This window comes from Streptomyces sp. DSM 15324, assembly GCF_001514285.1.
GTDB lineage: Bacteria > Actinomycetota > Actinomycetes > Streptomycetales > Streptomycetaceae > Streptomyces.
Genome location: NZ_KQ949035.1, coordinates 112833 through 167651, shown reverse-complemented (window position 1 = coordinate 167651; position 54819 = coordinate 112833). Strand labels below are relative to the sequence as shown.

General features: G+C 73.0%; 57 protein-coding genes (2 of these 57 running past the window's edge). 26 read left to right on the top strand and 31 right to left on the bottom strand.

Annotated features, from left to right (window positions below; genetic code table 11):
- From AQJ58_RS33530 to AQJ58_RS33520, 3 genes are all read right to left on the bottom strand, one after another.
- On the bottom strand, positions 1 to 117 hold the start of the coding sequence (locus AQJ58_RS33530; RefSeq protein ID WP_067256977.1) for a DUF4132 domain-containing protein. 738 nt of this gene lie to the left of the window's left edge; only the first 117 of its 855 coding nucleotides appear in the window; its start codon is at positions 115 to 117; its stop codon lies off the left edge, out of view.
- 221 nt (positions 118 to 338) lie between these two features.
- Positions 339 to 728 (bottom strand): cold-shock protein, encoded by a 390-nt coding sequence (locus AQJ58_RS33525; protein ID WP_067256976.1) that lies wholly within the window; start codon positions 726 to 728, stop codon positions 339 to 341.
- Positions 729 to 859: 131 nt separating this feature from the next.
- Positions 860 to 1252 carry a DUF5997 family protein gene (locus AQJ58_RS33520; protein WP_067256975.1) on the bottom strand — a complete coding sequence of 131 codons (393 nt, stop codon included), beginning with the start codon at positions 1250 to 1252 and terminating at the stop codon, positions 860 to 862.
- Positions 1253 to 1310: 58 nt separating this feature from the next.
- On the opposite strand from AQJ58_RS33520, the gene AQJ58_RS33515 reads away from it, so the two are divergent.
- Positions 1311 to 2159 carry a LysR substrate-binding domain-containing protein gene (locus AQJ58_RS33515; RefSeq protein WP_067256974.1) on the top strand — a complete coding sequence of 283 codons (849 nt, stop codon included), beginning with the start codon at positions 1311 to 1313 and terminating at the stop codon, positions 2157 to 2159.
- Here the strand turns inward: AQJ58_RS33515 and AQJ58_RS33510 are convergent.
- Both AQJ58_RS33510 and AQJ58_RS33505 read right to left on the bottom strand, forming a co-directional pair.
- Complete coding sequence (locus AQJ58_RS33510) at positions 2156 to 4963, bottom strand: beta-L-arabinofuranosidase domain-containing protein (protein ID WP_067256973.1); 2808 nt, start codon at positions 4961 to 4963, stop codon at positions 2156 to 2158. The two genes, AQJ58_RS33515 and AQJ58_RS33510, sit on opposite strands and share 4 nt — an antisense overlap.
- Positions 4964 to 5126: 163 nt before the next feature.
- On the bottom strand, positions 5127 to 5603 hold the full coding sequence (locus AQJ58_RS33505) for an Lrp/AsnC family transcriptional regulator (protein ID WP_067256969.1): 477 nt from the start codon (positions 5601 to 5603) through the stop codon (positions 5127 to 5129).
- A 202-nt stretch (positions 5604 to 5805) separates the two neighbouring features.
- Between AQJ58_RS33505 and AQJ58_RS33500 the strand changes: the two genes are divergently transcribed.
- The 4 genes from AQJ58_RS33500 (at position 5806) to AQJ58_RS33485 (ending at position 9975) form a co-directional block, all read left to right on the top strand.
- Positions 5806 to 6516, top strand: coding sequence for a dienelactone hydrolase family protein (locus AQJ58_RS33500; RefSeq protein WP_067257144.1), 711 nt, complete (start codon positions 5806 to 5808; stop codon positions 6514 to 6516).
- Positions 6503 to 7153: a phosphoribosyltransferase gene (locus tag AQJ58_RS33495; protein WP_067256968.1), complete on the top strand. Its 651-nt coding sequence runs from the start codon at positions 6503 to 6505 to the stop codon at positions 7151 to 7153. The genes AQJ58_RS33500 and AQJ58_RS33495 overlap by 14 nt, the downstream gene beginning before the upstream one ends.
- Before the next feature lie 188 nt (positions 7154 to 7341).
- Entirely contained in the window at positions 7342 to 8844 is a 1503-nt protein-coding gene (locus tag AQJ58_RS33490) for an FUSC family protein (RefSeq protein ID WP_067256967.1), read from the top strand.
- A gap of 84 nt (positions 8845 to 8928) precedes the next feature.
- Positions 8929 to 9975 carry a lactonase family protein gene (locus AQJ58_RS33485; protein ID WP_067256965.1) on the top strand — a complete coding sequence of 349 codons (1047 nt, stop codon included), beginning with the start codon at positions 8929 to 8931 and terminating at the stop codon, positions 9973 to 9975.
- 186 nt (positions 9976 to 10161) lie between these two features.
- On the opposite strand, the gene AQJ58_RS33480 is transcribed toward AQJ58_RS33485, so the two are convergent.
- The 4 genes from AQJ58_RS33480 to AQJ58_RS33465 form a co-directional block, all read right to left on the bottom strand.
- A complete protein-coding gene (locus AQJ58_RS33480; RefSeq protein WP_107122217.1) occupies positions 10162 to 11085 on the bottom strand; it encodes a sirohydrochlorin chelatase in 924 nt (307 codons plus the stop codon).
- Positions 11086 to 11311: 226 nt separating this feature from the next.
- Positions 11312 to 12301 carry an N-acetylglucosamine kinase gene (locus AQJ58_RS33475; protein WP_067256963.1) on the bottom strand — a complete coding sequence of 330 codons (990 nt, stop codon included), beginning with the start codon at positions 12299 to 12301 and terminating at the stop codon, positions 11312 to 11314.
- Positions 12298 to 12975, bottom strand: coding sequence for a uracil-DNA glycosylase (locus tag AQJ58_RS33470; protein WP_067256962.1), 678 nt, complete (start codon positions 12973 to 12975; stop codon positions 12298 to 12300). Before AQJ58_RS33470 ends, AQJ58_RS33475 begins: the two co-directional genes overlap by 4 nt.
- 73 nt (positions 12976 to 13048) lie before the next feature.
- Positions 13049 to 14200 (bottom strand): WD40/YVTN/BNR-like repeat-containing protein, encoded by a 1152-nt coding sequence (locus AQJ58_RS33465; protein ID WP_067256961.1) that lies wholly within the window; start codon positions 14198 to 14200, stop codon positions 13049 to 13051.
- Between the two features lie 216 nt (positions 14201 to 14416).
- Between AQJ58_RS33465 and AQJ58_RS33460 the strand changes: the two genes are divergently transcribed.
- The gene (locus AQJ58_RS33460) at positions 14417 to 15004 is read left to right on the top strand and encodes an Rv1733c family protein (protein WP_067256960.1); all 588 of its coding nucleotides are present in this window, start codon (positions 14417 to 14419) and stop codon (positions 15002 to 15004) included.
- 413 nt (positions 15005 to 15417) lie between these two features.
- On the opposite strand, the gene AQJ58_RS33455 is transcribed toward AQJ58_RS33460, so the two are convergent.
- Both AQJ58_RS33455 and AQJ58_RS33450 read right to left on the bottom strand, forming a co-directional pair.
- On the bottom strand, positions 15418 to 16770 hold the full coding sequence (locus tag AQJ58_RS33455) for a nucleobase:cation symporter-2 family protein (protein ID WP_067256958.1): 1353 nt from the start codon (positions 16768 to 16770) through the stop codon (positions 15418 to 15420).
- A 63-nt stretch (positions 16771 to 16833) separates the two neighbouring features.
- The gene (locus AQJ58_RS33450) at positions 16834 to 18225 is read right to left on the bottom strand and encodes an FAD-dependent oxidoreductase (RefSeq protein ID WP_067256956.1); all 1392 of its coding nucleotides are present in this window, start codon (positions 18223 to 18225) and stop codon (positions 16834 to 16836) included.
- Between the two features lie 210 nt (positions 18226 to 18435).
- On the opposite strand from AQJ58_RS33450, the gene AQJ58_RS33445 reads away from it, so the two are divergent.
- Positions 18436 to 18912 (top strand): DUF6214 family protein, encoded by a 477-nt coding sequence (locus AQJ58_RS33445; RefSeq protein ID WP_067256955.1) that lies wholly within the window; start codon positions 18436 to 18438, stop codon positions 18910 to 18912.
- Between the two features lie 30 nt (positions 18913 to 18942).
- Here AQJ58_RS33445 and AQJ58_RS33440 read toward each other — a convergent pair whose 3' ends face one another.
- Positions 18943 to 19599: a DUF305 domain-containing protein gene (locus AQJ58_RS33440; protein ID WP_067256954.1), complete on the bottom strand. Its 657-nt coding sequence runs from the start codon at positions 19597 to 19599 to the stop codon at positions 18943 to 18945.
- Positions 19600 to 19736: 137 nt separating this feature from the next.
- Between AQJ58_RS33440 and AQJ58_RS33435 the strand changes: the two genes are divergently transcribed.
- Positions 19737 to 21239, top strand: coding sequence for an LVIVD repeat-containing protein (locus AQJ58_RS33435; RefSeq protein ID WP_067256953.1), 1503 nt, complete (start codon positions 19737 to 19739; stop codon positions 21237 to 21239).
- Here the strand turns inward: AQJ58_RS33435 and AQJ58_RS33430 are convergent.
- The 6 genes from AQJ58_RS33430 to AQJ58_RS33405 form a co-directional block, all read right to left on the bottom strand.
- Positions 21227 to 21910: a TetR/AcrR family transcriptional regulator gene (locus AQJ58_RS33430; protein ID WP_067256952.1), complete on the bottom strand. Its 684-nt coding sequence runs from the start codon at positions 21908 to 21910 to the stop codon at positions 21227 to 21229. The genes AQJ58_RS33435 and AQJ58_RS33430 overlap by 13 nt on opposite strands.
- A 286-nt stretch (positions 21911 to 22196) precedes the next feature.
- A complete protein-coding gene (locus AQJ58_RS33425) occupies positions 22197 to 22910 on the bottom strand; it encodes an HAD family hydrolase (protein WP_067256951.1) in 714 nt (237 codons plus the stop codon).
- A gap of 10 nt (positions 22911 to 22920) precedes the next feature.
- Complete coding sequence (locus AQJ58_RS33420) at positions 22921 to 23241, bottom strand: hypothetical protein (protein ID WP_067256949.1); 321 nt, start codon at positions 23239 to 23241, stop codon at positions 22921 to 22923.
- A 36-nt stretch (positions 23242 to 23277) separates the two neighbouring features.
- Entirely contained in the window at positions 23278 to 23949 is a 672-nt protein-coding gene (locus AQJ58_RS33415; RefSeq protein WP_067256940.1) for a phosphatase PAP2 family protein, read from the bottom strand.
- A gap of 1426 nt (positions 23950 to 25375) precedes the next feature.
- The gene (locus tag AQJ58_RS33410; protein WP_067257141.1) at positions 25376 to 26311 is read right to left on the bottom strand and encodes a M56 family metallopeptidase; all 936 of its coding nucleotides are present in this window, start codon (positions 26309 to 26311) and stop codon (positions 25376 to 25378) included.
- Between the two features lie 92 nt (positions 26312 to 26403).
- The gene (locus AQJ58_RS33405; RefSeq protein WP_067256939.1) at positions 26404 to 26994 is read right to left on the bottom strand and encodes a DUF5134 domain-containing protein; all 591 of its coding nucleotides are present in this window, start codon (positions 26992 to 26994) and stop codon (positions 26404 to 26406) included.
- A 321-nt stretch (positions 26995 to 27315) separates the two neighbouring features.
- Here AQJ58_RS33405 and AQJ58_RS33400 point away from each other — a divergent pair, with 321 nt between their 5' ends.
- Positions 27316 to 27861: a MarR family winged helix-turn-helix transcriptional regulator gene (locus tag AQJ58_RS33400; protein WP_067256938.1), complete on the top strand. Its 546-nt coding sequence runs from the start codon at positions 27316 to 27318 to the stop codon at positions 27859 to 27861.
- A gap of 30 nt (positions 27862 to 27891) precedes the next feature.
- On the opposite strand, the gene AQJ58_RS33395 is transcribed toward AQJ58_RS33400, so the two are convergent.
- A complete protein-coding gene (locus tag AQJ58_RS33395; protein WP_067256936.1) occupies positions 27892 to 28656 on the bottom strand; it encodes a VOC family protein in 765 nt (254 codons plus the stop codon).
- Between the two features lie 137 nt (positions 28657 to 28793).
- The gene (locus AQJ58_RS33390) at positions 28794 to 29186 is read right to left on the bottom strand and encodes a VOC family protein (RefSeq protein WP_067256934.1); all 393 of its coding nucleotides are present in this window, start codon (positions 29184 to 29186) and stop codon (positions 28794 to 28796) included.
- Between the two features lie 131 nt (positions 29187 to 29317).
- Here AQJ58_RS33390 and AQJ58_RS33385 point away from each other — a divergent pair, with 131 nt between their 5' ends.
- Positions 29318 to 29860: a GNAT family N-acetyltransferase gene (locus AQJ58_RS33385; RefSeq protein WP_067257139.1), complete on the top strand. Its 543-nt coding sequence runs from the start codon at positions 29318 to 29320 to the stop codon at positions 29858 to 29860.
- A 6-nt stretch (positions 29861 to 29866) separates the two neighbouring features.
- On the opposite strand, the gene AQJ58_RS33380 is transcribed toward AQJ58_RS33385, so the two are convergent.
- The gene (locus tag AQJ58_RS33380) at positions 29867 to 30550 is read right to left on the bottom strand and encodes a glycerophosphodiester phosphodiesterase (RefSeq protein WP_067256932.1); all 684 of its coding nucleotides are present in this window, start codon (positions 30548 to 30550) and stop codon (positions 29867 to 29869) included.
- A 259-nt stretch (positions 30551 to 30809) separates the two neighbouring features.
- On the opposite strand from AQJ58_RS33380, the gene AQJ58_RS33375 reads away from it, so the two are divergent.
- From AQJ58_RS33375 to AQJ58_RS33360, 4 genes are all read left to right on the top strand, one after another.
- Positions 30810 to 32207 (top strand): DUF6421 family protein, encoded by a 1398-nt coding sequence (locus AQJ58_RS33375; protein ID WP_067256931.1) that lies wholly within the window; start codon positions 30810 to 30812, stop codon positions 32205 to 32207.
- A 35-nt stretch (positions 32208 to 32242) separates the two neighbouring features.
- Positions 32243 to 32989, top strand: coding sequence for an SDR family NAD(P)-dependent oxidoreductase (locus AQJ58_RS33370; RefSeq protein ID WP_067256929.1), 747 nt, complete (start codon positions 32243 to 32245; stop codon positions 32987 to 32989).
- A complete protein-coding gene (locus AQJ58_RS33365) occupies positions 32986 to 34056 on the top strand; it encodes a threonine aldolase family protein (RefSeq protein WP_067256928.1) in 1071 nt (356 codons plus the stop codon). Before AQJ58_RS33370 ends, AQJ58_RS33365 begins: the two co-directional genes overlap by 4 nt.
- Positions 34057 to 34145: 89 nt before the next feature.
- Positions 34146 to 34742: a transglutaminase-like domain-containing protein gene (locus AQJ58_RS33360; RefSeq protein ID WP_067256926.1), complete on the top strand. Its 597-nt coding sequence runs from the start codon at positions 34146 to 34148 to the stop codon at positions 34740 to 34742.
- A gap of 18 nt (positions 34743 to 34760) precedes the next feature.
- Here AQJ58_RS33360 and AQJ58_RS33355 read toward each other — a convergent pair whose 3' ends face one another.
- On the bottom strand, positions 34761 to 35489 hold the full coding sequence (locus AQJ58_RS33355) for a lysophospholipid acyltransferase family protein (protein WP_067256924.1): 729 nt from the start codon (positions 35487 to 35489) through the stop codon (positions 34761 to 34763).
- Between the two features lie 185 nt (positions 35490 to 35674).
- The gene (locus tag AQJ58_RS33350; RefSeq protein WP_067256922.1) at positions 35675 to 36091 is read right to left on the bottom strand and encodes a DUF4395 domain-containing protein; all 417 of its coding nucleotides are present in this window, start codon (positions 36089 to 36091) and stop codon (positions 35675 to 35677) included.
- A 75-nt stretch (positions 36092 to 36166) separates the two neighbouring features.
- On the opposite strand from AQJ58_RS33350, the gene AQJ58_RS33345 reads away from it, so the two are divergent.
- The 4 genes from AQJ58_RS33345 (at position 36167) to AQJ58_RS33330 (ending at position 39325) form a co-directional block, all read left to right on the top strand.
- Positions 36167 to 36580, top strand: coding sequence for a TlpA family protein disulfide reductase (locus AQJ58_RS33345; protein ID WP_067256920.1), 414 nt, complete (start codon positions 36167 to 36169; stop codon positions 36578 to 36580).
- Positions 36581 to 36794: 214 nt separating this feature from the next.
- Entirely contained in the window at positions 36795 to 37304 is a 510-nt protein-coding gene (locus tag AQJ58_RS33340; protein WP_067256919.1) for a flavin reductase family protein, read from the top strand.
- A gap of 218 nt (positions 37305 to 37522) precedes the next feature.
- On the top strand, positions 37523 to 38311 hold the full coding sequence (locus AQJ58_RS33335) for an electron transfer flavoprotein subunit beta/FixA family protein (protein WP_067256917.1): 789 nt from the start codon (positions 37523 to 37525) through the stop codon (positions 38309 to 38311).
- A 51-nt stretch (positions 38312 to 38362) separates the two neighbouring features.
- Positions 38363 to 39325 carry an electron transfer flavoprotein subunit alpha/FixB family protein gene (locus AQJ58_RS33330; RefSeq protein WP_067256916.1) on the top strand — a complete coding sequence of 321 codons (963 nt, stop codon included), beginning with the start codon at positions 38363 to 38365 and terminating at the stop codon, positions 39323 to 39325.
- A 67-nt stretch (positions 39326 to 39392) separates the two neighbouring features.
- On the opposite strand, the gene AQJ58_RS33325 is transcribed toward AQJ58_RS33330, so the two are convergent.
- Positions 39393 to 40307, bottom strand: coding sequence for an endonuclease/exonuclease/phosphatase family protein (locus tag AQJ58_RS33325; RefSeq protein ID WP_067256914.1), 915 nt, complete (start codon positions 40305 to 40307; stop codon positions 39393 to 39395).
- 226 nt (positions 40308 to 40533) lie between these two features.
- Here AQJ58_RS33325 and AQJ58_RS33320 point away from each other — a divergent pair, with 226 nt between their 5' ends.
- On the top strand, positions 40534 to 41838 hold the full coding sequence (locus tag AQJ58_RS33320) for a DUF6986 family protein (RefSeq protein WP_067256912.1): 1305 nt from the start codon (positions 40534 to 40536) through the stop codon (positions 41836 to 41838).
- A 185-nt stretch (positions 41839 to 42023) separates the two neighbouring features.
- On the opposite strand, the gene AQJ58_RS33315 is transcribed toward AQJ58_RS33320, so the two are convergent.
- Positions 42024 to 42761 carry a hypothetical protein gene (locus AQJ58_RS33315; RefSeq protein ID WP_067256911.1) on the bottom strand — a complete coding sequence of 246 codons (738 nt, stop codon included), beginning with the start codon at positions 42759 to 42761 and terminating at the stop codon, positions 42024 to 42026.
- A gap of 16 nt (positions 42762 to 42777) precedes the next feature.
- A complete protein-coding gene (locus tag AQJ58_RS33310; protein WP_067256909.1) occupies positions 42778 to 43815 on the bottom strand; it encodes a LacI family DNA-binding transcriptional regulator in 1038 nt (345 codons plus the stop codon).
- A gap of 238 nt (positions 43816 to 44053) precedes the next feature.
- Here AQJ58_RS33310 and AQJ58_RS33305 point away from each other — a divergent pair, with 238 nt between their 5' ends.
- The 3 genes from AQJ58_RS33305 (at position 44054) to AQJ58_RS33295 (ending at position 46910) form a co-directional block, all read left to right on the top strand.
- Entirely contained in the window at positions 44054 to 45010 is a 957-nt protein-coding gene (locus AQJ58_RS33305) for an ROK family protein (RefSeq protein WP_067256907.1), read from the top strand.
- A 504-nt stretch (positions 45011 to 45514) separates the two neighbouring features.
- Complete coding sequence (locus tag AQJ58_RS33300) at positions 45515 to 45709, top strand: hypothetical protein (RefSeq protein WP_067256906.1); 195 nt, start codon at positions 45515 to 45517, stop codon at positions 45707 to 45709.
- Between the two features lie 157 nt (positions 45710 to 45866).
- Positions 45867 to 46910 (top strand): NUDIX hydrolase, encoded by a 1044-nt coding sequence (locus tag AQJ58_RS33295; protein WP_067256904.1) that lies wholly within the window; start codon positions 45867 to 45869, stop codon positions 46908 to 46910.
- A gap of 7 nt (positions 46911 to 46917) precedes the next feature.
- Here AQJ58_RS33295 and AQJ58_RS33290 read toward each other — a convergent pair whose 3' ends face one another.
- Together AQJ58_RS33290 and AQJ58_RS33285 are read right to left on the bottom strand one after the other, a co-directional pair.
- Positions 46918 to 47955, bottom strand: coding sequence for a hypothetical protein (locus AQJ58_RS33290; RefSeq protein WP_067256902.1), 1038 nt, complete (start codon positions 47953 to 47955; stop codon positions 46918 to 46920).
- A 37-nt stretch (positions 47956 to 47992) separates the two neighbouring features.
- Positions 47993 to 49348: a dipeptidase gene (locus AQJ58_RS33285; protein ID WP_067256900.1), complete on the bottom strand. Its 1356-nt coding sequence runs from the start codon at positions 49346 to 49348 to the stop codon at positions 47993 to 47995.
- 201 nt (positions 49349 to 49549) lie between these two features.
- On the opposite strand from AQJ58_RS33285, the gene AQJ58_RS33280 reads away from it, so the two are divergent.
- Complete coding sequence (locus tag AQJ58_RS33280) at positions 49550 to 50800, top strand: geranylgeranyl reductase family protein (protein ID WP_067256898.1); 1251 nt, start codon at positions 49550 to 49552, stop codon at positions 50798 to 50800.
- A gap of 38 nt (positions 50801 to 50838) precedes the next feature.
- Here the strand turns inward: AQJ58_RS33280 and AQJ58_RS33275 are convergent, their stop codons facing one another.
- Positions 50839 to 51291, bottom strand: coding sequence for a nitroreductase family deazaflavin-dependent oxidoreductase (locus AQJ58_RS33275; protein ID WP_067256896.1), 453 nt, complete (start codon positions 51289 to 51291; stop codon positions 50839 to 50841).
- A gap of 148 nt (positions 51292 to 51439) precedes the next feature.
- Between AQJ58_RS33275 and AQJ58_RS33270 the strand changes: the two genes are divergently transcribed.
- The 3 genes from AQJ58_RS33270 (at position 51440) to AQJ58_RS33260 (ending at position 54270) form a co-directional block, all read left to right on the top strand.
- On the top strand, positions 51440 to 52141 hold the full coding sequence (locus AQJ58_RS33270) for a TetR/AcrR family transcriptional regulator (RefSeq protein WP_067256894.1): 702 nt from the start codon (positions 51440 to 51442) through the stop codon (positions 52139 to 52141).
- A gap of 186 nt (positions 52142 to 52327) precedes the next feature.
- On the top strand, positions 52328 to 53608 hold the full coding sequence (locus AQJ58_RS33265) for a sensor histidine kinase (protein WP_107122221.1): 1281 nt from the start codon (positions 52328 to 52330) through the stop codon (positions 53606 to 53608).
- Positions 53605 to 54270, top strand: coding sequence for a response regulator (locus tag AQJ58_RS33260; RefSeq protein ID WP_067256890.1), 666 nt, complete (start codon positions 53605 to 53607; stop codon positions 54268 to 54270). The genes AQJ58_RS33265 and AQJ58_RS33260 overlap by 4 nt, the downstream gene beginning before the upstream one ends.
- Here AQJ58_RS33260 and AQJ58_RS33255 read toward each other — a convergent pair.
- Together AQJ58_RS33255 and AQJ58_RS33250 are read right to left on the bottom strand one after the other, a co-directional pair.
- Positions 54231 to 54515, bottom strand: a complete 285-nt coding sequence (locus tag AQJ58_RS33255; protein ID WP_067256889.1) for a DUF6332 family protein — start codon at positions 54513 to 54515, stop codon at positions 54231 to 54233. The two genes, AQJ58_RS33260 and AQJ58_RS33255, sit on opposite strands and share 40 nt — an antisense overlap.
- Before the next feature lie 71 nt (positions 54516 to 54586).
- A protein-coding gene (locus tag AQJ58_RS33250) for an MFS transporter (RefSeq protein WP_067256887.1) crosses the window boundary here: on the bottom strand, positions 54587 to 54819 show its 3' end. 1258 nt of this gene lie beyond the right edge of the window; 233 of the gene's 1491 nt are visible here — the last part of the coding sequence; its start codon lies off the right edge, out of view; it ends in the stop codon at positions 54587 to 54589.

Sequence of the window (54819 nt, the reverse complement as noted above, 5' to 3'; positions counted from 1 at the left end):
CGGATCGTCGGCGATCTTGGGCGGTACGGACTTCAACAGCCGTCCCGCCGCGTTGCGGCACACCACCGTGCCGTCGTCGAGGGCGACCTCGTAGTCGCCGGCCGACACCCACCCCATACGTGCCTCCCGCACCCGCATCGATCAAGTGACGGGAACTGTAGAACAAGCCACTGACAACGGGTCCCGCCAGCAGCCGATCTGACGGCGTACCAGGCGTGACCTGCGGGAATTCCTGTCATGACCCCGCCTGGAACGGGTCCGCGGGCTCTGCGGGGAGTCGAAAAAACGACAGGACCCCCGTCGATGTCGACGGGGGTCCCGACAGCCTCGGGCGTGGGTCAGCCCTCGACCCAGCCGTGGTTCTTGGCGAACTGCGCCAGCCCGCCGCGCACCTGCAGGATCTGCTCCCCGGTGAGCGAGGGCGCAGCGCTCAGCAGGGCCTCGGTGACGTCCCGGACGAACTCCTCGGTGCTGAGCACATCGCACAGCACGTCGTCGTCGGCCGCGAGCGGCTTGCCGTCCGCGCCCCGCGCGAGCCGCACCGCGGACGCCTTCGGGCCGCGCTCGCCGTCCTCGATCTCGAACTCGACGAGGATGCCCCGCCGCACCTGCGACTCGGGCATCAACATGTCGTTGACGTGCAGGAAGACATCTTCCCCGCCGTCGTCGGGCGCGATGAACCCGTAGCCCCGCTGGCTGTCGAAGCGCACCACACGACCAGCAACCATCCCAACCCCCAGCAACCTCGAAACACCCACTTCGGTGAACCTGCCCAGATCGTAGTCAAACCGACCGCCTCAGGCGACTCCCGGTCTCACCGCGCGCGGCGCACCTCGCTGAGCTGCGGAAACCGCCGGTGTCAGTCCTCGGTGGCGGCGCGCTCGGCGTCCCGCTTCCTCAGCCGGGCCGCCTCCTTGCGAACCTCGGCCTGGGTACCGCGCTCCTTCTCCAGCCACTCCGGCTTCGCGTCCTTGAGCGCGTCGATCTGCTCGGTGGTGAGCGCCTCCGTCACCCCGCCACGGGCGAGACCCGCGATGGACACGCCCAGCTTGGCCGCGACCACCGGCCGGGGGTGCGGGCCCTTCTCGCGCAGCGTCCGCAGCCAGGCGGGCGGGTTCGCCTGGAGCTCGTTCAGCTCGGCGCGCGAGACGACGCCCTCCTGGAACTCGGCGGGCGTGGCGGGGAGGTACACACCCAGCTTCTTCGCCGCGGTGGCGGGCTTCATCGTCTGGGTGGTCTGCTGCGACTTCATACGGTCCAGGGTATCGGCCGCCGCGGAGACCTCCGACCACAGCCGGTAGCCTGGCGGGATGACCGACCAGGCGGATTCCCCTTCGTTCCGGCTCGCGTACGTTCCCGGAGTGACGCCCGCCAAGTGGGTGCGGATCTGGGAGGAGCGCCTGCCCGACACCCCTCTCACCCTGCTCCAGGTGGCCCCGGCCGAGGCCTGCGAGATGCTGCGCGGCGGCGCCGCCGACGCGGCCTTCCTCCGGCTGCCCGTCGACCGTACGGTGTTCAGCGCGATCCCCCTCTACACCGAGACGACGGTCGTCGTGGTCCCCAAGGACCATGTGATCACCGCCGCCGAGGAGATCACCCTCGACGACCTCGCCGACGAGGTGGTGATCCACCCCCTCGACGACGTCCTCGGCTGGTCGGAGCTGCCCGGGGAGCCCGCCTTCGAGCGCCCGCGGACCACGGAGGACGCGATCGAGCTCGTCGCGGCGAACATCGGCGTCCTGATCGTGCCGCAGTCCCTGGCCCGCCTCCACCACCGTCGCGACCTCACCTACCGCACGCTGGTGGACGCCCCGCAGTCGGCGGTCGCCCTGTCCTGGCCCGAGGAGGCGACCACCGACCTGGTCGAGGACCTCATCGGCATCGTCCGGGGCCGCACGGTCAACAGCACCCGGGGCCGGGCCCAGCAGGCCCCGCCGCAACAGCGCGAGCCCCGCAGGACCGCCGGAAGCGGCGGCGGCACCGCGGGCGCGCGCGGCCGCGGCGGCGGCACGAGGAGCGGCGGCTCGGCCAAGGGCGGCAGCGGCACGAGGAGCGGCGGCGGAGCGCGGGGCGCGGGCGGCGGTACGAAGGGCGGCAGCGGTACGAAGGGCGGCGGCCGCCGCGGAACCGGCGGCGGCAAGCCCCGCCGCCGGTCCTAGGCAGCCACGTAACTCGCCGCGGCCGCGGTGCTCACCACCTTCTCGCCGTCCGCCGACGTCAGCAGCCCGGTGGCCACCCAGGCGTCCACCACCGTCCGCACCCGGGCGACGAGGGCCGCCTCGGAGGCGAACGGCGCCGCCGCCCACACCTCGTCGAGCAGCGTGGTGCCGTCCGGCTTCGCGGGATTGGCGACCCCTGAGTCGACGGTGCCGAAGACGGCCTTCGGCTCCGAGCGCCGGACGTAGGCGTGCGTGGGGTCCTCCGTCCCCTCGAAGAACGGCGCGAACTCGGTGCCGTTCAGCGTGAAGTGGAGGGACGTGCCGCTCACCGGCGCCAGCGAGGGCAGCAGATCGCCGGAGAGGGCCGCGTTGGCGTACAGCCCGAACTGCAGGTAGTCGGTTGAGGGGTTGCGGGCGACCAGGTTCACCGGTCCGTAGAACAGGGTCTGCAACGACGGGTCGTCCAGGGCCTTCTCGACGCGCAGCCGGAACGGCACGCTCACGCGTACGACGTCACCGGACTTCCAGGTGCGGGACACCGTGAAGTAGCTCCCGGCGACCGGAGTGCCGCTCACCGCGCTGCCGTTGACCGTCACCCGGAAGCCCGCGGTCGCCCAGGACGGCACCCGCAGCCGGAGCCCGAAGGCCGCACTGCTCCCGCCGAAGGTGAGCGTCGTGCCCTGTTCCACCGGGTAGGCGGTGGTCTGGGTGACCGTGACGCCCTTCTCCGCCCAGGTCAGCGTGGACGGACTGTAGAGGTTCACGTACAGCGCGCTGCCGTCGGCGGCCTTGAAGTACACCGAGTCCTGGTACTTGGTGGCGCTCTCCATCCCGGTGCCCTCGCAGCAGGTGGTGCCCTCCTTGGGGGTGTAGTCGCGCACATGGCCGGGAGTGAGGCCGATGAAGTACGTGACGAGCGGCTTCTCCGCGTCGGCGGTGTCCTGCTTGGAGCCGAGGACCTGGTTGAGCAGAGTCCGCTCGTAGTAGTCCATGTAGGCCGGGTTCTGCTCGTGGAAGAACAGGGTCCGGCTCAGCTTCAGCAGGTTGTACGCGCAGCAGGTCTCCGCGTTCGTGGCGCTGATCGTGCCCCCGATGGCGTCCCGCGCCTTCCAGAACTCGCCGGTGCTGGTGCCACCGATGCCGTACATGCGGTGCGGGACGACCATGCCCCAGAAGTTCTTCGCCGCCGTCAGGTAGCGGGTCTCGCCCGTCGCGTCGTACAGCCTGAGCAGTCCGGTGAAGATCGGGATGTGCTGGTTGGCGTGCAGCCCGTCGAGCGTGTCGGTGTTCGCGGCGCACGCGTCGATCAGCGAGTCGAGGTCGAACAGCTTGGCCAGCGCGAGGTGTTCGGCCTTCCCGGTGAACGCGTGCAGATCGACGATCGCCTCGACGATCCCGCCGAACTCCCCGCTGGAGAACAGCCCCCACATCCGCTGGAGCGTCGCCTCGGAGAGCACCGACAACCGGGAGTGCATCCAGTCGCCCAGGCCGGACGCGAGATCGAGGGCACGGGCGTCGTCGGTGGCGAGGTAGGCGTCCAGCAGGCCGCGCAGGATCTTGTGCGCGGTGTAGTACGGCGCCCAGACCTTGGTGTAGTCGCTGCCGGTCATCGACTCCAGGAGGATGAACTGGGTCTCCGGACAGGCGGCCAGGAACCCGGGGTGGCTGGGACCGCCCCAGGTGCGCTTCAGGGTGGCCGTCAGCCCGCGGCCCGAGGCGTCCGGGAAGGTGCCGCCGGCGGTCGCCTGGAACCAGTACGACGCGAGGTCGCCGAGTCCGGGCGAGGAGAGCTTGGCCTCGCTGGTCTGAAGCGAGGTGATCTCGGCCTGGGTGAGGACCCGCGACCACACGTTGAACTCGTCGTAGCAGCCGGCGTACAGGGGGTCGCCGGAGTAGTTCGAGCGGCCCAGCCAGTTGTGGGTGAGCGTGCCGAGTGCCGCCGGGGTGAGGGTCATCGCCGTGTTCGTCGCCACGGCCGTGCCGTTGACGTACAGGGTGCCGGTGCTGCCCGAGAGGGTGACCGCGAGGTGGCTCCACTGGTTCAGCGGCAGCGCGGCCGTCCCGTTGAGGCCCTGCTCGCCGCCCGCGCCGCCGGTCGTGATGGCGAACCGGGGCACACCGCTCGCGTTGCGGCTCGCCAGGTACATGTACCGGGTGGTGTTGTCGCCGAAGTCGAACACCCGCTGCCAGTCGGCGTCATGGGTGGGCTTGACCCACGTCGACAGGGTGATCGCGGAGGCGCCGTTCAGCACGGTGGCGGGCAGGTCGACGTACTGGTAGGAGCCGCGCACCAGTTCCAGCCCCCCGCCCCACTTCCCGGTGACGGCCAGCATCTTCGGGTCCGTGCGCAGGGCCGCGCGGACCTCGGACAGCGCGCCGACCACGGTCGCGACGCGGTCGGCGAACACCTGCTCGCCGGTGCTCGCGTACGCCTGCGCCAGCATGGTCAGGAAGTGCCCGGTGTAGTGACCGCGCAGATTGCCGTTGGCCTCGCCGTCGAGCCCCTCCCAGCCGCCCGGCGCGACCGCGCCCAGCGTGGCGAGGCCGGCGTTGGCCCGGAAGACCTGGAGCAGCCGGTTGACGTCGTAGCCGCGGGCGTGGTCGAGCATCAGCTTCCGCTTGGTGGCGAAGATCCCGGCGCCGAGGGCCACGTCCTGGAGCGCGAAGGGCTGGAGCGCCCAGGAGGCCGGCGGCGCAGGCGTGGCCGCCGAGGCCGCGGGGGCCACCGCCGCGCCGACACCGGGGGCCGCGGCGGCGAGGATCGCGCTCTGGAGGAGGGTCCGTCTGCTGAGGGGAGGTGCCATGTACTGCTCCTCTGATCCACAAGGGGGTGTGTTCGCCATCGCGCGCCAGGAGGTGCCCGAGCGCGCTGTTCGGAATCACGAACGATGTGCGGATGGTCGACCAGACGTTAGAGGGGGGACGGGAAGGCGTCAACGGGCCTGACCAGAAAGGAAGTTGAGAGAGTCACCTGCGGGCCGCGCGGCCGATCGACTCCACCAGCGGCAGCAGACGGTGCGGTACGCGCTCGCGCAGCGCGACCTCGGTCCGGGTGCGGACCACTCCGGGGAGGCTGATGAGCTTCTGGATCACGTCCTCCAGATGGGCGTTGTCCCGCGCCACCACCCGGGTGAGCAGATCCCCGCCCCCGGTGATCGAGAACGCCTCGACGATCTCCGGTACGGCGGCCAGCGCGTCGCCCACGTCGTCGAGATGCCCCTGGGTGACCTCGATGTGCACGAACGCCAGCACCGGATGACCGAGCGCGGCGGGGGAGAGCGAGGGGGCGCTGCCGGTGATCACCCCGTCCCGCTCCAGCCGGTCCAGCCGGGCCTGGAGGGTGCCGCGCGCGACACCGAGGATCCGCGCGTACTCCCGCACGCTGGTCCGCGGCTGTTCGAGCAGCAGCCGCAGGATGCGGGTGTCCAGCTCGTCGACGGCCATGGCTCCCGGCCTCCCGGTACGGCACTGATCTTCGCCGACTGTACCAACGGCCCGGCCGGCCGGCTCACGCGGTGTGCCATGGTCCGCCGCACCTCCCGGACGCCGCCCGACCGGTGCCATGCTGGATACACGGGACCCGCGCGGGCGCCGGGGTGGGGGCCACGCGCGGCGCCGTACTCGCCCGAGGAAGAAGATGACGGTGATGATCTCCCAGACGGTCCGGGTGCCCGTCGACGGCGCGGCGCTCACCGGTGATCTCCTCGTCCCGGAGCACGCCCGGGCCGTGGTGCTGTTCGCCCACGGCAGCGGCAGCTCCCGGCACAGCCCCCGCAACCGCGCGGTCGCCGCCGAGCTGCGCTTCGCCGGCCTCGGCACCCTGCTCGTCGACCTGCTCACCGAGCCCGAGGAGCGCGCGGACGCGTCCACGGGCGAGCACCGCTTCGACATACCCCTGCTGGGCGGGCGCGTGGTCGCCGTCGTCGACTGGCTCGCCGCGCGGCCCGAGACCGAGGGGCTCCCCGTCGTCCTGTTCGGCGCCAGCACCGGCGCGGCGGCGGCGCTGACGGCCGCGGCCGAGCGGCCCGGCCGGGTGCTGACCGTGGTCTCCCGCGGCGGGCGGCCCGACCTGGCCGAGGCGGCCCTGGACGCCGTACGGGCGCCGGTGCTGCTGATCGTGGGCGGCCGGGACCCGGAGGTACGGCGGCTGAACGAGGACGCGGCCCGCCGGCTGCGGGGGCCGTGCACCCTCCACGTCGTACCGGGGGCCACCCATCTGTTCGAGGAGCCCGGGGCGCTGGAGCAGGTCGCCGGGGCGGCGAAGCGGTGGTGCGCCGATCAGCTGCGGGCGCCGCCGCCGTCGTGGTCGGAAGCGCATCGCCGGGACGGAAGGGGCGGTCGTCATGCGGTTCGCTGACCGTGCACAGGCCGGACGCGAGCTCGCCGCGGTGCTGCGGGCGCGCCAGGAGGACGGCGAACTGCCCGCCCCCGTCGTCCTCGCCCTGCCCCGGGGCGGTGCCGCCGTGGCCGAGGAGGTCGCCCGCGCGCTCGACGCGCCGCTCGACGTGCTCGTCGTACGGAAGATCGGCGCGCCGTTCCAGCCGGAACTCGGCGTCGGCGCGCTCGTCGGCGACGCCGAGCCGCTCTTCGACCGGGCCACCCTGGGCGCACTCGGCCTCACCGAGCGCGACCTCGCCCCGGTGGTGGAGCGCGAGCGCGCCGAACTGCGTCGCCGTGAGCTGCTCTACCGGGACGGCCGCTCCGCCCCCGACCTGCGCGGACGTACCGCGATCGTGGTCGACGACGGCCTCGCGACCGGAGCCACGGCCCGCGCCGCCCTGCGCTCCCTGCGGCGCGCGGCGCCCCGCCGCACCGTCCTGGCGGTACCGGTCGGCGCCCCGGAGACGGTCGCGCTGCTGCGGTCCGAGGCGGACGACGTGATCTGTCTGCACCGGCCGGCCGCCTTCACGGCCGTCGGCCTCTGGTACGACGACTTCGGCCAGCTCGGCGACGCCGATGTACTGCGCGCCCTGCGCACGGCGGCCGGCCGGTGAAGTGCCGCCGCCGCTGGTCCGATGGCACCCCGTCGGCCCACCCGAGGAGGTCGGCACTGCACCATTGGCCCAGTGGTCATCGCGCCGGTTGAACCATCTGCCGCCCAGATGTTCCTATGGACGCGTCAATGGCGCTGCGGACCCCGCGGCGCCTTTTTCGTGCGGACGTCCGACAGGGGTGGGAAGCAGTGCTGAAGAGGGTGTTCACGGCTCCGGACCCGGGGCGGACCCGGCTGCGCTTCGCCGCCCGGGCCGTCCTGGGCATCGGCCTGGCCGTCGTCGCGTGCGGTCTCGCCGGGCACACGCTCCCCGGGATCGTCACCGGCGGCCTCGCGGCCATGCTCGCCCTGTTCACCGTCGCGGACGCCTCCGTGCGGGGCCAGGCGGTCACCACCGCCCTGCTGCCCGCCGTGGGCCTGCCCGTGCTCACCGCGGCGGCCGTCCTGCACGACCACCCCGCGGTCCGCGACCTCACCTTCCTCGCCGTCATCGGCGTGGGCGTGTACGCCCGCCGCTGGGGGCCGCGCGGGCACAGCCTGGGCGTCTTCGCGTTCATGATGTTCTTCGTCGCCCAGTTCCTGCACGCGGCGACCGGAGACCTCCCCGAGCTGTACGCCTCCCTCGCGCTGTCCCTGACGGCCGCAGCGGCGGTGCGCTTCGGGGCGTGGTGCTACGAGCGCCGCACGCCCCCGGCGCCGGTGCCCGCCCCGCCCGGCGGCCGCGGTCTGGCCCGGGTCACCACCCGCCAGGCCGTCCAGGCGACCGCCGGCGCGGGCTTCGCCCTCGTCCTCGGCCAGCTCGTCTCCGGGCAGCGCTGGTACTGGGCCGTCGGCGCCACCTGGTGGATCTTCGTCAACACCGCCTCGCGCGGCGAGACCCTGGTGCGCGGATTCCGCCGGGTCCTCGGCACGGTGATCGGCATCGGACTCGGGCTCCTGGTCGCGGTCCCGGTGCACGGCGCCCCCGGCCCCACCGCCGCCCTGGTGGCGCTCTCGGTCTTCGGCATCTTCTACACGGCCGCCGTCTCCTACACCTGGATGATGCTCTGGGTGACCCTGCTCGCCGAACTGCTCTACGGCCTCCTCGGCGTCCTCACCCCCGCGCTGCTGGCGCTGCGGCTCGCCGAGACCGCGGTGGGCGCGCTCGGTGCCGCGCTGGCCGTGCTGTTCGTCCTGCCGGTGACCACGCACACCATCACCGACGCCTGGATCCAGCGCGCCCTGCGCTGTGTCCACGCCTGCACCGCCGAGGCCGCGGCCCGCCTCGCCGGCGACCCCTTCGCCGACCCGGCCGGGAGGGCCGCCGAGCTGGAACAGCTCCTCGGCCGGGTCCGCCTCGCCGTCGCCCCGCTCGTGCACCCCCTGAACCCGATGCTCGGCCGCAAGCGACGAGCCCGCCGGGTGCTGGCCCTGCTCGACGACTGCGCCCGCGAGAGCCGGGGTCTGGCCGCCGTCGCCGCCGACCCCGAGGCCTCGCACGACGCCCGGCTGGCCGCGGCCTGCTGGCGCGTGCAGGCGGCCGTGGAGGCCCTGACCGACGGCGGGGTGGCGGCGGCGGTCCCCGGGCAACGGCCCCCGGCCACCGAACCCGCACTGCCCGCCCTGGCGCACCTGCACGGTCTGGAGCACGCCCTGGCGGAGCTGTCCCAGCCGCTGCGGACCCCGTCGGGATCACCACTGGTCGGGGCGTGACGTTTCGGCGCGGGTCTGGTCTAGACCTGCGCCGATCAACTGCTACCGTCACCCCCGGACAGCAGCGACCGAGAGGGGACAGCGGTGGCAGACCTCGGCGGACGGACCCGGCGTGCGTTCATCGGCTCGTTCACGGCGGCCGGCGGGCCCGGCATCGTGACCGCCGCCGTGGACCCGGACAGCGGGGCGCTCACCGCCCTCAGCAGCCTCGACGCGCTGCCCGACCCGTCCTACCTGGCCCTGTCGGCCGACGGCGGCACGCTCTACGCCGTCAGCGAGACGGCCGAGGGCACGGTCGCCGCGTACCGGGTCACCGGTGACCTGCCGGAGGCGGCCGGGGCGCCCGTGCCGGTCGGCGGCAGCGGCCCCACCCACCTCGGACTGTTCGACGGCCACGTCCTGACCGCGAACTACGGCTCCGGCAGCGTCACGGCCGTCCCCGTCCGGGCGGACGGCGGCCTCGCCCGGACCGCCTCCGGCGTTCTGCACCACACCGGCTCCGGCCCGCACACCCGCCGCCAGCAGGGGCCGCACGCCCACCAGGTACAGGCCGACCCCAGCGGACGCTGGGCGGTCAGCGTGGACCTCGGGACGGACTCGGTGCGGGTGTGCGCCCTGCGCGACGGCACGCCCGTCCTGCACCGCGAACACGCCCTGCGCCCCGGCTCGGGGCCGCGCCACCTCGCCTTCCACCCCGACGGCTCGTACGCCTACGTGGTCAACGAACTCACCCCGACCGTCACCGTGTGCCGCTGGGACGCCCTCGACGGCTCCCTGAAACCCCTGGCGGAGGTGCCGGTACTGCCCGGCGCCCCCGACGGGGACGCCTACCCCTCGGGCGTCGCCGTGGCGCCGGACGGCCGGTTCGTGTGGACGGCCACGCGCGGCGAGGACGTGCTGTCCGTGTTCGCCGTCGAGGGGGAGGGCGACGCGCTGCGGCCGGCCGGGACGGTGCCCTGCGCGGGCCACTGGCCGAGGGACCTGGCCGTCTCCGCCTGCGGCAGAACCCTCTACGTCGCCAACGAGCGCTCCGGCGACGTCACCTGGTTCACCCTGGACCCCGCCTCCGGCCAGCCCCGGCGCGCGGGCTCACTGCCGCTGCCGGCCGCCTCGTGCGTGGTCCTGGGCTGACGCCGTTCCGTCCGGACGGTCAACCGGCCCCCTCGGCGCTGGTCCCGACCGCGCCTGCTCCCCGATCCCGCCTGCTCCCCGCCTCGCCTGCTCCCCGCCCCGGCTGCCCCACGGCACGGCGAAGGGCCCGCTCCTCGATCGGAGCGGGCCCTTTCGCGTCGTGCGGCGTCCTTGACGGTCGGCCGGTCAGCGGACCGGCGCGCCCTGCGGCTGCGGTGGGGCGATGCCCAGGGCGGTCGTGTACTTGGCCAGCGCGAGCTTGCCGATCGCCGGGTAGGCGCCGAGCGCCTCGGCGGCGGCGCAGTCCGCTTCCTTGGCGGCCTCCTCGATCAGCGTGGCGTCGATCTCCGGGCCGATCAGGTACGGCGCGAGCGCCAGCTGCTGGGAGCCGGAGGAGCGCAGCTGGTCGGCCACGGAGGCGATGGAGCCCTCCTGGTCGAGCGCGGCGGCCATCACCGGCACGGCGAGACGCGCGGCGAGCAGCATGCCGGTGATCCCGGCGGCCTGCACGGCCTCGTCGCCGCCCACGGAGGCCAGGATGATGCCGTCCGCGGCGGTCGCCACGGTGAACAGCCGGGCCCGGTCCGCACGGGCCAGACCGGCCTCGGACAGCCGTACGTGCAGCGCCTCGGCGAGCAGCGGGTGCGGGCCGAGGACGTCGGTCAGATCGGCGGCGACCCGGCTCTCCATCACGGCCTGGCGGACCTGGCGCAGCAGCGCGCTGTCGGGGCCGGCCAGCAGCGGCACGACGACGCCGACGGGGCCGTCCGGCTCCTTGACGTCGTGACCGGCGGCGCGGGCCTGCTCGTAGCGGGCGGTGCGCTCCTCGGCGGCGTGCGCGAGGACGGACTGGAGGGCGGGGAACTCGTTGTCGTCCCCGTCAAGGTAACCGATGCGCGCGTCGAGGCCGGGGAGCTCGGAGCGGGCGATGCTCACGATCTCCTCGGCGATGCCGCGGGTGGCCCCGCTCGGGGTGCCCGGCACCGCGAGGACGAGCGCGGGCGCGCCTTCGGGAGCCGCCAACGGCTCGGGTCGCCGGTGCCGCCCGGGCTGGCGGGGGCGCGGCATTCGTACGGGCAGGCCGGACGCGGGCCCAGTGGGGGAGCTCATGGCGCCGCATGTTACTTGTTTCCTGGGCTCCCCTGTTCGGGGAGGGTGCAGGTGAGCGGTATCCGTCCTGTTTTGTCTGATGAGTTACGTACGGATCAGAAGTGATCAGCGTGTTTTCCGGGCGACTTGCCCTCAAAGAGAGCAATCCCTCTTTTGGGTCACGCTGTACGACTCGTTCCGTGCGTTTCACTCCGTACGTCCCCTACGTACACCCCCGACCACCCGCCTACGCGCGACGCGAAACCGACAGAAGCACCCCGTCGACCGGCAGCGCGAGTCGGCCTTCGGCCAGATCGGCGGCCATCCGCACCGCGCCGTGCAGCGGATCCCCTTCGGGGTCCACCCGCCGTGCGTGCGGCAGCAGCCGGGCCACCTCCTCCGCCAGCGGTACGAGGAGGGGCGCGCCCAGTCCCGCCAGGCCCCCGGTGAGGGCGAACGGGGGCTGTCCGTCCGGCGGGCAGACCGCGGCGGCCGACTCGGCGATGTGCCGCGCCGCCGCCCGCAGGATGTCCGAGGCCACCGGATCGCACGCGGCGCACCCGGCCACCTCGGGAGCGAAGGAGGCGAGGACGGCCGCCCGGTCCGGCCGCGGGTAGAGACGGCCCGGCAGCCCGGGCACCGGCCCGAACCGCTCCTCGGCGCGGGCCAGCAGCCGGACCGAGCCGCCCGGCCGCCCGTCGTGGGCGCGCAGCGCGGCCTCCAGCCCCGCCCGTCCGATCCAGGCGCCGCCACCGCAGTCGCCCAGCAGATGACCCCAGCCGTCGGCCCGCTGCCAGCCCGTCAGATCCGTGCCGATGGCGATCAGACCGGTGCCGGCCGCCGCCACGGCTCCCGGCCGGGCCCCGAGCGCGCCGCTGAACGCGGTCACGGCGTCGGCGGCCAGCGCGGTCGTCCGGACGCCGAACGCGCGCGCGAAGGCGTCCGGGAGCGTGGCGCGCAGTTCGTCGCCCAGGCCGGCCAGTCCGGCCGCACCCACGACCGCCGTGGTCGCTCCCGCGACGCCGGCACGCTCCTCCAACGCCCGCACCATCGGCACCAGTCGATCCAGCAGGTGCCCGGGGTCGATGCCCCGCTCGCCGGTGCGCACCGGCACCGGCGAGGACTCCTCGGCCAGCGCGCCGGCCCCGGAGGTGCCCACGGCCACCCGCAGACCCGAGCCGCCCGAGTCCACGGCGAGGATGCCGTGGCCGCGCTCCGGATCCGCGGGGACGGTCACGGCAGTTGCCAGTCCACCGGCTGACCTCCCTGCCGGACCAGCAGGTCGTTGGCCCGGCTGAACGGCCGTGAGCCGAAGAAGCCGCGGTCCGCCGACATGGGGGAGGGGTGCGCGGACTCCACCGAGGGCAGATCGCCCAGCAGCGGACGCAGATTGCGGGCGTCGCGGCCCCACAGGACCGACACCAGCGGCTTGCCGCGCGCCGCCAGCGCCCGTATCGCCTGCTCGGTGACCGCCTCCCAGCCCTTGTCGCGGTGTGCGCCGGGCTTGCGCGGGGCCGTGGTGAGCGCCCTGTTGAGCAGGAGCACGCCCTGCCGCGTCCACGGTGTCAGATCACCGTTGGACGGCTGCGGCAGGCCGAGGTCGGAGTTCAGCTCGCGGTAGATGTTGATCAGACTGCCGGGCAGCGGGCGGACGTCCGGCGCCACCGAGAAGGACAGTCCCACCGCGTGCCCCGGCGTGGGGTAGGGATCCTGTCCCACGATCAGGACGCGGACGTCGTCGAAGGGCTGCTGGAACGCCCGGAGAACATTCTGTCCGGCCGGAAGGTAGGTGCGTCCCGCGGCGATCTCCGCCCGCAGGAAGTCGCCCATCTCGGCGATCCGTCCGGCCACCGGTTCCAGGGCCTTCGCCCAGCCCGCTTCGACGATTTCATGCAAGGGTCGTGGTGCCACGGGCGTCACCCTACTGCCGTACGCACGACGACGATCAACCGGTGGCCGACGCCCCGCGAGCCCCCCACCCGGCTCATCCGACCACCGCGGCCCGCACACAGAGCACGTCCGGCAGATGGGACGCCAACTGCCGCCAGCTGTCGCCGTCGTCCGCCGAGGCGAACACCTCGCCGTTGCGGTTGCCGAAGTACACGCCCGCCGGGTCCGCGTCGTCCGTGCACATCGCGTCGCGCAGGACCGTGCCGTAGTGGTCCTCCTGTGGCAGGCCCGCCGTGAGCGGCTCCCAGCTGGCGCCCGCGTCCGCCGTACGGAACACCCGGCACCGGTGGCCGGCGGGGACCCGGTCCGCGTCGGCGTTGATCGGGAAGACGTACGCCGTGTCCCCGCGCGTGGGATGGGCGGCGGCCGCGAAACCGAAGGTGGAGGGCAGGCCCGCGCCGATGTCCGTCCAGCTCCGGCCGGTGTCGTCGCTGCGGTACACGCCCCAGTGGTTCTGCAGATAGAGCCGGTCCGGGGTCGCCGCGTCCTGGGCGATCTTGTGCACGCACTGACCGAACTCCGGGTGCGGATCCGGCAGGAACACCGCCGAGACCCCGGAGTTGGAGGGCTCCCAGCTCGCCCCGCCGTCGGTGCTGCGGAAGACGCCGGCCGTGGACACCGCCACCGTCACCGCGTTGGGGTCGCGCCGGTCGGTGAGGACGGTGTGCAGGCCCTCCCCGCCGCCGCCCGGCACCCACTTCGAGCGCGTCGGGTGCTCCCAGAGCGGTCGGACCAGCTCGAAGGTCTCCCCGCGGTCCTCCGAGCGGTACAGCGCCGCCGGTTCCGTCCCGGCGTAGACCACGTCGGGTTCGGCCGCCGCCGGGTGCAGCTGCCACACCCGCTCCAGGGACGCCTCCGTGTCCTGCGGGAACCTGACGGCGGGTGTGGCCGGTTCGGTCCAGGTCCGGCCGAGATCGTCGGAGTGGAACACCGACGGGCCCCAGTGCGCGCTGTCGCCGCCGGCCAGCAGCCGGGGCCGCTCGCCCCGGGTGTCGATGGCGACCGAATAGATCGCCTGTGCGTTGAAGTACGGGGATGCGTCGAACTCCCATGTGCCTGCGCGCCGGCGCCCGATGAACAGGCCTTTGCGCGTGCCCACGGCGAGCAGTACCTCGGTCATGCCGCTCTCCTCCACTGTGTCCTCGACCTCGTTGTCCCGGACACCGGCCAGTCTGCACCCCGCCACTGACAGTCACCTCCGGACAGCCCGTCTTCGCAGGTCACAGCCGTCGTACCGGACCCAGTCAGCGGCGCCTCGGCCCCCGTCCGGACGACCTCCCCGGGACCGGCGGGACGCGTGCGGCCACCGGAACGAGCCACTCGCCCTGAGCATCCGGACCCCGCGCCCCGTATGGGAGGGCGGTCCAAGGATGTTCGTGCGCTCATGAGGAGGAAGCCTTCGATGGCGTTCCGTGGTCCGAAGGTGTGGCTGTGGCGCTGGCGGCGCAACCCGCTCAGGCGTCGCGCCGACGCGGTGGAGGCCTGGGTCGTGCTCGGTGCCTGGGTACTGACCGTCCTCGTCGGGGTCCTGGCGGGATGGGGGGCCGCCGGGTCCGTCGAACACGGGCTGGCCAGGGAGCGCGTCGAGTGGCGTCCCCTGCAGGCCCGGCTGACCGAACCGGCGCCCGGGAAGGCCGACCGGCAGCCCGGTTCGGCCGGTGGCGACCTGGTCTGGGCGAAGGTCGGCTGGACCGGCCCGGACGGCTCCTCGCACAGCGGTCAGGTCCGGGTCGCGACCGGCAGCCCCACCGGCACGCCGGTCACCGTCTGGACGGACCACCAAGGCCGTCTGGTCACCCGGCCCGCCACCCCGGACCAGGCCCGGCTCCGCTCCGTCATGGTGGGCGGCCTGGCCGGTGTGGCCGCGGCGGCCCTGCCCTTCGCCGCCGGCCGGCTCCTGCGTGGACGCCTGGAACAGCGCCGCATCGAGCAGTGGGACGCCGACTGGGCCCGCTTCGACGCCCTCCGGGGCCGCCGCCCGCTGAGCTGACCGGCACGGGCGCAGCAGCTCCTCGTTCCGCGGGACGCCCTGCCTGCCGTGCCCGCCCCGGCGGTTGCGTGCCGACGGTTGAGGGCGACCTCCACCGCGGCCGGCTCCCGCAGGGGCACCGCGCCGGGGCCCGGGGCGGCCGGACAGAGGGCGATATCCCCTGCGCGCTGCCCTGGCGGCGCGCAGGGGAAGCGGTGCCGAAGAGCGCCTGCGCGGTTCCCGGTTCGCGCGTCAACGCACCTGCCGTACGCAGTGGGAGCGCTTCCATGGTGTGCGTGTGCATGCCACCATGCGGGACGGACTCCATGCCCTACGGCCGGCCCGGGGCCGCCCGCGCCCCGGGGTGAGACCCGGCCGGCCCCCTCAGGGCGAACCCGGCTCCCCGCGCGGACGACCGACCCGCGCGGGGAGCCCTAGCCCCCTGTGCCGGTGGGCGGTGTCGCGGCCCGCGGCGCCGCACCGGCCTTCGCCGGACGGTGGTTGAAGACCAGATTGAGCACGATCGCCGTCAGGCAGCCCGCGCTGATACCGCTGTTCATGATCGTCTGGAACCAGTCGGGGAACTTCTCGTAGACGGTCGGCACCCCGACCGGCAGCATCCCGACGGCCACGGACACGGCGACCACGGTGAGGTTGTGGTTGTCCTGGAAGTCGACGCGCGCCAGGGTGCGCAGTCCGCTCGCGGCGACCGTCCCGAACATCACCAGCCCCGCACCGCCGAGGACCGGCGCGGGCACGGCCGCCACCACCGCGCCCAGCTTGGGCAGCAGACCGAGCAGGACGAGGATGCCGCCGGCGGTGGCCACCACCCAGCGGCTGCGCACCCGGGTCATCCCGACCAGACCGACGTTCTGGGCGTACGCCGTGTAGGGGAAGGTGTTGAAGACACCGCCCAGGACGGTGGACAGTCCGTCGGCGCGCAGCCCGTCGGCGAGGGAGCGCGGCTCGACCCGGCGGCCGGTCATCTCGCCGACAGCGATCAGGTCACCGGTCGTCTCCGTCATCGTCACCAGCGCCACCACCAGCATCGACACGATCGCCGAGACCTCGAAGGAGGGCGCCCCGAAGTGGAACGGCGTGCTGATCCCCAGCCAGTCGGCGGCCTGGACCCCGCCGAAGTCGGTGAACCCGAACGGCACCGCCACCACGAGCCCGACCGCGATCCCGGTCAGCACCGCGATCCGGCTCAGGAACGCGGGCGCGAACCGCTGCACCGCCAGCACCACGGCGAGGACGAAGGCGGCCAGCGCGAGGTTCTTCGGCTCCCCGAAGTCCTGTGAGCCGACGCCGCCCGCCGCCCAGTTGCCCGCGACCGGCAGCAGTGAGAGACCGATGATCAGGATCACCGTGCCGGTGACGAGGGGCGGGAAGAACCGCAGCAGCCGGCCGAACACCGGGGCCAGCACGACGATCGCGAGTCCCGCCACGATCACCGAGCCGTAGATCGCCGGCAGCCCGCCGCCCGTCGTCCCGATCAGGACCATCGGCGACACGGCGGCGAACGTGCACCCCTGCATGATCGGCAGCCGGACTCCGAAGCGCCAGATCCCGACGCACTGGATCAGCGTGGCGATCCCGCACACCAGCAGATCGGCCGTGATCAGATACGCCAGATCGGCGGGCGACAGCTTCATCGCCCCGCCCACGATCAGCGGCACGGCCACCGCGCCGGCGTACATCGCGAGCACGTGCTGCAAGCCGAAGGCGGCCAACTGCCGTACGGGAGGCACCTCGTCGACGGGATGAACGGGTGCGGTCGTGGCCATGGGCACTCCTGAGCGGGGCGACATCCGAACAGCACGGGAGACGGTACGCCGATCGAACACCGATTAAACAGATTGTTGATTTCCGTGGTGTTGCCGCTGTGTGCGGTCGTCGGCGATCCCTGCCCGGTCCGCGGCCGTCCGCAACGCCGCCCAGTCCGGCAGTTTGACCACATCCCGCCCCAGTGAGGCCCCCAGCTCCGCCTCGGCCCGCTCGATCCCCAGCCACCCCCGCCATCCGACCGGCTCGGCCCCCGCCGACCGCAACCCCGGCAGCACATCCTCCGGCACCGGCCTGCGTACGAGCAGGGCGGCGTCCTCGAGGAGCGAGGTCACCGTCTCCTTCGCGCACGGCCGGTTGGTGCCGATCACCCCGGTCGGCCCCCGCTTGATCCAGCCCGCCACGTACTCGCCCGGGGCCGCCGCGCCCGCCCGCACCACCCGCCCGGCCGTATGCGGCACCGTGCCCCGCACGGCGTCGAACGGCAGCCCCTCCAGCGGCACCCCGCGATAGCCCACCGACCGCAGCACCAACTGGGCCTCGACGATCTCGTGGCGGCCGGTGCCCGTCACCCCGCCCCGGCCGTCGGGCGCGGTCCGCTCGAACCGTACCGCGCCCACCCGGCCCCCGACGGCGAGCAGTTCGACCGGCCGCAGGAAGAAGCGCAGCCGGATCCGCCGCCGCACATCCCGCGTCGGCGGGGCCGTCCAGCCGCGCAGCACCTCCACGTTGCGGCGCTGCGCCGCGGGCAGCCCGGACGGATCGCCGGACGCCGGGTCGAGCGCCAGCTCCGCGGCGTCCACGTGGACGTCCGTGTCCGGCAGCGTGCCGAGTTCCCGCAGCTCCTTGGTGGTGAAGCGGGCCTGGGAGGGGCCGCGCCGGCCCACCGTGTGGATGTCCGTGACCCCGCTCGCGGCCAGCGCGGTGAGCGCGGCCTGGGGCATGTCGGTGGGGCTCAGCTCGGCCGCGCCGCGCGCCAGGATCCGGGTGACGTCCACGGCGACGTTCCCCACGCCGATCACGACCGCCGAGCGGACACCCCGCAGAAAGCCCTCGCCGGCCGCGTCCGGATGGGCGCTGTACCAGGAGACGAACTCCGTCGCGGACCAGCTGCCCGGCAGTTCCTCGCCCGGGATGTCCAGTCGGCGGTCGGCCGCCGCGCCCACGCAGTACACCACCGCGTGGTACAGCTCGCGCAGCCGGGCGACCGGCACACCGCCCGCACCCACCTCGACCCCGCCGAGGAATCGCACCCGCTCGTGCTCCAGCACCGTGCGCAGGGTGTCTTGCAGCGACTTGATCTTCTCGTGGTCGGGCGCCACGCCGTACCGCACCAGGCCGTACGGGCACGGCAGCCGGTCCAGGACGTCGACCAGGACCTCGGGATCCCGCTGGACAAGGCTCTGGGCGGTGTAGACCCCGCTCGGCCCGGAACCGACCACGGCGACACGCAGCACGGCGTGACCCCTTACCCGCACGACACCCGTGCGACGGAGGAGAGCGCTGGTGCCTCCAGCATCGCACCGAGGGCGCTCCGCTGACAGGGTGCCGTCACTCCGGCCCGTGTGCGTGTCCGTTCGTATGGAAAGTGATCATGCGGTTACGTTGCGTGTGTGCTAGAAGCATCTTTCCTTAATCTTTCTGATCGTTCCGCGGAGGACGGGACCGTGTCCGTGTCGCCGGCGTGGGAGCTGCGCGAGAACGGCGACCCCGCGGCGACCTGGTTCGACGTCCGGCTCACCTTCCCCGACGGGGCCGGGGTGGACCTGCTGGCCGTGGTGTCCGGGGGGTGCGTCTCTTTCGAGGACGTCCGCGCCCGGCCGCCGCTGTCCCTGGTCGACCTGACGGAGCTCGCGGACTGGATCGAGGGCCCGCTCTTCGACAGCTGCGCGGGCGCGAGCGGGACACAGGCCGAGCCGGGGGCCGCGGCGGCGGGCGGTGCTCGTCGCGCCCGTCCGGCCTGGCCGCGCGGGAGCGAGGGGCGCCGGCTGGTCGCACAGGAGTACCGGGCGGCCCAGCAACAGGGCGCGGACCCCGTTCTGGCGGTGATGAGCGCGACCGGGCACAGCCGTCGCGCGTCCCTGCGTCTGATCGCCCAGGCGCGGGACGCGGGCTATCTGGCGCCGCGTCACGCGAAGGGATGAGCGGGGACCGGGGGAACCCGGTCCCCCGGGTCAGCTCATCTGCCGCATCCGGGTGATCTCGCTCGTCTGCTGGGCCACGACGTCGTCCGCCATCTCCTCGATCCGCAGGTTGTTGCCCTGCGCCTTGACCTCGGTGGCCATCGTGATCGCGCCCTCGTGATGGGTGATCATCAGGCTGAGGAAGAGGGCGTCGAAGGCCTTCCCGCGCGCCGCGCGCAGCGTGCTCAGCTGGGCCTCGCTCGCCATGCCGGGCATCGCGGCGTGGTCGTGCGCACCACCGGTCCCGGCCTTGTCGTACGACCCGAGCCAGGCCTTCATCGCCTCGATCTCCGGTCCCTGTGCGGCCGCGATGCGCAGCGCGAGGCGCTTCACGCCCGCCGACTCGGCCCGTTCCGGCACGAGTTCGGTCATCTCCAGGGCCTGGGCATGATGGCGGATCATCATCCGGGCGTACGACACGTCCGCCGCGTTGGGCGAGTCGTCCTCGGCCCGCTGCTCGGCCGCCTCCTGGGGGGAGAGCGTCCGGTTGCCCTCGCCCGGCTTGCCCGGCGCGATCACCGAAGGGCCGCTCGCGGCGGCCGACTTGTCCTGCGCACCGGAGTCGCAGCCCGCGAGGGCGAGCACGAGCAGTGCGGCCGCGGCGGTGAGGGGTGCGCGGCGGTGGGGCACAACGACCTCCTGGGACATGGGAGTTGGATTGATCGCACTACCCGGCGGAGAGATTCATTACGTCTGCGTTGCCAGCCTTTGATATGTGCATGATGAAGACGATACTGCAGGGGACCGTGAACCGTTCCACAGGAACGGCAACGAGGGAGGACGCAGTGACCCTGTCGAACGATCCCCGAAGGCGGCGCAGACGGCTGGGCGTCGCCGCCGCCTGTACCGGGCTCCTGGCCGCGCTGTTCGCGGCGGTCCCGGCTGCCGCCACCCCCGACCCGGGGGACGCGCCGGCCGTGGGGCGGGAGTTATCCGCAAGCGCCCGGGCCGGGGCCGCCGCCGCGATCGCGGACGGTGAGATACCCGGACAGGACGAGATCGTCCACTCCGCCAACATCGAGCACCTCGCCACCATCCCCAAGGACGCGCTGTCCGGGATCAATTCGGACCTCGCCTTCCAGGGGAACTACGCCTTCGCCGGCAACTACGACGGCTTCCGCATCTTCGACATCAGCGACCCGAAGTCCCCGAAGACCGTCTCCCAGGTGCTGTGCCCCGGCTCGCAGAACGACATCTCCGTCTCCGGAGACCTGCTCTTCCTCTCCACCGACTCCTCGCGCAGCGACAGCAGTTGCAACAGCACCACGCAGCCCGCTACCGAGAAGTCCTCCTGGGAGGGCATGAAGGTCTTCGACATCAGCGACAAGACGAACCCCAAGTACGTCGCCGCCGTCGAGACCGCCTGCGGCTCGCACACCCACAGCCTGGTGCCCGAGCGCAAGAACGTGTACATCTACGTCTCCTCGTACTCGCCGAGCGTCACCTACCCCGACTGCCAGCCCCCGCACGACGGCATCTCCGTCATCAAGGTGCCGCGCAAGGCGCCCGAGAGGGCGGCGGTCGTCAACTTCCCCGTCCTCTTCCCGGGCGAGGGCCCGGACGGCGGCGGCAACCCCGGCTCGCCCACCAACCCGGGCGTGTCCAAGACCACCGGCTGCCACGACATCACTGTGCTCCCCGAGAAGGACCTCGCGGCCGGCGCCTGCATGGGCGACGGCATCCTCTTCTCCATCAAAGACCCGGAGCACCCCAAGGTCATCGACCAGGTGCAGGACAACGTGAACTTCGCGTTCTGGCACTCGGCCACCTTCAACCAGAAGGCGAACAAGGTCGTCTTCACCGACGAGCTGGGCGGCGGCGGAGCGGCCACCTGCAACGCGGCCATCGGCCCGAACCGGGGCGCCGACGGCATCTACGACATCGTCGGCAAGGGCGACAAGCGCAAGCTCGTCTTCCGCAGCTACTACAAGATCCCCCGCCACCAGGCGGACACCGAGAACTGCGTCGCCCACAACGGCTCGCTGATCCCGGTCAAGGGCAAGGACCTCATGGTCCAGGCCTGGTACCAGGGCGGCGTCTCGGTCTGGGACTTCACCGACTCCTCCGCCCCGAAGGAGATCGCCTACTTCGAGCGCGGCCCGCTGAGCACGACGGCCCTGTCGGTGGGCGGCTCGTGGTCGGCGTACTACTACAACGGCTACATCTACTCCAACGACATCACCAAGGGCTTCGACGTGCTGAAGCTCAGTGACCCGCGGACGGATCCGGCCGAGCGGATCCACCTGCGGGAGCTCAACGTCCAGACCCAGCCGGACTACTTCGACTGATCCGAGCCGGCCTGAGCGGCAGGCCCTGTCGCGAAGAAGCGCGACAGATCCTGCGTACATCTCCCGCCGGGCGCCTCGGCGTCCGGCGGGAACCCCGACTCCCAGTCCAGCCGGTACCGTTCGAACAGCTCGGCACGCAACCGGGCCAGCGGCAACGGCACGTTGGGCAGCACCAGCGCGTACACGGCGCCCATGAGCTGCGAACGCAGCATCGGATAGTCGTGGTCGACGTCCCGCGAGCCGTGCCGGGCGGACGTCTGCCGCAACAGCTCGGCCAGTCGCTGCTGTTCGGGACACTGCACGAACCCCTCGGCCTGGAGCAGTCCGGCCATGTGCTGGCGCATCAGCACGGTACGGTCCCGGGCCAGTCCGAGGATCGCGTCGATGGCCCGCGCCATCCGCTCCCGGCCGTCCTCCGTGCACGGCTCCCGCTCCAGGGCCTCCTCGAGCGTACGGTGCATCAGCCGGTGCACCGCCGACTGCACCAACTGCCGCTTGCCGGGGAAGTAGTAGGACACCAGACCGCGTGCCGAACCGGCCCGGTCCGCGATGTCGCCGAGCGTCGTCGCCTCGTACCCGCGCTCGCTCACCAGCTCCAGGGCCGCGTGCAACAGCCGCTCGCGCGAACGTCGCCGCAATTCTTCATTGACCGAGGCGCTGCGCGGGGACATTCTGTAACTCCTGCGTTGACTGGCTATCAGCCAACTATACTCAGGGCATCCCGGACAGTTCCGCACGGAGCAGGTCCGGGCTGCTGCCCGCTCTGGGCGACGCGGGGGATCGTCCAGAGTGGGCGCGCCTTCGCCCCGATGGTGGCCTAGGGCTACCGATCGGTGGGTACGACGGTCCGGCCACCGCCTCCTGGCCGACCCGGACCACACCTCAGCCCCGGCCAGGACCGGCCAGGCCCGGCCCTGCCGGCTGTCCACCGTCGACTGTCTGTCGACTGTCTACCGTCTAACGCGTTCCGAGTTCCCGGCTGCGACCCACCAGCTCCAGGACCGGGCGCAGGCCGTCCGGCCGTTCGGTCGCCGGCAGATGGTCCACGAAGTGCACCGTGCAGCCCAGCGCCGCCGCCCCGCCGTCCGCCAGCCGGTCGTCCCCGACCATCAGGGCCGCGCCCGGATCGACCCCGAGCGCCTCGCAGGCCGCCGCGAACAGCCGGGGATGCGGCTTCTGCACCCCGTACTCGTACGACAGCACATACGTGTCGACGAACCGGTCGAGCCCGTGCGCACGGAACACCGGCCGCAGATCCCAGCCGATGTTGCTGACCACGCCCACCGCGACCCCCGCCTCCCGCAGCCCGCTCAGCACGGCGAGGGCGTCGGGGTACGGAGCCCAGGCCGCCGGGGTCATGTGCCGGTCGTACAACGCGTCGTGCAGCCCCGGGTCCGGCAGCGTCACCTGACGGGAGAGCCCGGTGTACGCCGCCCGGTGCGCCTCGGCGCTCTCGTCCCGGATCCGCCACACCGGGGCCATCTCCTCGGGCACCCGCTCCGGAGGCGCCCCGCCGGGCAGCGCCCCGGCCGCCTCCAGCGCACGTGCCGTCGCGGCCAGCTCTTCCTCCGGCAGGTCGGCCCCGGCCTCCTCCAGCACGGCACGCAACCAGGCCTCGGTGGACTCGACCCTGAACAGGGTCCCGGAGAAGTCGAACAGAACGGCAGTCATGCGCTCGATCCTAGGAACTCGGAGGATCTCGCGGGGCCACGTTCCACAACAGGGGCAGCTCGTCCTCGCAGAACACGCAGACGTACACCTCTTCCCGCACCGAGACCTCGCCCGCGCCGAGGACGGCCCCGCCGCCCGCACAGGCCATGTGCTCGCTGCGCCGAGGGGCCAGGCGCAGCCATCCGCCGAGCCCGACGACGTACGTGTACGGCTCCCCGTCCTCCACCGCGAAGGCGGTCAGGCCGGGGAGGTCGCGCACGGCGTACCCGTCACTGCCCGGTACGACGGCTCGCAGGATGTCCCGCCCCGACACGCGGGTGCGGCCCGACACACGGGTACGGCCCGCCCGAGGCGTGCGGCGGGACGGTCACGGGTACCGGCGCTGGTGCACCACGATCGCCCCTGTCACCAGCAGGGCGCCCAGCAGCCAGCCGCCCAGGACGTCCGAGGGCCAGTGGACACCGAGCCAGATCCTGGTCAGGCCGACACCGACCACGGAGACGACCGCCACCGTCACGGCCGTACGCCAGAGCGGGCGGCTCACGCCGTGGCGGTGCAGCAGCCACAGGAGGAGACCCAGCACCACCGTGGCGGTGAGGGCGTGGCCGGAGGGGTAGGCCTGGTAGTGCGCGGAGTCGACGGGGTCGGGCCAGACCGGGCGGTCCCGGTCGACCGCCGCTTTGAGGCCCTGCTGGACCAGCGTCCCCACCGCCGACGTGACCACCAGCCAGCCCGCGGTCCACCAGGCCGCGTACCGCCACACCAGCCACACCGCCGCCGCGGCCCCCACCAGCCGCATCGTCACCGGATCCCACACCCAGTCCGTGAGGATGCGGCAGAAATGCGTGAGGCCTGGGTCGGCCACGGCCCAGCGGTGGGTGGTGCGGGCGAGGTCCGCGTCCACGTCCATCAGCGGGCGCCACTCCGTCGCGACCAGGACGAGAAGGACCACCGAGCACAGACCGAGGACCGCGGTGAGGCGGACGGCCGTGCGCCGGGCCGGTGGACGGGGCGGGGAGTCGACGGGCCGCGTGTGCATGATGCGATCCTCGCCGAACGGAGGGGGCGGAGGCCAACCTGGGGTGACGTGGAGCCGGCCCCTGGGGTTTTGCCGAGGTGGAATCAAGGTGAAGTGGCCTGCGGCCTCTGCCCGCCCGCCGCCGGGTCCGGCGCAGGCCAGGAGACTGCGGCTGGCGGCCACCTACGCCGGTGCCCCAGCCCTGCGGCCCGCCCCGCCTCCGCAACCCGCCCCGCGTCCGCAACCCGTGCCCGCCCCGCGCCTCGCGGCCCGGTGCCCGCCGCCGGGTTTGGCGCTGGCCGGGAGGCTGCGGTTGGCGGATACCTACGCCGCCGCCTCGGCCCCGCAGCCCGCGCCCGCCCCGCGCCCGGCCCCGTGCCCGCCGCCGGGTTTGGCGCTGGCCACGAGGCTGCGGTTGGCGGATACCTACGCCGCCGCCTCGGCCCCGCAGCCCGCGCCCGCCCCGCGCCCGGCCCCGTGCCCGCCGCCGGGTTTGGCGCTGGCCGGGAGGCTGCGGTTGGTGGCCGCCTGCGCTGCCGGCCCGGCTCCGTGGCCCGCCCTTGCCGCGCAGCCCACGCCCGCCGCCGGGTCCGGGCCCCGCGGCCCGCCCCGGCTCCACAACCCGCGGCCGCCCCGCAACCCGCGCCCGCCCCGCGCCCCGGGCCTGCCCCGTGCGCGGGGGAGCGGTGCCGGCCCACCGGCAGCCGCCGCCCGTCGTGCCGCGCGGGCACCGCCCGTATCCGCACCCCGCGCACCCCGGGCCCGCCCCGCGCCCCGCGCCTGCCCCGCGGACCGCGCCCGCCGCCGGGTCCGGCGCCGGCCGGGAGGCTGCGGCTGGCGGCTACCTACGCCGGTGCCCCAGCCCTGCGGCCCCCTCCAGTTCCGCAACCCGCGCCCGCCCCGGGCCTGCCCCGCGGACCGCGCCCGCCGCCGGCCGGAAGGCTGCGGCTCGCGGCCACCTACGCCAGCGCCCCGGCCCTGCGGCCCGCCCCGGCTTCGCGGCCTGCGCCTGCCCCGCGCCCGGCCCGGCCCCGTGCCCGCCGCCGGGTTTGGCGCTGGCCGGGAGGCTGCGGTTGGTGGCCGCCTGCGCTGCCGGCCCGGCTCCGCGGCCCGCCCCTGCCGCGCGGCCCACGCCCGCCGCCGGGTCCGGGCCCCGCGGCCCGCCCCGGCTCCGCAACCCGCGCCCGCTCCGCAACCCGCGCCCGCCCCGCCGCGCCCGCCCCGCGCCCCGCGCCCGCCGTCGGCGCGGAGGCTGCGGCTCGCGGCCACCTACGCCGCCGCCCCGCCGCGCCCGCCCCGCGCCCCGCGCCCGCCACCGGGTCCGCCGTCGGCGCGGAGGCTGCGGCTCGCGGCCACCTACGCCGCCGCCCCGGCCCCGCAGCCCGCCCCGGCCTCGCGGCCCGCCCCCCCGCCCCGCGAGACCGCGTTTCCCGGCCGGCGATACTCCTCAGCCCAGTGCTCTCAGGCCAGGGACCAGGGTCACGAGGACCGGGATCACCGGCACCAGTGCGGCCGCCGCCGTCAGACGCAGTCTGCGCGCCGGGGGGAGCCGGTCCGGGGGCGTCAGGAGCCGGTGCACCCGCTGCGGGACGTGTGCCTGCGGGGTGGGGGAGGGGCCGAACACCCCGCGGTCCTCGTTGAGTCCCACCAGCGCCAGCGCGGTGGTCTGCCGGCCGAACCGTCGGGATGCCATGTCGTCGGCGGCCAGCTCCACCAGCCGGTGCATCTCGTCGCGGAACGCCGCGAACACCGGCACCTGCGGGAACCCGGTGGCCAGCGCGGACGACGAGTGCAGCAGCCAGTGGTGCCGGGCCTGCGCGTGCCCCTGCTCGTGCGCGAGCAGAGCGTCCAGCTGACGCCCCTTCAGTCGCCGCAACGCGGCCGTGGTGACGACGAGTTGAGGTGTTGCGCCCGACAGCCACCAAGCGTCGGGCCGCTCCCCCTCCAGGACGACGAGCCGTCCCGCCGCCGGTTCCTCGCCGGGCAACAGCGGCGCGCGCAGCAGCAGTTCGGCCCGGCGTGCCCGGCTCCGGGCCCCGGCGCGCGCCACCTCCCGCAGGAGCATCGCCCCACTCCACAGCCCGGCGCAGGCCAACGCCACCGCGATCGCCCCCGCCCAGGGGCCGGTGGAACCGAGGGCGTAGGCATCCACGACCGCCCGCGGCGCCGGAGCGAAGACATGACCGCGTACCGCCTGCCAGGCCGCCGCCGCGCTCAGCGTCATCGACAGCGCACAGCACAGCAGGACCGCCGCCACCACGCACTGCCACGCCCACAGCGCGACCACCGGTTCACGGTCGGGCCAGTCGGCCCGGGCGAGCAGCCGGGGTGCTCCGACCGCGGTCAGGGCGCCGAGCAGCAGCAGGACCGCGGGGACCGTCATGGACAGCACCCTATGAGCGGCCCACCGCTCAGGGGTACGGCTTGTCCTGGCAAAGTGACGCAGGCCACGGCCGAGTTGGGGCCGGTGCGGCCTCACAGGGCCAGCAGCATCGCCAGCATCCCGATCCCCATCGACAGCCGGCACGCCCGCGCCAGTTCGGGAAGGTCGCTCCACCCGACGGCGCCCCCGGCGGGCCCGGGAGCCCCCGCCCCGGCACTCCCGCCGGCCGCGGCCGTCCCCGTCCACGGCAGCAGCCGCGCCCCCGAGAGGAGGACGTACCCGGCGAAGTACAGCAGCAGGACGCCCGTGAGGACCGGGACGCCCGAGGCGGCGGTGCCGTGCGCGTGCGCGTGGGGCGGCGAGACGGCCATCGTGACCGCCATGTAGACCATCGCCGAGCTGCCCACCAAGTGGTGCAGATGGTGGTTGTGCGCACGCGCCGTCCACAGGGCCCGTAACGCGGCGGCGCCGAACACCGCCGCATAGGCCGGCCAGGCCCAGGGGGGCGGGGTGAACACCGAGGGCGGCACCGCCATCACCGCCATCCCGAACCCCATGAGCGCCTCGCTCCCGGCGGCTCTGCGCTGCTCCTCCACACGGCTGCGCATCCGCAGCAGACAGTAGGCACCGGTCGCCGCACACAGCGTGACCAGCAGCCAGCCGGGCGAAGTCGGTCCGTGCACGCGCACCTCCCCGCTCGACGGACGCGTCGAGGGTTGCGATGCCCACGCCACGCGGCGCGCACGCGGCGCAACGAGGTACACGGGGAGCATTCGAGGGAGCACGGTGGGTGAGCGATTGCCCGCCGCATATGGCATGAGATAGGGCACGAGCCTGCGCGCCGCACGCCTCCCGCCGGCCGGGGAGCGGTGGCGACGCGCCCTGCCCGAGGAGCGGGTCGTCGCTGCCGGACGGTCCGGACGCCGTACGCTCGCCGCGACGGTACGGCACCGGGGACCGCCCCCGGACCAGGACGCGACCACGACGGCGGAGGGTGTACGGCGATGACGGCGACGCGGGGACCAGCGGCGGCCGGGGACGGGGCGGGGAGCGACACCGTCGCGTCGGTGGTGGGGCAGTGGCAGGCGGTGCGGCCCGACCTCGACACCGGTCCCATGGAGATCATCGGCCGTGTCAACCGCTGCGCCGCCCTGCTCCAGCAGGCCGAGGACGCACCGCTGCGCCGGGCGGGCCTGAGCCGCCCCGAGTTCGACCTGCTCGGGGCGCTGCGCCGCACCGGCCATGAACTGACCCCCGGCGACCTGGCCCGCGAGACCTTCTCCTCGGGGGCGGCCGTCACCAAACGCCTCAAGCAGCTCACCGAACGCGGCCTGGTGGAACGCCGGGGCGACGCCCGGGACCGCCGCGTCGCCCACCTGAGCCTCACGGACGCCGGACGCGAGGTCGTCGACGCCGTCCTCCCCGAGCAACTCGCCTACGAGCGGGCCGTGCTGTCCGCCCTCGACGGCGACCGCCAAGGCGAACTGGCCGCACTCCTGGGCGAGTTGCTGAGCCGCCTGGAGGGGCACATGCGCACCGTCCGCGCCTGAGGCGTCAACCGGCCTGCCTGACGCCGGGGTTCAGCCCTCCTCCCCGGCCCGGTACACCCCGAACACCGCGCCCTGCGGGTCCCGCAGTACGGCGATCCGCGGGCCGTCGGGCACCGACATGGGCTCCACCGGCGCGGTGCCGCCCGCCGCCGTCGCCGTGGCCGTCGAAGCGTCCGCGTCGGCCACCACGAAGTACGGCAGCCAGTGCGGCGGCACCTCGGGCGGGAACGTCTCGTCCATCCTGACCATGCCGCCGAAGTCGGCGCCACCGACGCCCCACTGCAGATAGTTCTCCGACGAGGTCACGGTCCAGCCGAACACGGTGGTGTAAAAGGTCTCCGCCCGGTCCGGGTCACGGGTCAGCAGCTCCACCCAGCCGAGCGAGCCGGGCGCGTTGAACAGCCCCGCGCCCGGGAAGGCCCGCGCCTGCCAGAGCTGGAACACCGCCCCGCCCGGATCGAGGGCCACCACGAAACGGCCCGTGTCGAAGACATCCATCGGCCCGACCAGCACCTTGCCGCCGGCCTCGGTGACCAGCCGCGCGCTGACATCGGCGTCGGTCACCGCGAAGGACACGTTCCAGGCACACCGCTGCGCTTTCTGGTACAGGGGGGTCAGTGCGGCGACTGCCGCCTCGCCGAGGTGCGCGACGGTGTAGCCGCCGGCCTCCTGCCGGGGGTCCGTCTGCGCACGCCAGCCGAACAGCTCCGCGTAGAACCGCTTCGCCGACTCAGGATCACTGGTCCCCAGCTCGGCCCAGCAGGGCCCGCCGGGCACCGGTGCGTCGAGCTTCATGACGTTCCTTCCAGGAAAAGGAGGCCCCTCCAGCACGCTAAGCCCGCCCTGCCGCCCCGGCATCCGCGCACGCTTTCGACGCGGCCGCCTCGACGGGCACGGTGCGCCGCCGTCCCGCGGCTCCGGGTCGCGCCGGCCTAGATACCCGGCCGGTACCTGATCGGATGATCCTCCGGCACCTCCACGAGCACGATCGGCGTCCCGTCCGGATCCTCGATCCACATCTCCACCAGCCCCCACGGCTCCTTCACCGGCGCCCGCGCCACGGCGACCCCCTTCGCCCGCAGCTCCTCGTACGCCGCCGTCACGTCCGCGACCTGCCACCAGAGCCGTACGGCGGGGTCCGGCGGTGTCTGCGCGCGCCCCGAGAGCTCCAGGAAGCCACCGCCGAGGAAGTAGACGATCCCGCGCTCCGGCCCCGTACCGAACTCGCGGTAGACCCCGAGGCCGAGCTGCTCGCCGTAGAAGACGCGTGAGCGCTCGGGGTCGGTGGGGCGGAGAAGGATCCGGCTGCTGAGTACGTGCACCATGCGTCGGGAGCCTAGGGCCTGGCGCCGTGCCGAGCGGCCGGACGGGCCGGGAGCGGGTGGCGATACCCTCGTCCGAGTCCCAGCCGTGCCACACACCGGAGACCGCCCGCATGGAGACCGCCGCCGCCCGCATGGAGACCACCGCCGACACCGCACCCACCTTCCGTGACGCCACCGACGCCGACGTGGACCAACTGGTCGCGCTGGTCGAGTCGGCGTACCGCGGGGAGTCCAGCCGGGCGGGCTGGACCACCGAGGCGGACATCCTCCAGGGGCAGCGCACCGACCCCGAGGGGGTCCGGGAGATCATCGGGTCGGCCGACGGACGGGTGCTCACCGTCGAGCGGGACGGCCGGATCGTCGCCTGTTGCCAGCTCGAACACCGCGGCGACCACGCCTACTTCGGCATGTTCGCGGTCAGCCCCACGGCCCAGGGCGGCGGCCTCGGCCGGATCGTCCTGGCCGAGGCCGAGCGGCAGGCCCGCGAGGTCTGGGGCGCCGCCGAGATGCACATGACCGTGATCTCCGTACGCGACGACCTCATCGCCTGGTACGAGCGCCGTGGCTACCGCCGCACCGGACGGATGACGCCCTTCCCCTACGGCGACGAGCGCTTCGGCATCCCGCAGCGCGCCGATCTCCAGTTCGAGCTGCTGATCAAGCCGCTGTCCTGACGCCCCTCACGCGGTGAAGCGCCCCGTGCGCCTGATCTCCGGGTAGTCGGTGGTCGCGCCGTCCAGCTCCAGCGCGCGCACCAGCCGCAACTGGTGCTGGGTGTTGACGACCCAGCCGATGATCCGCAGATCCCGTCTGCGGGCCTCCTCGACGATCTCCAGGGTGAGGCGCCGCAGGTTCAGGCACACGGTCGCGGCCCCGGCGTCCGCGGCCCGGGAAACGATGTCGATCCCGAAACGGCTGCCGATCAGCGCGGTGCGCACCCCGGGCACCAGCCGGGCCATCTCGGCCACCGCCTCGTCGTGGAACGAGGACACCTCCACCCGGCCCACCAGATCCCGCTCGCGCAGCACCTCGGCCAGCGCCCGGGCCGCCTGCACGTCCTTGATCTCGGCCTGCAGCGGCAGCGCCACGGCGTCCAGGACCTCCTCGAACACCGGCACCCGCTCCCCGCGCCCCGCGTCCAGGGTCTTCAGCTCCGCGAGCGTCAGATCGGCGATGGGGCCCGTGCCGTCGGTCGTCCGGTCCACATCCGGATCGTGCATCACCACCAGGGCGCCGTCCTTGCTCAGATGCAGATCGAGTTCGATCACATCGAGGCCGGCCGCCTCGGCGGCCACGAACGAGCGGAGGGTGTTCTCGGGCTCGACACCCATGACGCCGCGATGACCGATGGTGACGAAGTTCAAGACGGGACTCGCTTCCGTCGACGAGCGGGTGCGCAGAACCGCAGCCTAACGGCCCGGGTTCGTCATGGACACGTGTAGGCGCCGTTGGTCGCACCCTGTACCCGCTCTGAGCGGAACCACTCACTCCTGGGATGTCGGACAGGAAAAACTCACGTGAAACCCAGCATGCGCAGAATAATTTTCGGTAGGCCCACTTGCTGAGGCAAACCTCGTATGCATACGGTGTCCATACGCGAGGTTCTCCCGTGGAGGATGGGACATGACGGAAATTCTTGTGCAGGCGGCGACGGGGGAGCAGGTTCCTCCCGGCATCAGGGTGGTGGAGCACCCGGCTTGGCCCGTGCTCAAGGATGCCGTGGAGCGGATCCGCCCCTGGCAGTCCAAGGACGGATCGGTCGACTTCACCGCCGTCGGCGCCCCAGAGCGCCCCGAGGTCGAGCGGGCCGTACGGGACGTGATCGACGCGGTCGAGCGGCTCTCCCCGCTGCTCCCGCACGACGCCGACTACCACCGGGCCCTGGTCAAGGACCTGCGCCACTGGGCCGAGAGCGGCTTCGGGGTACCGGACTTCCTCGACTCGCTGCTGGCCTTCCAGCCCGCCGCGAACCGCGCCGACGGCCTCCAGCACCTGGTCGTCTTCCCGATGTACACGCAGAACGGCAACCCGGACCGCAACCTGGAGGCGGTCGTGCTGCGCATGGTCTGGCCGGACTGGCTGGCCGAGCTGGAGCGCACCCGCTACGACAACCCCCTGTTCTGCGGCATCAAGTTCGAGGACTTCACCGCCGGCTACGACACCAACTCGGCCGTGCTCTTCCCGGAGACCATCGCCGTCCGCGAGGCGCCGGAACGTTTCTCCTGGGGTGGGATCTTCTGCGACCGCGAGGCCGCCCGCTTCCGCCGGGTCACCGACGCCGCCGTCGGCATCCTGGGCCTGGAACTCCCCGAGGACATCGCGGCCATGGTCCACGACCAGAAGCGCTGCGAGGAGGCCTTCGTCCTGTGGGACATGGTCCACGACCGCACCCACAGCCACGGCGATCTGCCCTTCGACCCCTTCATGATCAAGCAGCGCCAGCCGTTCTGGATGTACGGCCTGGAGGAGCTGCGCTGTGACCTCACCGCCTTCAAGGAGGCCGTGAAGCTCGAGGCCGACGGCGTCCCGCAGGCCCGTGACGTGCAGTACGCGGTCCTGTTCGACCGCATGTTCCGTTTCCCGGTCACCGGCGAGCGCGTCCGCAACTACGACGGCCTCGGCGGCCAGCTCCTCTTCGCCTACCTGCACCGGCACGAGGTCGTCCGCTGGACCGACAACAAGCTGCACATCGACTGGCAGCGCGCCCCGCAGGTCACCAACGAGCTGTGCGCCGAGATCGAGAAGCTGTACCGCGACGGCATCGACCGCCCCAAGCTGGTCCACTGGTTCGCCGGCTACGAGCTGGTCTCCACCTACCTCTCCCCGCACCCCGGCTCCCGCTGGGCCAAGGGCCCCGACGCCCTGGATCTCTCGCAGCCGCCGCGCAAACTCGTGGATGACGTGCTTCCCGACGAGTTTCCGCTGAGCATGTTCTATGAGGCACTGTCCAAGAAGCTCAAGCACGTGATCGCCTCCACCAAGGGCATCACGGCGGACAGCGCCGAGAGGGTCGCCGCGTGAGCGACCGTACGGACACCGCTCAGCAGGAGGCAAGGATGGGGAACGGCGCTCTCAACGGTGCGGTGATCGCGGTGGCCGGAGCGGGGGGACCCGCCGGCCGTGCCGCACTGCTTCGGCTCGCCCGCGCGGGCGCGACCGTCGTCGGCTCGGACAACGACCCCGAGCGCCTGGCGGAGGCCGTCGACCACGCCCGCTACGAGGCCGGCGGCGCCACCGTCACCGGCGACACCGTCGATCTGCTCGACCTCGGCTCCACCCAGGAGTGGGCGGCGCGCGTCGAGAAGGACTTCGGCCGCGTCGACGGACTGGTCCACCTCGTCGGCGGCTGGCGCGGCAGCGAGACGTTCGTCAAGACCAGACTGGACGACTGGGACCTCCTCGAGCTCCTCCTCGTCAAGACCGTGCAGCACACGTCGCTGGCGTTCTTCGAAGGGCTCCAGCGCAGCGAGCGCGGACGGTACGTGCTGATCAGCGCCGCCGGCGCGTCCAAGCCCACCGCGGGCAACGCCGCCTACGCCGCCGCCAAGGCCGCCGCCGAGGCCTGGACCCTGGCCCTCGCGGACGCCTTCCACAAGGCCGGGGGAGCCGCGGGGCCCACCTCCGCGGCCGCCATCCTGGTGGTGAAGGCACTGGTGCACGACGCGATGCGTGCCGACCGGCCCAACGCGAAGTTCGCCGGCTTCACCGACGTCACGGACCTCGCCGAGGCGATCGCCGGTGTCTGGGAGAAGCCCGCCCCCGAAGTGAACGGACAGCGTCTGTGGCTCACCGAGAAGCCGTGAACCCCCCGAAGACCGACGCCCGTCGCCATCACGACCCGGAGGTCCGCGGTTTCGCCAGCGACAACTACGCCGGGGCCCACCCGGAGGTGATGGCCGCCCTGGCCCTGGCCAACGGCGGCCATCAGGTCGCCTACGGTGAGGACGACTACACGGAGAACCTCCAGCGGATCGTGCGCGGCCACTTCGGGGCCACGGCCGAGGCGTTCCCGGTCTTCAACGGCACGGGCGCCAACGTCGTCGCGCTCCAGGCGGTCACCGACCGCTGGGGAGCGGTGATCTGCGCCGAGAGCGCCCATGTCAACGTGGACGAGGGCGGTGCTCCGGAGCGGATGGGCGGACTGAAACTGCTCACCGTCCCCACCCCCGACGGCAAGCTCACCCCGGAGCTGATCGACCGGCAGGCCTGGGGCTGGGAGGACGAGCACCGCGCCATGCCGCAGGTCGTCTCGATCACCCAGAGCACGGAGCTCGGCACCCTCTACACCCCGGCCGAGATCCGCGCGATCTGCGACCACGCCCACGCGCACGGCATGAAGGTGCACCTGGACGGCTCCCGCATAGCCAATGCCGCGGCCTCCCTGGACGTCCCGATGCGGACCTTCACCAACGCGGTCGGCGTCGACATCCTCTCTCTCGGCGGCACGAAGAACGGCGCGCTGTTCGGCGAGGCGGTCGTCGTGATCAACCAGGACGCGGTCCGCCGCATGAAGCATCTGCGGAAGCTGTCCATGCAGCTCGCCTCCAAGATGCGGTTCGTCTCCGTGCAGCTGGAAGCGCTGCTCGCGAAGGACCTGTGGCTGCGCAACGCCCGGCACGCCAACGAGATGGCCCAGCGGCTCGCCGAGGGGGTGCGCGCGGTGCACGGGGTGGAGATCCTCCACCCGGTCCAGGCCAACGGCGTGTTCGCCCGGCTGCCGCACGAGGTGAGCGTGCGCCTGCAGAAGCGGTTCCGCTTCTACTTCTGGGACGAGGCCGCGGGCGACGTGCGCTGGATGTGTTCCTTCGACACGACCGAGGAGGACGTGGACGCGTTCGTCGCCGCGGTCAAGGAGGAGATGGCGCACTAGCGGCGTCCCCGCAGGGATTGATGCATAGATATGCGGTCACCCGAAAAAGTATTGACGATCGGGTGATCGCGTTTCTATGCTCTCCGATCATGGAGCTGATCCAGGAGAACCCCGACCTGTCCGCCTACCTGGCCGACGACGAGGTCATCGACCACCATCACCCGCTCGTCCGGGAGACCGCCGCACGGCTCGCCAAGGGCGCGACGGACTCGTATGCCTATGCGCGCCTGGCCTTCGAGTTCGTGCGCGACACCATCCCCCACTCCCAGGACTCCGGCGATCCGCGCGTCACCTGGCGCGCCTCCGACGTGCTGGAGCAGGGCACGGGTATCTGCTACGCCAAGGCCCACGCACTCACCGCGCTGCTGCGGGCCGAGGACATCCCCACGGCGCTGTGCTACCAACGCCTCGCGCACGACGACGGCGCGGGGCACTGTGTCCATGGGCTGGTCGCCGTGCGCTTCCACGGCGCCTGGCACCGCCAGGACCCGCGCGGCAACAAACCGGGGATCGACGCCCGGTTCTCCCTGGACGGCGAACAGCTCGCCTTCCTCCCGGACCGGAAGCAAGGCGAGCTGGACCATCCGACGCTCTACGCGGCACCGCACCCGGCGGTGCTGGACGCGCTCAGGGCCGCCCCGGACCGGGCGTCCCTGTGGCGGACGCTCCCGGCCGAGCTGACCTGACGGGCCTGCCGGCCGCCGTCAGTGGGCCTCGGCCGCCTTCACCTGCTCCGGCGTCGGCGCCGTACCGCCCAGGTGTGCCGGCATCCACCAGGTGTCGTCGGCGTCCTTCGGGCGGACCGGGTAGGCGCGCTGGGCGGCCTCCAGCAGCTCCTGCACCCGCTCGCGCAGCTGACGGGTGATCGCGCCCGCGTACTTGTCCTTGGACGCCTCGATCGCCTCGCCGACGCGGATGGTGATCGGGGTGTGGCTGCGCTTGAAGTTGCGCGGGTGGCCCTTCGTCCACAGCCGCTGCGTCCCCCACACGGCCATCGGGATCAGCGGGACGCCCGCCTCCTGCGCGAGCCGCGCCGCACCCGACTTGAAGCTCTTCAGCGTGAACGACTGGGAGATGGTCGCCTCGGGGAACACCCCGACGATCTCGCCCGAGCGCAGCGACGCCAGCGCGTGCTGGTAGGCCGCCTCGCCCTGGTTGCGGTCCACCGGGATGTGCTTCATCCCGCGCATCAGCGGACCGGAGATCCTGTGGCGGAACACCGACTCCTTCGCCATGAAACGAACGAGCCGCTTCTGCGGGAGTGCGGCCAGGCCGTCGAAGATGAAGTCGAGGTAACTGATGTGGTTGCTCACCAGCACGGCACCGCCCGACCGCGGGATGTTCTCCGACCCCTTGCAGTCGATCTTGAGATCCCAGACCTTGAACAACGTCAGGGCGAGGCCGACGGCGGGACGGTAGACAAGCTCTGCCATGGGCGGCGCGGACCCTTCCTTCTGCCCGGGCGGGGGTTCCCCTCGGGCAAAGTTACGCTGCCGTAGGTTTACGGCATCCCGCAGATCGTGCCCGAAGAACGGCCGGGGGGCCAGTCCCCGTGCCCCACGACGACGAGATCCTCGTCACTCCGCCCCGTGACCCACCTCGGCCTTTCGAGTCACCCTTACTGCGCGCGCACCGTCACCCGCCGTACGAGCAGGTACAACTCGCAGCCCAGGCAGTACCCGAAAGCGGCATTGAGGAAGGCGGCCGCGAGCGCCGCACCGGTCGCCGCGAGCCCCAGCCAGCCGGGGCCCAGGGCCAGACCCACCAGTCCCACGGCGGCGAAGACCAGCCCCACCGCCTGAGCGAACCGCGGCGGCTCCGGCGACTCGAACTCCGTCGGCGGCCCGATCCGCGGCCGTACGATCCTGCGGAACGCCCAGCCGTACGGCGAACGCCCCACCCCGCCCGCGGCGCCCAGCGCGAACGCCACCGTCTGCCAGGCCAGCAGCCACACACTGCCGGTCACCAGAACGACCGCCAGTACTACGGTCGTGACGGCGGCCCCGAACCGGGGGCCCCTCACATCGATGTCCATGGATCGAGCATTCCTCAGAAGAATCGATTCTTGGTGCAGGGAATCTTTGCAGTCTCATGAACGCTGGAGCATCTGATGACCGGAGTGGTGGTGTGTGTGGCGGTGCTCGCGGCGGCGAGCGCCTACGGCGTGCTGCAGCGGCGGCGGAGCGGGAGGGTGCGCGTGCGCGGGCGCGACGACGGAAAGCGGCTCGACGCCGGCCGGCTCGGCGGCGAACTGGGGGAGCGGGCCACCCTCCTGCAGTTCTCCAGCGCCTTCTGCGCGCCCTGCCGGGCCACCCGCAGGGTCCTCGGCGAGGTGGCGGACATGGTGCCCGGCGTCACCCACATCGAGATCGACGCCGAGGCGCACCTGGACCTCGTCCGCGAGCTGGACATCCTCAAGACCCCCACCGTGCTCGTCCTCGACGCCGACGGCCGCATCGTGCGCCGCGCCACCGGGCAGCCCCGCAGGGCCGACGTCATCGCCGCCCTGGGGGAGGCCGTGTGACCTGCCGACAGGTGAGGGTGAGGCACCTTTCAGATCGCGGAACGTACTTGACTGGACACGCCACCCGTCGTCAGCCTGAGCCCATGCCTGAGGAACTCCTTCTCCACGGACGGGTCCACGTCGACCTCGTCCGTACCGCGAGCGCGCGCTGTCCGGGCCGTTGACAGCCCCCGGACCCTCCCGCCGCCGCTCACCCCAGAAGGACGACAACTCCATGACGGCCTCGCCCGACCTCGGCACCGCCCAGCTCGCCTCCCCCGACCTCCTGCGTTCCGTCTTCCGCCGGCATGCCGCGGGAGTCGCCGTGATCACCGCAGCGGGTACCTCCGGCCCGGTCGGCTTCACCGCCACCTCCCTCACCTCCGTCTCCGCCGAACCCCCGATGCTCTCCTTCGGCGTCGGCACGGGCGCCTCCAGCTGGCCCGCGATATCCCGGGCGGAGCACGTGGGCGTGCACCTGCTCGGCGAGCACCAGCAGGAGCTGGCCGCCACCTTCGCCCGCAGCGGCGCCGACCGCTTCACCGATCCCACCGCCTGGCGCGAGGGCCCCGAGGGCGTCCCCGTCCTCGACCACGTCCTCGCCTGGCTGGTGTGCCGCGTCGTCGCGCGGGTCCCCGCCGGGGACCACCGGATCGTGCTGGCCGAGGTCGTCCTCGGCGACCCGGCGGGCGCGGGCCGGCCGCTGCTCTACCACCAGGGCCGCTTCACCGCTCTGCGGGATTGATCACTGCCGGGCTCTCCTGCGAAGCCGTCGAGTTCCGGTTACGCTGCGTTGCAGAGGTCACAGTTCAAAGCGCTTGCTTAGTGGGCAGGAACTGGGTGTACTGACGAGTAATATTTCGTTCGGGGCGCAGGCCGCCCCGAACGGGATCGGCCGCTTGTGGCGCCTATGCTGCCTGAAAGAAGGCAGCCGAGAACTGACGATGCAGTAGGAGAGCCGGCGTGAGCTTGAGGATCGTTGTCACTGTGAAGTACGTGCCCGACGCCACTGGCGACCGGCACTTCGCCGATGACCTGACCGTCGACCGGGACGACGTGGACGGTCTGCTCTCCGAGCTCGACGAGTACGCCGTCGAGCAGGCGCTGCAGATCTCCGAGAACTCCGACGACGACGTGGAGATCACCGTTCTCACGGTGGGCCCCGAGGACGCCAAGGACGCGCTGCGCAAGGCGCTGTCGATGGGCGCCGACAAGGCGATCCACGTCGAGGACGACGACCTGCACGGCACCGACGCCATCGGCACCTCCCTGGTGCTGGCCAAGGCCATCGAGAAGGCCGGCTACGACCTGGTGATCTCCGGCATGGCCTCCACCGACGGCACCATGGGCGTCGTACCCGCCCTGCTCGCCGAGCGCCTCGGCGTCCCGCAGGTCACCCTGCTCTCCGAGGTCTCCGTCGAGGACGGCACCGTCAAGGGCCGCCGCGACGGCGACGCCGCGAGCGAGCAGCTCGAGGCCTCCCTGCCGGCCGTCGTGTCGGTCACCGACCAGTCCGGCGAGGCCCGTTACCCGTCCTTCAAGGGCATCATGGCGGCCAAGAAGAAGCCCGTTCAGGCCTGGGACCTGTCCGACCTCGACATCGAGGCGGAGGAGGTCGGCCTCGAGGGCGCCTGGACCAAGGTCGAGGACGCCTCCGCGCGCCCGGCCCGCACCGCCGGCACGATTGTCAAGGACGAGGGCGAGGGCGGCAAGCAGCTCGCCGAGTACCTCGCGAGCCAGAAGTTCATCTAAGGCTCGACACGCCGACCGCCCCTCAACTTCGTTTCGCAGGAGAGCAATCCCATGGCTGAAGTCCTCGTCTACGTCGACCACGTGGACGGTGCCGTCCGCAAGCCGACCCTGGAGCTGCTGACGCTGGCCCGCCGCGTCGGCGAGCCCGTCGCCGTCGCGCTCGGCGCCGGGGCCGAGAACACCGCCGCCGCGCTCGCCGAGCACGGCGCCGTCAAGGTCCTCACGCACGACGCCTCCGAGTACGCCGACTACCTCGTCGTACCGAAGGTGGACGCGCTGGAGGCCGCCGTCGCCGCCGTCTCCCCGGCCGCCGTGCTGGTCCCCTCCTCCGCCGAGGGCAAGGAGATCGCCGCCCGCCTGGCGCTGCGCATCGGCTCCGGCATCATCACCGACGCCGTCGACCTCGAGGCCGGCGACGAGGGCCCGGTGGCCACCCAGTCGGTGTTCGCCGCGTCCTTCACCACCAAGTCCCGCATCGCCAAGGGCACCCCGGTCATCACCGTCAAGCCGAACAGCGCCGCCGTCGAGGCCGCCCCGGCCGCCGGCAGCGTCGAGGCCCTCGCCGTCACCTTCTCGGCCGCCGCGACCGGCACCAAGGTCACCGGCCGCACGGCCCGCGAGTCGACCGGCCGCCCCGAGCTGACCGAGGCCGCGATCGTCGTCTCCGGCGGCCGCGGCGTCAACGGCGCCGAGAACTTCGCCGTCATCGAGGCCCTCGCCGACTCCCTCGGCGCGGCCGTCGGCGCCTCCCGCGCCGCGGTGGACGCCGGCTGGTACCCGCACACCAACCAGGTCGGCCAGACCGGCAAGTCCGTCTCGCCGCAGCTGTACATCGCCAACGGCATCTCGGGCGCCATCCAGCACCGCGCCGGCATGCAGACCTCGAAGACCATCGTGGCCGTCAACAAGGACGCCGAGGCCCCGATCTTCGACCTCGTCGACTACGGCATCGTCGGTGACCTCTTCGACGTCGTCCCGCAGCTCACCGAGGAGATCAAGGCCCGCAAGGGCTGATCACCACTCGATCGGCGCAGTCGCCCGAGGCCCCCGTGACCCCAGCGGTCACGGGGGCCTCGGCCGTTCACTTCAGGCTCACCGACGCCAGCACCGGCAGGTGGTCGCTCGGATAGCGGCCGTCCACCGTGAACGGGTCGGCCCACGCCCGGTGGACCGTGACATCGGGGGTCGACAGGATCCAGTCGATCCGCTCCCCGTCGGGCCTGAGCGCCTTCCAGCCGTTGAACGTCCCGAACACCGGACCTCGCTCCCGCGCGGTCACCCAGGTGTCGACGAGACCGGAGCCCAGCAGGGTGCCGTAGGCCTGGTCCGTGGGCGCGACGGCGTTGAAGTCGCCGGTCAGCAGGACCGGACGGGAGGGGCCGAGCCACCTGATCCGATCGGCGATCAGCCGGGCCGCCCGCACGCGCGCGTACGCGCTGCGATGGTCGAGATGGGTGTTGAGGACGTGGAACTCCCGTCCCGGGTCCCGCCGGTCGCGGAAGAGCACCCGGGTCACCAGCCGGGGGAAGGCCGCCCCCCAGGTGTTGGAGCCCGGTACGTTCGGCGTGTCGGAGAGCCGGAAGACTTCGTGTTCGAGCGGCTCGAGCCGGCGGACGTCGTAGTAGACCGCCACCGACTCCTCGTCGCCGCTGCCGGGGGTGCCGATCCAGTCGTAGTGCGGGCCCAGGTCGGCCCAGACGGCCTCGAGCTGCTGGAACTGCCCCTCCTGGGTGCCCATGACATGCGGCGCGGTCTCCTTCAGCAGCGCCCGCATCACCGGACGCCGGTGGACCCAGCTGTTGCCGTCCTGGTCGACCGGGACCCGGAGGTTGAACGTCATGATCCTCAGCGGGGGCACGGGCTGCGGCTCCCGGGCCGGCGACGGGACCGCCCGGCGCGGCTCTGCCGCCCCGACCGCGGCGAACAGCGGGACCGCGACGGCCGCCGAGACCATCGCTCTCAGTCCCGCCCGCCGGGTGGGTCCAGCGCCTGTCATGTGTCCCCCCTCGCCTCGTGAGCCAGGATGAAGGTGTGCGGGTCTGCGCGAAAGAGGGGCGAGGTGCGGAAGTGATCACACACGACCGCGGCTCGGTGATCACACAAGACGGCGGTGAGCACCGAGTGACCAGGACGTGGACGGGGTGTTGACCTGCCGGAACGTACACGGATAGCTTCGCTCTACGGATTGTTTATTCCGGCATACGGAAACAGGAGGCGCAGGTATGGGCCAGGGCCAGCACGAGACGGTGGCGACGAGCCTCACGGGCGCCGTCAGCGACGAGATCAGCGCTTCCCTCGCCCCCGTCGACGCCGAACTCGCCCGCCGCTACCCCGGCGACCCCGGAACCCGCCAGCCCGTCCACACCGTCTACGTCCCCGCGGACACCTTCACCGCCGACACCGTCCGCTCCTGGGGCGACCGCGCCCTCGCAGCCCTCGACGAACACGCCCCCGACGCCGCCTCCTTCGCCGCCTGCCTCGGCCTGCCCGACCACCTCGCCGAACCCGTCCACACGCGCGTGCGGGCCAAACTCCACCGCGAGCCGGTGGAAGACCTGCGCATCGACTTCGAGGACGGCTACGGCCTGCGCTCCGATCCCGAGGAGGACGAGACCGCCGCCCGCGCCGCCCGGCTCGTCGCCGAGGCGTACGCGAAGGGCACGGCCGCCCCCTACATGGGCATCCGCATGAAGTGCATGGAGGCCGCCGTCCGCGCCCGCGGCATCCGCACCCTCGACATCTTCCTCACCGGCCTGCTGGCGGCCGGCGGCCTGCCCGAGGGCCTGGTGCTGACCCTGCCGAAGGTCACCTATCCCGAGCAGGTCACCGCCATGGTGCGGCTCCTGGAGGCCTTCGAGAAGGCCCACGCACTCCCGCCCGGCCGACTCGGCTTCGAGATCCAGATCGAGACCAGCCAGGCCATCCTCGCGACAGACGGCACCGCGACCGTCGCCCGCATGATCCAGGCCGCCCAGGGCCGCGCCACCGGCCTGCACTACGGCACCTTCGACTACAGCGCCTGCCTCGGCGTCTCCGCCGCCCACCAGGCCAGCGACCACCCGGCCGCCGACCACGCCAAAGCGGTCATGCAGGTCGCCGCGGCCGGCACCGGCGTACGCGTCTCGGACGGCTCCACCAACGTCCTGCCCGTCGGCCCCACCGGCAAGGTCCACGACGCCTGGCGGCTGCACTACGGCCTCACCCGCCGCGCCCTGGCCCGCGCCTACTACCAGGGGTGGGACATGCACCCCGCCCACATCCCCACCCGCTACGCCGCCGTCTACGCCTTCTACCGCGAGGGCTTCGCCCAGGCCGCCGAACGCCTCGCCCGGTACGCGAACCGGGCCGGCGGCGACGTGCTGGACGAACCGGCCACCGCCAAGGCCCTCGGCGGCTACCTGCTGCGCGGCCTGGACTGCGGCGCCCTCGACCTCGCCGAGGTGACCGACGCGACCGGGCTGTCCCGGGCGGCCCTGGAGGGCTTCGCCGCCCCTCGACGGGGCGAACTGACGGCTTCGGCACCCTGACCGCGACCCGGCCGGGCACTCGGGGGCTACCGCTCGGGCACCCTCTACGGGCGCGTGATGATCTCCATCCCGTGCCCGGCCGGATCCAGGGTCACTGAGGCAAGGTCGGCCACACACGCCGTGGGGTCCCCGGGCACGCCGGCGACGGCGCGGGTGAACCACTGCGAACCGGCGCCGGTCAGCCTCTACGACGCCCGCAGATGCTCCAGCCCGGAGCACGTCACCCGCCGCTCCTCCGCGAGCAGGCGCGTGCCGCGCTCGCAGAGCGCCGCGTCCGACCGCGCGCGGGCCACGAACTCCTCCGGCGTCGTCCCGAAGAGCCGTCGCAACGCCGGTGACGCGCCCAGCAGTTCGGTGATGAGCGGACGCTGGCCGGGGTGACTGCGCGGAAAGCCGAGGCCGTTGTGCAGGACGCCGTGGCGATTGACGTACGAGAACACCTCGTCCAGCGTCTCGCCGCTCTCCAGCTCGACCCTGAACCGGGGCGCGGGCAGGACGACCCGGTCGTAGTTCGGCTCGGTCGCGTCGACCGCGGCGAGTTGCTCGTCGTCCAGCCAGATCACGAACAACTCCCGTGCCGCACCCGGGGAGGCGACGGGAGAGGCGGACATGTACCCCAGACGGCTGACGTGCGCAGAGACACCCACCTCGACACCGCGCACCCGGGTCCGCACCATCGGGATCGGCGAGGTGATCCCCAACACCGCCATCTTGTGCCGCAGTTGCCCCGGAGAGGCGTTGGAGCCGACGGCCAGGACCGGGCTGCGGCCAGGATGCCTGAGGCGGTCCAGGGGCAGCAGCAGATCACCGGCGAGCAGACCCGACTCGGCCGGCCACACACCCGGGTAGCCGAGCGGATGGTCGCACGGCGCACGACCCAGCCCCAGCGCCTCCAGCGAGCGGTGTTCCCGGCATTCGTCCATCCGTGCCCAGTCTGCCTCAGTCCGCGGGCGGAAGCTCACCCGAACCGCGCGTGATCAGCCGGGTGGGCAGCTCGATGCGCTCCGGCACGACGAGCGTGCCCTCCAACTGCCGGAACAACCGCTCCGCGGCGGTCCGGCCGAGCGCCGCCGCGTCCTGCGCGACGACCGTCACCCCCGGCTCCAGCAGATCGGCCAGCTCCAGATCGTCGAAGGCCACCAACGCCACCCGGCGGGCCCGCTCCGCGAGAACCCGGATCACGGTGACCGTCACCCGGTTGTTCCCCGAGAAGACCGCCGTGACCGGCTCCGGACCCGACAGCATCTCCTCGGCCGCCCGGCGCACCCGCTCCGGATCGGTGGTGCCCAGCGAGACCCAGGCGTCCGCGACCTCTATCCCCGCGTCCTCCATCGCCGTCCGGTAGCCTCGCAGCCGCTCCGCGGCGGTGTGGATACGCGGCATGTCGCCGATGAAACCGATCCGCCGGTGCCCGTGCGCGATGAGATGGGCCACGCCCTCGCGGGCCCCGCCGAAGTTGTCCGACAGCACACAGTCGGCGTCCATGTGCCCCGCCGGCCGGTCCACGAACACCGTCGCCACGCCCGCCTTGACCTCCGGCTCCAGATACCGGTGGTCGTCACCGGCCGGGATCACCACGAGCCCGTCCACCCGCCGCGCGCACAGCGCCAGCGCCAGCTCCTGCTCCCGGTCCGGGTCCTCGGCGCTGGAACCGTTGATCAGCAGCGCCCCGTGGGCCCGGGCCACCTCCTCCACCGCCCGGCTGAGCGGGCCGTAGAACGGGTCCGCCAGATCCTCCAGGACCAGACCGATGCTCGCGGTACGCCCCTTGCGCAGCACCCGCGCGCTGTCGTTGCGGCGGAACCCCAGCGCGTCGATGGCCTCCTGGACCCGGCGCTCGGTCTCGGGGGTGACCCCCGGCTCGCCGTTGACCACCCGGGAGACCGTCTTGAGGCCGACGCCGGCGCGTGCCGCGACATCCTTCATCGTGGGACGGTTGCCGTAACGGCTGTCGGGGCGGCGCGGCGTCTCGGGCACGATGCGGAGTCCTGTTCCTGTCGTCCACGGGACGACCGCCCGGAGGCGGCGGCCGGGAGACGGTGCCGACGGGGTGGACGGGTCCCTGGGTGCGTATGAGGATGTGGCGTCGAGCATAGAGCCTGGACAACGTTGTCAGATGCGGGAGAGACTGTCCAGCGACAAACTCCGGCCCACGTCCCCCACCACAGGCCGGCCGGCCCCTTTTCCAAGGCTGACGGGGAGAACCGAGACTTTGATGCAGACCGACCTCGTGGCCGCGCTCGACATGGGCGGCACCAAGATCGCCGGAGCCCTGGTGGACGGCGACGGCACGATCCTGGTCCGCGCACAGCGGCCCACGCCCGCGCAGGAGGACGGCGACACCGTGATGGCGGCCGTCGAGGAGGTGCTCAAGGCACTGACCGCTTCCCCGCTGTGGCCCCGCGTGTACGCCGTCGGCATCGGCAGCGCCGGCCCGGTGGACGCCTCCGCCGGCACGGTCAGCCCGGTGAACGTGCCCGGCTGGCGCGACTACCCGCTCGTCGACCGCGTCCGGGCCGCGACCGGCAACCTCCCCGTCGAGCTGATCGGCGACGGCGTGGCCATCACGGCGGCCGAGCACTGGCAGGGCGCCGCCCGCGGCCACGACAACGCCCTGTGCATGGTGGTCTCCACCGGAGTGGGCGGAGGCCTGGTCCTCGGCGGGCGCCTGCACCCGGGCCCCACCGGCAACGCCGGTCACATCGGCCACATCAGCGTCGACCTCGACGGCGATCCCTGCCCGTGCGGGGCGCGCGGCTGCGTGGAACGCATCGCCAGCGGGCCCAACATCGCCCGGCGCGCCCTGGAGAACGGCTGGCTTCCCGGCCCCGACGGCGACACCTCCGCGGCCGCCGTGGCCGCCGCCGCCCGCGCGGGCGACCCGGTGGCCGTCGCCTCCTTCGACCGCGCCGCCCAGGCCCTCGCCGCCGGCATCGCGGCCACCGCCACCCTCGTCGAGATCGACATCGCGGTGATCGGCGGAGGAGTGGGCAAGGCGGGCGACGTCCTCTTCACCCCGCTCCGCCGGGCCCTCGCCCGCTACGCCACGCTCTCCTTCGTCCAGCGCCTGCAAGTGGTCCCAGCCCAGATGGGTACGGACGCCGGACTCGTCGGGGCGGCCGCGGCGGCACTGGTGAAGGCGGGGGCGGGGGCCGGGGCGGTACGGGTGTGAGGCACGCGTGCGGCGACCGCGAGCGGTGCCCTGCCCTGAGGGCACTGCGCGGCTCTGGGCGCACCGCTCTCCCGCGAGCGCACCGCTCGGTCCTGTGCTCGGCGCTCCGTCCTGTGCTCGGCGCTCAGCCGGGGGCCGCTGGGCGCGGGGCGGTGAGAGCGGGGCTCCGGACTGCGAGCGGTGCTGAGCCCCCCGCCGCTGGGCGCCGGGCCCTCGGACTTTGGCGGTGCTGCTCTCCCGCGGCCTCTGACTCCAGCCTCGCAGGGCGTTCAGGCGGTCGGTGGGTCCGGTGGCGCAGATAGGGACCGGTGCGTCCTGTGGGTCCGGTGGGTTCGGTGGGTTCGGTGGGTTTGCTCGGTCCCGTGGGTCCGGGTCCTCCGGGCTCGGGGGCCCGGCGGGTCCGTTCGGAGCAGGGTATCGAGCCGGTCGGCCATCCGCTCCCCGGTTCGGGCGGTGGGTGTGGGCGGGGCGTGACCTCCGTGGCCTCCTGCCGTTGGAGTGGGCATGAAGAAGCGCAGCATGCTCGCCATCGCCTCCCTCGCCACCGGGTTCGTCGTCGCGGCCATCACCCCCTCCCACGGCCTCGGCGCCGACGACCTCGACGACCTGAACGTCCGTGACACCGTCGGCAGCCTCGACCACACCATCGCCAGCGAGAGCCTGGCGATCGACGACAACGCTCTGGGCCAGACCGACTGACGGCGGGCGCGGCACGCCGGACGCATCGGCCGTGGCGCGGGTGCCCCCTTTGCGGGAGCACCGGCGCCACGGCCTTCGTGCGCCCTCTTCGCGGAGGTGGTTTCCATGGCAGGGTGGAGCGGGCAAGCCACAGGGGGCCACCAGAAGAGGGGGAAATGTGACCGTCGTTTGGATCAACGGCGCGTTCGGTGCGGGCAAGACCACCACCGCACGGGAACTGATCGACCTGATCCCGAACAGCACGCTCTTCGACCCCGAGGTGATCGGCGGAGCGCTCCCGCACCTGCTGCCGCCCAAACGCCTGGCGGAGGTCGGCGACCACCAGGACCTCCGGATCTGGCGCCGGCTGGTGATCGACACCGCGGCCGCCCTTCTCTCCGAGGTCGGCGGCACCCTGGTCGTCCCCATGACCCTGCTGCGCCAGGAGTACCGCGACGAGATCTTCGGCGCTCTCGCCGCCCGCCGGATACCGGTCCACCACGTGCTCCTCGCCCCGGCGGAAACGATCCTGCGCGGGCGCATAGCCGACCGCGAGGTCCCGCCCGACCTCCCCGACGGCGAGATCCGCGTCCGCCAGTGGTCCTACGACCACATCGAGCCCTACCGCGCCGCCCTCGCCTCCTGGCTCACGGCAGACGCCCACCTCGTCGACACCAGCCACCTCACCCCGTACGAGACCGCCGTCCGCATAGCCGACGCGGTCGGCACCGGCGCCGTGCCCGCCTGCGACATCGTCCAGACCCCCGAACCCACCGGCGAGACCCTCGCCTCCGGAGTGCTGCTCTTCGACGAGCACGACCGGGTGCTGCTCGTCGATCCGACCTACAAACCGGGCTGGGAATTCCCCGGCGGGGTCGTGGAACCCGGCGAGGCACCCGCCCGCGCCGGGATGCGCGAGGTTGAGGAGGAGACCGGCGTCCACCTGGAAGACGTACCCCGGCTGCTCGTCGTCGACTGGGAACGGCCCGCACCCCCCGCCTACGGCGGACTGCGCCTCCTCTTCGACGGCGGCCGGCTCGACACGGCGGCCGCCGAGGGACTGCTGCTGCCCGGCCCCGAACTGCGCGGCTGGCGCTTCGTCACCGAGGCGGAGGCCGCCGATCTTCTGCCACCGGTCCGCTACGAGCGGCTGCGCTGGGCGCTGAGGGCGCGGGAGCGCGGCGCCGCCCTGTACCTGGAGGCCGGGGTTCCGGTCGGCTGAGCGCACCTCAGCCGAGCGCACGGCGCACGTCCCGCGCCGGGAACGGAGTCGAGCGGCTCTCCTCCACCAGCCGGCGCTGGAACTCCTCCATCACGACGGCGACCGGGGCGTGGCGGCGCAGCAGCGCGGCCGCGCCCCGGGGGATCCCCTCCGGCCCCCGGCCCTGCGCGCAGGCGCGCACGAAGGCCTCGCGTTCCTCGCCGACATACCCGTACAGATCGGTGACCAGCCATTTCACCAGGTAGCAGTGGGTGTAGGCGTGGTCGTAGTCCTGGTGTACGGCGAGGAAGTCCCGTTCCCCGGGGCCGAGCCGGAACCGGGTGGAGACGGCGAGTCCATGGTCGGTGAGGTAGAGCCGCCGCCCGTCCGTGAGGAGGTTGCGGAAGTGCGCGTCGAAGTGGAGCAGCCGGCGCTCCCGGAGGAACGTGGTGAGAGCCGACAACTCCCGGGCCACCAGCGCGCACGCCGCGTCCGCCGCCGCGTCCGACGTGCGCAGCCGTGCGCCCAGCCAGTCGTGGAGGGTGTCCGGGACGTACTCCAGGAACAGGGTGAGGGCCGCCGTCGCCGTCCGCAGCCCCTCCAGCCGTTCTCGCACTCCCCGGCCGCCACCCCAGTAGGCCACCGTCCGCTCCACATCGGCCAGTTCGGGCGGCAGCGGGCGCGGCGCGTCGGGCAGCACCCGCCAGTGGTGCAGCAGCGGGAATCCGGCGAACCGCCCGGACAGCGCCCACCGGGTCGTCATCAGCTGAACGGCCAGCTCACGCCACCCGCCGAAGCCCGGGCTGCCGATGCCGTAGTGGCACGCGGGCGGCAACCCGAACGGATCGGCCGTCGACTGCCGCCGTCCCGGCCGCAGTTCGGCGTCGGACAGCCGGATCCGCTTCACGAACACGGTCCGCGCGCCCACCTCGACCCGCAGGACCTGGCCGCCGATCCCCGTCCCGAGCGGCACCCCGCCGGCCAGCAGAGCGGTGATCTCACCGTCGTCCAGCCGGTCCAGGGACGCGGCGACGGCATGGTGGGCGGCGATCCGGCCGGTCAGCACGGCCCCATCCTCCGTCAGTGCGGCGGCACTTGTCCGCTCATCCGGCCGCGTAGTTCCGCAGGAACAGTGCTTCCGCCACGGACAGCCGCTCCAACTCCTCGGGCGACACGCTCTCGTTGACCGCGTGGATCTGGGCCTCCGGCTCGCTCAGCCCGATCAGGAGGATCTCCGCGGCCGGGTACAGGGCCGCGAGGGTGTTGCACAGCGGGATGGAGCCGCCCTGGCCGGCGTACTGCATCTCCTGGCCCGGGTAGGCGACGGCCATCGCGTCGGCCATCGCCGCGTACGCCGGGCTGGTGGTGTCGGCGCTGAACGGCTGGCCCTGGCCGATCTGCTCGGTGCTCACCCGCGCTCCCCACGGCGTGTGCGCCTCCAGGTGCGCCTGCAGCAGCTTCGTCGCCTCGGCCGCGTCGACGCCCGGCGGCACCCGCAGGCTGATCAGCGCGCGGGCGCTCGCCTGCACGGACGGGGTGGCGCCGACCACCGGCGGGCAGTCGATGCCGAGGACGGTGACGGCCGGCCGGGCCCAGATGCGGTCCGCGACCGTGCCGGAGCCGATCAGCCCGACGCCTTCCAGCACCTTGGCGTCCCGGCGGAACTGCTCCTCCTCGTACTGCAGTCCCGGCCAGCGCGCGTCACCGGTCAGCCCGTCGACCGTGGTCGAGCCGTCCTCGGCCCGCAGCGAGTCCAGTACGCGGATCAGGGCGCCCAGCGCGTCGGGGGCCGCGCCGCCGAACTGGCCCGAGTGCAGGTTCCCCTCGAGTGTGTCGATCTTCACGCGCAGCATCGTCATCCCGCGCAGGGTGGAGGTGGCCGTGGGCAGGCCGACCCGGAAGTTGCCCGAGTCGCCGATCACGACAGCGTCGGCGGCCAGCAGCTCCGGGTGCTGCTCGGCGTACCGCTCCAGACCGCCGGTGCCCTGCTCCTCCGAGCCCTCCACGATCACCTTCACGTGCACCGGGACCCCGCCGTTCGCCTTCAGGGCGCGCAGCGCGAGCAGGTGCATGACGAGGCCGCCCTTGCAGTCGGCGGCACCGCGGCCGTACCAGCGGCCCTCGCGCTCGGTCAGATCGAACGGCGGAGTGGTCCAGCCCGCCTCGTCCAACGGCGGCTGCACGTCGTAGTGCGCGTAGAGCAGCACCGTCCGCGCGCCCTCGGGGCCCGCCAGCCGGCCGTACACCGACTGGGTGCCGTCCGGCGTGTCGAGCACGGCCACGTCCTTGAAGCCCTCGGCCTCCAGCGCGGCCGTGATCCAGCTCGCGGCTGCCTCGCTCTCGCTGCGCGGGAACTGGTCGAAGTCCGCCACCGACTTGAAGGCCACCAGCTCGGTGAGCTCCGCCTTCGCCCTGGGCATCAGCGAGGCGACGGTCTCGGCGACCGGATTCGACGACATGGGCACGCTCCTTGTGGGTGCGACGTTGTAGAGAGTGGCACTGGTCCGTTCGGGGACCGTGCGAGCGTACGCGCTGCCGGGATGGGGTCGCGCACCTCGCCGATCCTTCCACAGCGGACTGTCATCGGGCCGCGACGATCTCCGCCGTAGGATGCGGGGGACAGGTGCGGCAGGCGGCTTGATCGGGAGCAGTAGACCATCGTGAGCAGCGAGAACTCTTCGGCGGACGACGTGCGGCAGGTGTGGGACGTCGTCGTGGTGGGCGCGGGACCCGCGGGGGCTTCCGCCGCGTACGCGGCGGCGGTCACGGGACGGCGTGTCCTGTTGCTGGAGAAGGCGGAGCTGCCCCGCTACAAGACGTGCGGCGGCGGCATCATCGGCCCTTCGCGGGACGCGCTGCCACCCGGTTTCGACCTGCCCTTCCGGGACCGGGTGCACGCGGTGACCTTCTCCAACAACGGGCGCTTCACCCGTACGCGCCGCTCGCGGCAGATGCTGTTCGGGCTGATCAACCGGCCCGAGTTCGATCAGCAGCTGGTCGAGCACGCCCAGAAGGCGGGCGCCGAACTGCGGACGGGCGTCACGGTCAGCCGCGTCGAGCAGCACGGCTCGGCGGTCCCGGACCGACGCACGGTCGCGGTCGTCCTCCAGGGCGGCGAGACCGTGCTGGCACGCGCGGTGGTGGGCGCGGACGGCAGCGCCAGCCGCATAGGGGCGCACGTCGGGGTGAAACTCGACCAGGTGGACCTCGGCCTGGAGGCGGAGATCCCGGTGCCCGACACGGTCGCCGACGACTGGCGGGGCCGCGTCCTCATCGACTGGGGACCGATGCCCGGCAGCTACGGCTGGGTGTTCCCCAAGGACGACACGCTGACGGTCGGTGTGATCTCGGCGCGCGGCGAGGGCGCCGCCACCAAGCGGTATCTCGAGGACTTCATCGGACGCCTCGGTCTGGCCGGCTTCGAGCCGAGCATCTCCTCCGGCCACCTCACGCGCTGCCGCGCCGACGACTCGCCGCTCTCCCGGGGGCGGGTGCTGGTCTGCGGGGACGCGGCCGGCCTGCTGGAGCCGTGGACCCGTGAGGGCATCTCCTTCGCCCTGCGCTCGGGCCGTCTCGCGGGTGAGTGGGCGGTGCGCATCGCGGAGGCGCACGACGCGGTGGACACCCGCCGTCAGGCCCTGAACTACGCGTTCGCGATCAAGGCGGGCCTCGGGGTGGAGATGGCGGTCGGCAAGCGCATGCTGGCGGCCTTCGAGCGCCGCCCCGGCCTCTTCCACGCGGCCCTCACCGGCTTCCGCCCCGCCTGGCGGGCCTTCGCCGACATCACCCGGGGCCGTACGACCCTCGGTGAGCTGGTCCGTTCGCATCCGATGGCGCAGCGCGCGCTGACCCTGATGGACCGCAGGCAGGAGCCTGCCACGCCGCCGGCCGAGGAGCCCGAGGAGGCCTGAGCCGGGGGCACGCGGGTGGTCAGCCCTTGACCGGGTGGTCAGCCCTCGACCGTGATCCGGAACACCGGGTGGTCGGGGGCCGCCGCCGTGATCTCCTCGTCGGTGGACTTCGCCGTGACCCCGTTGAAGTACTGGTTGACCTCCCAGCCCCACTTCTCCAGATAGGTCCGCAGGATCGCGGGCTTCTCCTCGTCGGGGACCTCCACCGCGGTGAACGTGCGCACCTTGCGCCCCACCCGCAGCTCCCCGCCGCCGGCCGCCCGCATGTTGCGCACCCACTGGGAGTGCCCGCGCGCCGAGACCAGGTACTGCGCACCCTCGAACGTGTGCGGGTTGACGGGGATGCGCTGCATCTGCCCGCTCTTGCGGCCCCGCACGGACATCTCCGCCGAGCCCATCAGGCTCAGCCCGTGCCGGGCCAGCCAGCCGACGACACTGTTGAAGCGGACGTTGATCGGGCTGCCCTTGAGGTAGTACGGCTGCGACGACATCGGTGACCCCAGTCGGTTTGAGAGAGCGGTGCTCTCGCTTGCTTCGAGTATGCCGGAGGGGGGCGCTCCACTGCAAGAGCACTGCTCTCGAAATTTTGCGCCGCTCTCGAATGTGTGCACTGATCTGGCGGCGTGGGAGACTGAGGGCATGAGCAGCAACGCCGCCCAGGGGGCCCGCGCCCGCGCCCGGATCGAAGTCACCGCCGCCATCAAGGAGGAGGCGCGCAGACAGCTGGCCGCCGAGGGCGCCGCCAAGCTGTCGCTGCGGGCGGTGGCGCGTGAGCTGGGCATGGTCTCCTCCGCGCTGTACCGGTACTTCCCGAGCCGTGACGACCTGCTCACCGCACTCATCATCGACGCGTACGACTCCCTCGGCGAGCGTGCGGAGGCCGCGCACGCGGCTGTCGCCGGGGCGGATCCGGTACAGCGCTGGGTGGCGGTGTGCGAGGCGGTGCGCGGCTGGGCGCAGGCGCATCCGCACGAGTACGCGCTGATCTACGGCACGCCCGTCCCCGGTTACAGCGCGCCCCAGGCGACGGTGCCGGCCGCGTCCCGGGTCGGCCTCCTCCTCATCGGCATCGTCCGGGACGCGCACCGGTCGCAGGTCCTGGAGGTCCCGCTCCTCACCGACGAACTCGTTCCGGAGGCCGTGCGCATGGCGGGCGACTTCGCCCACGACCTGCCCCCGGGAGCGGTCGCGGCGCTGGTCGCGGCATGGGCGCAGCTGTTCGGACTGGTCAGCTTCGAGCTGTTCGGCCAGTTCAACCGGATGGTGGAGGAGCGCGAGCCGTTCTTCCGGCACGCGGTGACCCGGCTGGCCCAGGGGGTGGGCCTGCGCCAGGTGTGCTGATCCGCCGCGGCGGCCTGGATCCACGGCCGCAGGGTGAGCCGCGCGGGCAACGGGGAGGCGGCACGCGGTCCGCCGAGCGGGTCGCGCGCGCCGGGGACCGGCAGCGGCCGTACTTCCAGGGGAGTACGGCTGATCACCTCGCCCGGCGGACGTCGGCCCCGGCTCCGGACGTCTAGCGTGGCCGCCATGGACGCAGAGCAGGAGCGCGGGGGCGGCGCGCCGGGGCGGTGGCGGCGGTTCGGGCGGCTCGGGCCGCCCCCGTGGCCGCAGGAAGGCGCACAAGGCGACGGTGACGGCGACGGCGACGATCGTCGGCCGTGGCGGTCCACGCTGCTGCTGACCGTCTTCGTCCTCGCCGGTTCGGTCTTCGCCGCCCATGTGCAGCAGGGCGAGCGCGCCGGGCTGGACCTCTTCGCCCGGGTCCTGCTGCTCGCCGCCTGCGCACTCCTGCTGTGGCGGCGACGGCATCCGGTGGCCGTCGTGTTCGGCACGGCGGTCGTGGTCGCGCTCTACCTGGGGGCGGGTTATCCGTACGGCCCGGTGTTCTTCACGGTGGCCGTGGCCTGTTTCTCCGCCGTGGTCGCCGGGCACCGGCGCGCCGCGTGGACCGCGCTCGGGCTGCTGAGCGCCGTGCATCTGCTGGTCGCGTACTGGCTGTACCGGTGGCTGCCGCCGTCCGGGGACCGGTCGGCGTCCCTCGGGCAGGAGTTCGTGGTGACCGGCTGGGTCGTCGCGATCGTGGCGGTCGCGGAACTGGCACGGGCCCGGCGAGAGCAGTGGTCACGGGAGCGGGCCGAGCGCGCACAGGCCGCGCGGCGCCGAGCCGACGAGGAGCGGCTGCGGATCGCCCGCGAACTGCACGACGTCCTCGCGCACAGCCTGTCCGTCATCAACGTCCAGGCGGGGGTCGGTCTCGCGCTCCTCGACGCCGACCCCGATCAGGCACGTACCGCGCTCACCACCATCAAGTCCGCCAGCAAGGAGGCGCTCGGCGAAGTGCGCCAGGTGCTCGATACGCTCCGGGCGCCGGGAGACGCGCCGCGCGCCCCGGCGCCCGGCCTGGACCGGCTCCCCGAGCTGGTCGAGCAGGCGGCACACACCGGGCTCACCGTCGAGGTGACGGGGGAGCCGCCCAGGCTGTCACCGGGCACCGATCTTGCCGCGTTCCGCATCCTGCAGGAGGCCCTCACCAACGTCGTGCGCCACTCCGGTTCACGGCACGCGCGCGTACGGCTCGACGAGGACGGTACGACGCTACGGCTGCGTATCGACGACGACGGGCCGGCGACCGGCGCGGACGCCGGCGGCGGCGGCAAGGGTCTCGCCGGGATGCGGGAGCGTGCCGCGGCGCTGGGTGGCACGATCGAGGCGGGGCCGCGCGCCGACGGCGGCTTCCGTGTGCTCGCCGTCCTGCCCGTGCAGCCGACGGCGGGCCCGACCACGGCGGAGGGTGGGGAGAGCCGGTGATCCGCGTACTGCTCGCCGACGACCAGTCCCTGGTCCGGGCGGGGTTCCGGGCGCTGCTCGACGCGCAGCCGGACATCGAGGTGTGCGCCGAGGCGGCCGACGGCGGGGAGGCCGTGCGCGCGGTCGGTGAACTGCGCCCGGACGTGGTCCTGATGGACATCCGCATGCCCCGGCTGGACGGCCTCGCCGCCACCCGCCGCATCACCGGGGACGAGGCGCTCGCCGGGGTGAGGGTGGTCATGCTGACCACGTTCGAACTCGACGAGTACGTCTTCGAGGCGATCCGCTCGGGGGCCTCGGGCTTCCTGGTCAAGGACACCGAACCCGAGGAACTCCTGCGTGCCGTAAGGGCGGTGGTGGCCGGTGACGCGCTCCTCTCGCCCGGTGTGACGCGCCGGCTCATCGCCGAGTTCGCCGCCCGCTCCAAGGAGCCCGCCGCGGCGGAGGAACTGGGCCGGCTCACGGAACGCGAGCGGGAGGTGATGGCGCTGGTCGGCATCGGCCTGTCCAACGAGGAGATCGCCCGCCGCCTGGTCGTCAGCCCCCTCACCGCCAAGACCCACGTCAGCCGCACCATGGTGAAACTGGGTGTCCGGGACCGCGCGCAACTGGTCGTGCTGGCCTACGAGTCGGGCCTGGTGCGACCCGGCTGGCTGGGCTGAGCCGCCCGGGGGAAGCGCCACAGCACGCTCACCAGACGGACCACGAACACCGCGGCGGCCGGCACCAGCGCCACGCGCGGCAACAACCGGTCGACGGCGTCCGGCAGTTCGAACACCAGCACCGGACCGGCGATCGCGCCGAAGACGACCGCCGCCGCGAACGCGGCGCTGAACGAGGCGTATCCGATCTCCACGGTGATCGCGTCCCGCTCGGCCCGATTCCGCCGTCCCCCATAACCGCTCATCCCGCGATTCTCACCGCCGAGCGCCCGGCAGGGCAACCACCCCCGCCGGGCGCACAGGGGAAGGGAATCGCTCAGTCACCGACCGGTACGCGGTCCGGCCGCGCGGTGTTCGGCGTGGAGCCCGCGACGACGACCGAGCCGCGGGCGCGGCGAGGGCGCAGGCCGGGAAGGGTGATGAGCAGGCCCGCGGCGGCGATCGCCGTCACCACCGTGAGGCCGGGGCGGTAGCTGTCCAGGACGGCCTGCGGGGTCGGGTCCGCCGGGGCGCCCGCGGTCACCACCGCCGTCACCACGGCCAGGAAGA

What these genes read in the sequence shown, in the direction of transcription:
- AQJ58_RS33360 (WP_067256926.1), top strand. Translation starts at nt 34,146, where the DNA reads ATGGAGCTGATCCAGGAGAACCCCGACCTGTCCGCCTACCTGGCCGAC.
- AQJ58_RS33345 (WP_067256920.1), top strand. Translation starts at nt 36,167, where the DNA reads ATGACCGGAGTGGTGGTGTGTGTGGCGGTGCTCGCGGCGGCGAGCGCC.
- AQJ58_RS33400 (WP_067256938.1), top strand. Translation starts at nt 27,316, where the DNA reads ATGACGGCGACGCGGGGACCAGCGGCGGCCGGGGACGGGGCGGGGAGC.
- AQJ58_RS33440 (WP_067256954.1), bottom strand. Translation starts at nt 19,599, where the DNA reads ATGTCCCAGGAGGTCGTTGTGCCCCACCGCCGCGCACCCCTCACCGCC.
- AQJ58_RS33515 (WP_067256974.1), top strand. Translation starts at nt 1,311, where the DNA reads ATGACCGACCAGGCGGATTCCCCTTCGTTCCGGCTCGCGTACGTTCCC.
- AQJ58_RS33410 (WP_067257141.1), bottom strand. Translation starts at nt 26,311, where the DNA reads ATGACGGTCCCCGCGGTCCTGCTGCTGCTCGGCGCCCTGACCGCGGTC.
- AQJ58_RS33520 (WP_067256975.1), bottom strand. Translation starts at nt 1,252, where the DNA reads ATGAAGTCGCAGCAGACCACCCAGACGATGAAGCCCGCCACCGCGGCG.
- AQJ58_RS33320 (WP_067256912.1), top strand. Translation starts at nt 40,534, where the DNA reads ATGGGCCAGGGCCAGCACGAGACGGTGGCGACGAGCCTCACGGGCGCC.
- AQJ58_RS33390 (WP_067256934.1), bottom strand. Translation starts at nt 29,186, where the DNA reads ATGGTGCACGTACTCAGCAGCCGGATCCTTCTCCGCCCCACCGACCCC.
- AQJ58_RS33315 (WP_067256911.1), bottom strand. Translation starts at nt 42,761, where the DNA reads ATGGACGAATGCCGGGAACACCGCTCGCTGGAGGCGCTGGGGCTGGGT.
- AQJ58_RS33525 (WP_067256976.1), bottom strand. Translation starts at nt 728, where the DNA reads ATGGTTGCTGGTCGTGTGGTGCGCTTCGACAGCCAGCGGGGCTACGGG.
- AQJ58_RS33495 (WP_067256968.1), top strand. Translation starts at nt 6,503, where the DNA reads ATGCGGTTCGCTGACCGTGCACAGGCCGGACGCGAGCTCGCCGCGGTG.
- AQJ58_RS33340 (WP_067256919.1), top strand. Translation starts at nt 36,795, where the DNA reads ATGACGGCCTCGCCCGACCTCGGCACCGCCCAGCTCGCCTCCCCCGAC.
- AQJ58_RS33265 (WP_107122221.1), top strand. Translation starts at nt 52,328, where the DNA reads ATGGACGCAGAGCAGGAGCGCGGGGGCGGCGCGCCGGGGCGGTGGCGG.
- AQJ58_RS33275 (WP_067256896.1), bottom strand. Translation starts at nt 51,291, where the DNA reads ATGTCGTCGCAGCCGTACTACCTCAAGGGCAGCCCGATCAACGTCCGC.
- AQJ58_RS33510 (WP_067256973.1), bottom strand. Translation starts at nt 4,963, where the DNA reads ATGGCACCTCCCCTCAGCAGACGGACCCTCCTCCAGAGCGCGATCCTC.
- AQJ58_RS33425 (WP_067256951.1), bottom strand. Translation starts at nt 22,910, where the DNA reads ATGACTGCCGTTCTGTTCGACTTCTCCGGGACCCTGTTCAGGGTCGAG.
- AQJ58_RS33460 (WP_067256960.1), top strand. Translation starts at nt 14,417, where the DNA reads ATGGCGTTCCGTGGTCCGAAGGTGTGGCTGTGGCGCTGGCGGCGCAAC.
- AQJ58_RS33370 (WP_067256929.1), top strand. Translation starts at nt 32,243, where the DNA reads ATGGGGAACGGCGCTCTCAACGGTGCGGTGATCGCGGTGGCCGGAGCG.
- AQJ58_RS33350 (WP_067256922.1), bottom strand. Translation starts at nt 36,091, where the DNA reads ATGGACATCGATGTGAGGGGCCCCCGGTTCGGGGCCGCCGTCACGACC.
- AQJ58_RS33500 (WP_067257144.1), top strand. Translation starts at nt 5,806, where the DNA reads ATGATCTCCCAGACGGTCCGGGTGCCCGTCGACGGCGCGGCGCTCACC.
- AQJ58_RS33325 (WP_067256914.1), bottom strand. Translation starts at nt 40,307, where the DNA reads ATGACAGGCGCTGGACCCACCCGGCGGGCGGGACTGAGAGCGATGGTC.
- AQJ58_RS33285 (WP_067256900.1), bottom strand. Translation starts at nt 49,348, where the DNA reads ATGTCGTCGAATCCGGTCGCCGAGACCGTCGCCTCGCTGATGCCCAGG.
- AQJ58_RS33375 (WP_067256931.1), top strand. Translation starts at nt 30,810, where the DNA reads ATGACGGAAATTCTTGTGCAGGCGGCGACGGGGGAGCAGGTTCCTCCC.
- AQJ58_RS33430 (WP_067256952.1), bottom strand. Translation starts at nt 21,910, where the DNA reads ATGTCCCCGCGCAGCGCCTCGGTCAATGAAGAATTGCGGCGACGTTCG.
- AQJ58_RS33355 (WP_067256924.1), bottom strand. Translation starts at nt 35,489, where the DNA reads ATGGCAGAGCTTGTCTACCGTCCCGCCGTCGGCCTCGCCCTGACGTTG.
- AQJ58_RS33255 (WP_067256889.1), bottom strand. Translation starts at nt 54,515, where the DNA reads ATGAGCGGTTATGGGGGACGGCGGAATCGGGCCGAGCGGGACGCGATC.
- AQJ58_RS33395 (WP_067256936.1), bottom strand. Translation starts at nt 28,656, where the DNA reads ATGAAGCTCGACGCACCGGTGCCCGGCGGGCCCTGCTGGGCCGAGCTG.
- AQJ58_RS33455 (WP_067256958.1), bottom strand. Translation starts at nt 16,770, where the DNA reads ATGGCCACGACCGCACCCGTTCATCCCGTCGACGAGGTGCCTCCCGTA.
- AQJ58_RS33385 (WP_067257139.1), top strand. Translation starts at nt 29,318, where the DNA reads ATGGAGACCACCGCCGACACCGCACCCACCTTCCGTGACGCCACCGAC.
- AQJ58_RS33270 (WP_067256894.1), top strand. Translation starts at nt 51,440, where the DNA reads ATGAGCAGCAACGCCGCCCAGGGGGCCCGCGCCCGCGCCCGGATCGAA.
- AQJ58_RS33415 (WP_067256940.1), bottom strand. Translation starts at nt 23,949, where the DNA reads ATGCACACGCGGCCCGTCGACTCCCCGCCCCGTCCACCGGCCCGGCGC.
- AQJ58_RS33330 (WP_067256916.1), top strand. Translation starts at nt 38,363, where the DNA reads ATGGCTGAAGTCCTCGTCTACGTCGACCACGTGGACGGTGCCGTCCGC.
- AQJ58_RS33305 (WP_067256907.1), top strand. Translation starts at nt 44,054, where the DNA reads ATGCAGACCGACCTCGTGGCCGCGCTCGACATGGGCGGCACCAAGATC.
- AQJ58_RS33480 (WP_107122217.1), bottom strand. Translation starts at nt 11,085, where the DNA reads ATGAGCTCCCCCACTGGGCCCGCGTCCGGCCTGCCCGTACGAATGCCG.
- AQJ58_RS33505 (WP_067256969.1), bottom strand. Translation starts at nt 5,603, where the DNA reads ATGGCCGTCGACGAGCTGGACACCCGCATCCTGCGGCTGCTGCTCGAA.
- AQJ58_RS33300 (WP_067256906.1), top strand. Translation starts at nt 45,515, where the DNA reads ATGAAGAAGCGCAGCATGCTCGCCATCGCCTCCCTCGCCACCGGGTTC.